A 57671-nucleotide genomic window follows, 5' to 3' on the forward strand; every position below is an offset into this window, starting at 1 on the left:
ACGTGACGACGTTCAGCGGCGACTGCGGGTACGCCGTGATCGCCGAGAGGGACGGTTTCCGCGACCGGACCTCGCTGTCGCGCCTCCCCATGCCGCTGCCCGGACATCTCGCCCCCTGGTCGTACGCGCCACCCCGCCCGGTCGGCGCCCTCGCGCACGAGGAACGGGCGTTCGACCAGGTGATGGCGCGCATCGAGGGGATGATCGCGGCCGGCGAGGGGCAGCGCGCGACCGAGACCATCCGCGAGGCCAGGGCGATTCCCGGCTTCGAACGCCACCCACGGCTGCGCCGGGCCGCCCGGGCTGCGGGCCGGGACCTGGAGCGCACCGGCCTGCACGGCATCTGGTTGGAGCAGGAGCTGTCCGATGTGATGCTCACCCGCGGTGCCTTCGACGTCAGCGACTCCGGGCGGCTGTTCGCCTTCCCCTCGAACGTCGACGAGGTCGAGATCTTCGACCTGGAGACGCTGGAGAAGGTCGGCTCGGTGAGCGAGCGCCGCAACCCGGCCCGCAGCCTGCGTTTCGCCCGGGCCGGGTGGGATCTGATCATCTGCTACGCGGACGGGTCGGTGGCGTGCCACGACACGGCGACGTTCGAGCCGCGCTTCAAGGTCGCCGGCGCACAGCCCCGCGACGAGGGCAGGACCACGCTCGACATCTCCGGCGACCTGGTCACGGTCGGCTTCGGATACGGGCTGGCGACGGTGTGGTCACTCGACGCCGCGGCCCGGGTCGCGACGATCCGCACCGGGCACGGGCTCATCGCGGGTGTCACGGCCGACGAGAAGTCCCGTTCGATCGCCGTGCACCTGCGGGACGGCGACGCGATCACCGTGGAGGTCCGGTCGATCGACACCGGGAAGCCGCTGCGAACGTTCGCGCAGGTCGACCCGCACGCGGAGATCCGCTTCGCCTCCGGCGTGCTGTTGGTGGCCGGCATGGGCCGCCTCACCGCGTGGCGGCCGGGTCGTAGGCGTCCGCTCTACCGTCTCGACGGGGTCAAACACAGCTCGTCGGCGGACCTGGCCTTCGCCGACTCGCGCCGCCTTGCCGCGATCGCCGGAATGACAGGCTTCGTGGTGTGGCACGCCGAAACCGGCGATCTGGTGTACGACGGGCGGGCCGGCGCGGAGCACCCCCTGCTCGGGGTCGAGGAGGTGGCGGTGTCGCCCGACGGGCGGTTCGCCGTGACGGGAGCCGGTGGCGACGAGACCGTCGACGTCTGGGACCTCCGTGCCGGGCGCCGGATCCGGTCGCTGCGCGGCCACCCCGTCCGGGTGAACGCGATCCGCGCCGACGCCTCTTTCCGCACCATCGTCACCGGGGACCACCAGGGCACCGTCCGGGTCTGGGGCCTCGACTGGGATCACGGGAGCGCTCGATGACGTCCACGCACGACCTGCGGGCGAAGTTCCTCGCCAACCGGGAGCAGGTACGGTCCTGGCTCGATGCATGGGAGATCCCCGAGATCGCGTGGACCGACGAGTTCGACGAGATCCCCGCGCCCTGGGCGGTGATCGAGCGGGACCGGAAGAGGTGGCTCAAGGACCACGCGCCCCACCTGGACGTCTACCACTGGATGTTCGTCGGACGGCCGCTGACCCCCGGCGTCCGCACGGTGCGGGCGCTGTGGCACTTCGGGTCGGGACACCGGTTCGAGAAACTCGACGTGACGATCACCAGCGTCTGCGACCCCGGATACCTGGCCGAGAAGCTGACCCTGGCCGTTCACCGCGCCGCCTTGAAGGGTTGGCAGGAGGAGGACGCGCAGCCGGTCTACCAGTGGCTCGTCGAGGGCGTGAACACCAGGCCGCTCGACAACGCCGTGCGGGGAAACAAGCGACTGGGCTTCGTCCTGCTGCACTTCACCCGCTTCCCGACCTCTGACGGCGACGTGGTCGTGTCAGTGACCGCCGTCGAGACGGACCGCGCGATGGACGGCTCGCTACTCGACGCCAACGGGGTCTCCATTCCTCCCGCACCGTGACCCTGGCGGCAGGTCAGCCGGGAAGCCTCCGTCGCCCGAGCGGTGGTCGGTAAGACGTCATGGGTGTCGAACGAGGCCGGAGACACCCTCAGCGTTCCACTGAGTCCGTCAACTAACTCGCGAAGATCATTCTTTGGGGGAAGTCACCGCCGGTGCGCCAGGAGCTGACGATCTTGGCGGTGATGGCGCTGGCGGCGGCATTGAAATCGCCGTCCTCGACGCGGGCGTCGAGGGTCTGCGGATCGATGACGAGGAGGCGATCGAACCTGTCCTCGAATCCGAACTCGTAACGCACCTCGTCCGCCGGAGCATCCACCCGACGTGCGACCACCATCATGCCCACGGCGCTGGCATCCGATCCTCAGATGATGATGAGGTGGTCGTTGGGAATGTTAGGGGCGTAGCAGATCAAGGAGCGGCACCTTCATGTCGAGGGAGTCTGACGATATTGCTCCCAGAGGGAGCGGTGGTCGACATCCGGCGATGTGCCTGGTGGAAACTCATGGTAGCCCGAACGAGGGCTCCAGACTGCGATGAGCAGATCCAGGCCTTGTAGGAGAACCGCCGGCCATCGGCCCAATGTGGTCACGTCCCTGAACATGCGACGTGACTCGTCGAGTTGTACGTTGCGATCCCGGCGGCTGTACCCCAGATCCCATACGAGGTTGTATCCGTCGATGACCGACTCTTCCTCAGGATCGTCCAAGGGGTAGGTATATGAGTTGCCGTAGATTTCGCCTCCGATGATGCCGGGACGCCCGTCTGAAGCCGGCCTGCTGAGATACACCTTGCCTGCCTCATCTCGGCTCGCCTCAAGGCCCATTAGCGAGGCAAGTTCCGCGGCAAGCCCCGCCGGGTCCAAGTCGGTTCGGATGAAGATGTGCTCGAAGGTCGACATGCGCTGCCTGACTCCTAAGGAAGGTCGAGAATTCGGTCATCTCCGAGGATGACGCGCACTGCCGCCGGCATCTGCTGGCCATGAACCCGAGCCTGCCCGACAGCACGGCTGTAACCCCTGCGTGCGTCCTCCTCCGACAAACCGACGTTGCGTCCGTCCAGCACGGCGACCCCATCTGCTCCCGTCTGCTCACCGGCCTCAAGAATATTGCGGCGGACGCTGGTACTACCGGTACCTACCAGTGTCTTGAATTCGGTCACCACGCCGGGGTCACTCGGCCCGAAGCGAACCATGCCATCGGGATTCTTGAGCTTGTGCGCGTCGTCGACGCGTTCCCTGGGATGCACCATGGCGCCGTCATCGGCGAGCCGGTCGGCGATTGCCCGCTCCTTGGGCTCGAACAAGCCGCGTGGGTCTTCCACCCCCGGGCGGAACTCGTCCCCGAGCGGACCGGGCTGTTTTCCGGGATCGAAGTCGGCGGGTCTCGGCGCGGAGCCGCTGTCACGCGGCCCGGTCGACCCACCGTTCGGCGTCTCCGCCGAGCGACGCAGCCGGCTCAGCGCCTGCTTCAGCCTCTCGATCAGGTCGCCGAGCCGTCGCACCTCCGGCATCAGCCGCCGCAGGCTCGCCAGCAACCCTCGCAACAACCGCGCGATCCGCGCGCCCCACGACGCCACGGTGGTGGTGACCTGTTCCACGACCAGCGGGGTCGCGAGCCCGGCGCTGGCGAGGAGCTCCGCCGCGTACACGATCAGGCGGGAGACGCACGCGGCGACGGCGTCGCGGACCAGCAGCCGGACGGCGGCGACCAGGCCGGCGGCGCCCTCGGTGATCGCGGCCATGGCCTCGGCGCCCTGCGCGAGCCCGGTGACGGCCTGCTGCTGCTCGCTGGCCCAGCGCCGGTAGCCGGTGCCGGCGGCGCCGGTCCAGCCGGCGGCCTCGGTGCGTACCGCGTGGGCCAGGTCGGCGGCGTCCTCGCGCAGCGAGACGGCGACGTTGCGCCAGGTCTGTGCGTGGGCGGTGATCTCGGCGGGGTCGCCGGCGAGCCAGTCCAGGGCCTCGCTGAGTGGTTTGACGTGCTCGATCAGCCAGGCGATGCCGTATTGCAGCAGCGCGCTGGCCGGGTCGGAGACGAGGGCGAGCGCGTCGAGGCCGGCGCTGACCACGCCGAGGCTGCCGTCGATCCAACTGCCGGCGCGGACGCCCTGGGTGATGAGTTCGATGTCCTCGCAGATCCAGATGCCCGCCCAGGCGCTGGGCCCGGTGTCCGCCGCGCCGGCGACGAGCGGGTTGGTGGTCATCGTCGGTTGCGCACCTGGTCGAGCAGGTGTGCCGCCTGTGCGTCGGAGGAACGGTAGCGGTCGGCGCTGCCGCGCACCTTGCCGGCGGTGTCGCGCACCGAGGCGGCTGCGGCGCCGACGCCGTCGACCAGGGTGCGCTGGAGGCCGCCCAGCAGGGCCGGCATGACCGCGCAGAGCTGCCCGTAGGCGTCAGCGCCGAGCCGGACGTGCTCCCCGGCCCGGTGGGCGGTGTCGATGCTGTCGGCGCAGCGGTCGAGGTGGGCGGCGTGGGCGGTCAGGTCGTCCGGGTCGACCCGGAGGATCTCACCGGCGCTCATCCGGCGGGCCCTGGTCGGGGTCGAGCCGCCGGCGGTGGGAGTCGACGATCGCCCACCCGGCGGGGTCGTCCGCGCCGAGGGTCTCGGCGGTCGCCTCGGTGAGCCGGCGCAGCAGGTCGGCGCGCGCGGCATGGGTGGCGGCCACGACCTGTCGGGCGGTGTGGGCGGCGGAGTGCTGCCGGGTGCGTTCGTCGAGCCGCAGGTCGGCCAGCAGCCCGGACGGGTCGACGGTCACCTCGACCAGGCCGTCGTCACTGCGGGCGGCGCCGGTCAGCGTCCGCGCGCGGGCGGACAGGGCCTGCGCCCGTGCGGCACGGTCGGCCAGGCCCGACTCCCACTCGTCGAGTCGGTGCCCCGCCGCGTCCAGCGCGGCCTCGTCCGCCCACATGGCCACCCTCCCCTGAGGACATCGGTGACGGTGACGATACCAACCGGTCGCGCTCCGTGGTGTCCGTCAGGCGGCGTCCGACGCCAGCCGGGCGATGGCCGCCACCGACCGGTCGACGTCCGCCTCCGTGGTGGTGGCGTTGGACACCGAGATCCGCATCAGTCGCCGGCCCTGCCACGTCGTACCGCCCACCCAGCACGTCCCGTCGGCCTGCACCGCGGCCACCGTCCGGTCGGTCCGCGCGTCGTCGCCGAAGCCGACAAGCACCTGGTTGAGGACCACCTCGTTGACCACCTCGAACCCGGCCGCGGTCAGCCCGGCGGCGAACCGGCGGGCCAGCGCGCAGCACCGCTCGACGAGCGCGGCGACGCCGTCGCGGCCCAGCTCCCGCAGGCCGGCCCAGGCCGCGAAGCCACGGGCGCGGCGCGAGGACTCCGCGGTCAGGTCCGCGCCCGCCGGCACGCCACCGGAGCCCACGAGGTACGCAGCCGCGTACGACATGGCCGCCGCGTGCACGTCGGGCCGGGCGCAGAACGCGAACGCGGTGTCGTACGGCAGGTTGAGCCACTTGTGGCCGTCGCAGGCCCACGAGTCGGCGGCCTCGATGCCGTCCACCAGGTGCCGGGTGGTCGGGCTGGCGGCGGCCCACAGCCCGAACGCGCCGTCCACGTGCACCCAGCCGCCGTGCCGGTGGACCAGGTCGCACGCGGCGCGCAGCTCGTCGCAGGCGCCGGTGTTCACGTTGCCGGCCTGGAGGCAGACGATCGTCGGGCCGGGGCCGGCGTCCCGCAGCGCCGCCGCCAGCGCGGCCGGGTCGACCGCGCCCTGCGGGCCGGCGGGCACCTCCCGCAGCGCGTCGGTGCCGAGCCCGAGCAGGCGCAACGACCGGTCGACGGTGGCGTGCCGTTCCGCGCCGGCCAGCACCCGCACCGGCGGCGCGCCGGCCAGCCCGCGCCGTTCCACGTCCCAGCCGGCGTCGGCGAGCACCTGGTGCCGGGCCGCGGCGAGGCCGGCGGTGTTGGCGGCCTGGCCGCCGGTGACGAAGCCGACCGACGCCGACGCCGGGATGCCCAGCAGCTCCTTGAGCCAGGTGCCGGCGGCCGTCTCGGCGGCCACGGCGGCCGGCGAGGTGACGGCGTTGAACGCGATCTGGTCCCAGCCGGCGGCGAGCATGTCGGCGGCGGTGGCGGCCGGGGACGCGCCGCCGACCACGAACCCGAAGTAGCGCGGTCCGGCGGTGGCGACAAGTCCCGGTCCGGCGGCGGCGACCAACTCCGCGAGCACCTGCTCGGGGGGCGCGGGGGCGGCCGGCAGCCCGGCGGCGAACGCCCGGTGCAGCGCGGCCTGGTCGACCGGCACCCCGACCGGCCGTTCCGGCAGCGACCGCCGGTAGTCGGCCGCGTGGTCGGCGGCCCGCCGGAACAGGTCCCTCAGCTCGTCCATCGCCGCACCCTAGCCCCGCTCGCCGGTTTTGCCGTCCCGAGGGCGGCGGCGACCGTCGGTCAGTCGGAACCGAGGGCGGCGTCGAACCGGTCGAGGTGCGTCGCGACCGGGCCGGCGGTGAGCATGCCGCTGCCGGCGCCGGCCAGCTCGTGCGCCGCCGGAGCGAGCGCCGCCCGGGCCCGTCGGATCGCGTCCCGGTCGCCGAGCGCCACCGCCGCATGGCCGGTGAGCGTCCACAACGCCTCCAGCAGCAGGTCGCGCGGCGGTGCGGGGGTGCGGCGCAGCGCGGCGGCGGCGTCGGCACGGCGGTCCGCGGCGAGCAGCACGAGCGGGCGGGCCCACGGCGCGTACGGCCCCCAGTCGGTGCCGTCGGGAAAGTCGGCCGGGAGGTCGTGCCACACCCGCAGGCACAGCAGCGCCAGCGGGAGCAGGCCCCGTTCCACCCCGGGCATGCCGCAGCCGGCCAGTCGGGTCGCCGCCGACCGGTAGGCGGCCTCCGCCTCCGGGAGGGGCGCGCCGGTAGCCGCCGTGCGCATGGCCCGGTACCAGGTGGTGAAGACACCGGTGAGCGGGGACTCGTGGCGCGCGGCCAGCCGGTCGGCGGCGTCGGCGTGGGTGTCGGCCGTGGCGAAGTCGGCGAGCGCGCCGCGCGCCTGCACCCGGATCAGGTGCCCGAGGATCCCGACCGGGGCGAGGCCGTGCCGGTCGGCCAGCGTGACCAGTTCCGCGCCGACCGCGTCCCGTTCGGCGGCCAGCCCGGCCCGGTGGAACGTCTGCATGAACACGCCGTTGAGCGCCTGGGCCAGCAGCGCCGGGTCGGCCAGCCGTCGGGCGATCGCCTCGGCCTGCCGGGCCGCCTCCGGGCCGCGCGTCGACGGCAGGCCGCGTGACTCGACCGCGACGGTGGCGAGCAGCCGGGCCCGGGTCGCCTCCGGCGCGTCCGGACCCAGGCCGGCCAGCGCCCGTTCGGCCGCGGCGACCACCCGGGCCGCCTGCTCCGGGTCGTCCGCGCGGGTCCAGATCGCCGGCACGTCGTACCCGCCGATCACCCGCGCGGTGAGGTCCGGGTCGCCGAGCTGCTCGGCCGCGTCGATGGCCGCGACCCGCTGGTCCCGGGCCGCCTCCAGGCCGCCCGGCCCGGTCACCGCGAGACTGCGCAGCAGGCCGACGGTGGATTCCAGCCGGGCCCGCGCGCCGGGCACCACGCTGCGCTCGTACGCCGCCGCCGCGTCCGCCCACACCCGGGCCGGGCCGGTCGGCTCCGCGTCGGCCTGGCGTCGCAGGTCGGCCTCCAGCCCACGCAGCCGCGGGCCGGGGTCCAGGCCGAGCTGGTCGCGCAGCAGCTCGCGGGCCCGGCGCAGCACGGCGAGCGCGTCGGCCTGCCGCCCGGCCCGGTAGAGCGCCAGCGCCAGCAGCCGCCAGCCGTCCTCCCGCCACGGATGGTCCGCGACGTGGGCGTCCAGATCGGGTACGACGTCGGCGGCCAACCCGAGCGCCAGCAGCGCCTCGGCCCGCCGCTCCACCGCGGTCAGCCGCATTTGGTCGAGCCGGTGCCGGTCGGCGCGCGCCCACGGCTGGTCGAAGTCGGCGTACGCGGGCCCGCGCCACCAGCCCAGCGCCGTGTCGAGCCGGTCGAGCGCCGACCGGGGGAGTTCGTCGGCGGCGGCGGTGACCGCGTCGGCGAACCGCCAGGCGTCGACGGTGTCCGGGGCGGCGCGCAGCGCGTACCCCGGTCCGTCGGTGACCAGCAGCCGCGCCGGCTCGCGTGGCGGGCGGTGCGGTTCCAGCCGGCGGCGCAGGGCCGCGACGAACGTGCGGACCGCACCGACCGCGCCCGGCGGCGGGTCGTCCCACAGGTCCTCGACGAGGTGGCCGACGGGCACCACCCGGCCCCGGGCCACGATCAGCCGGGCCAGCACCGCGCGGTGCCGGGGGCCCTTCAGGTCGACCGGCGCGCCGGTGCCGTCCCAGGCCGTGACCGGCCCGAGCACACCGAAGCTGACACGCACCGACCCCTCCTCGACCGGAGCCACCGTACCGCGCTCATCGGTTGCTCACCCGGCGCCACCACGCTTGGCCGGTACGACGGAGCAGAGAGGCACCGAGATGACCACAGGCATCACCGGATTCGACCACAAGCGTGTCACCGTCGCCGACGGCGTGGCGCTGAACGTGGCGGTGGGCGGCGCGGGCCGTCCGATCGTGCTGCTGCACGGCTTTCCGCAGACCCACCTGATGTGGCGGCACGTCGCCGCCGACCTGGCCGCCGACCACACGGTGATCTGCCCGGACCTGCGGGGGTACGGCGCCAGCGACAAGCCGCCCGCGCACACCGACCAGACGTACGCGAAGCGGACCATGGCCGCCGACGTGGTGGCCCTGGCCCGGGCGCTCGGGCACGAGCGGTTCGCCCTGGCGGGGCACGACCGGGGCGCCCTGGTGGCGGTCCGCGCCGGCCTCGACCACCCGGACGCGGTCACCCACCTGGCGTCGCTGGACGTGCTGCCCACCCTCGACATGTGGGACGTGCTGCACGGCGTGTCCGCGTCGGTGGCGTTCCACCTCTACCTGATGGCGCAGCCGCCCGGCCTGCCGGAGCAGATGATCTCGGCCAGCGCGGACGCCTTCTTCGGCCACTTCCTGGACGCCTGGATCAGGAACCCGGAGGCCATTCCGGCGCAGGTGCGCGCCGAGTACCTGCGGGCGTCCCGGGAGGCGGTCGACTCGATCGTCGCCGACTACCGCGCGTCGGCCGGGATCGACGTCGAGCACGACCGGGCGGACCGGGACGCGGGCCGGCGGCTGACCATGCCGGTCACGGTGGTCCAGCAGGACTGGGGCGCGGCGCTCGGCTACGACGCGGCGGCCGTGTGGCGGGCCTGGGCGCCGGACCTGGACCACCGCACCACCACGGCCGGGCACTTCATGGCCGAGGAGGCGCCGGCCGAGATCAGCAAGGCGCTGCGGGAGCTGCTCACGCGGTAGCGCCACCGGCGGGGGCGGCGGGACCGCCCCCGCCGGTGAGGACGACCAGCTCGCGGGTGGCCCGGGTCATCGCCACGTAGCGGTCCACCGCGCCGGAGATCCCGTCGCCGAACGCCGCCGGGTCGACCAGCACGACCAGGTCGAACTCCAGGCCCTTGGCCAGCTCCGGGGCCAGCGACCGGACCCGGTCCGACGCCGGGAACTCCGGGGCGCCGAGCACGCAGGCGACCCCCTCGTCGTGGGCGGCGAGCCACGCCGCCACCACCGCGTGCAGGTCCGCGCGGTCACCGTGCCGCACCGGCACGTCGCCGGTACGGATGGACGTCGGCACGTTGGCGTCCGGCAGCACCGCCCGGATCACCGGCTCGGCCTCCGCCATCACCTGCGCCGGGGTGCGGTAGTTGACGGTGAGCGAGGCCACCTCGATCCGGTCGACACCGACCCGCTCCAGCCGCTCCCGCCACGACTCGGTGAACCCGTGCCGGGCCTGGGCCCGGTCGCCGACCACGGTGAAGCTGCGCGACGGGCAGCGCGCCAGCAGCATCTGCCACTCGGCGTCGGTCAGCTCCTGCGCCTCGTCCACCACCACGTGCGCGAACGGCCCGGCCAGCAGGTCCGGGTCGGCGACGGCCAGCACGCTGTCGTCGACCAGGCTGGCCCGCATGTCCGCCCCGACCAGCATGGTCATCAGCCCCTCGCCGTCGTCGTAGGCGTGCGACGCGATAAGCGCGTCCACCACCGTGTCCATCCGCTCCCGCTGCGCGTGAAGGGCCGCGTCGTTGCGGCGCCGCCGCCGGGACGCCTCCGGGTCACCGACCCGCCGCCGCGCCGCGTCCAGCAGCGGCAGGTCGGCCACCGTCCAGGCCCGGGCGTCGGCCCGTCGCAGCGTACGGATCTCGTCCACGCTCAGGTCGGGGGCGCACCGGCGCAGGTAGGCCGGCACCGACCACAGGTCCGCGACGACGTCGGCCGGGTCGAGCAGCGGCCACGCCCGGCCGAACGCGGTGGCCAGCTCGCGGTTGCCGGCCAGCGACCGGCGGACCGCGTGCTCCGGCGCGTCGCCGTCGTACCGCTCCAGCAGGATCGTGAGCAGTTCCTCCCACACGTCGTCGCGCGCCTCGTTGTGCGGTGCGCCGGGTTCGGCCGCCGCGAACGCCTCCGCCCAGTCGCCGGCGGTCAACCGCAGGTCGGCGTCCTCGACGACGACCGTCAACGGCGTCGCGGGCGGCTCCTCGTAGAACCGCACCGCCTCCTCGACCGCGTCGACCAGCCGCGCGGACGACTTCAGCCGGGCCACCTCCGGGTCCGTCTCGGCGCCCGCCGCCGCGCCCTCGGGCACCATGTCCCGGAGCGTGCAGATCTGCACGTCCTCCTCGCCGAGGCTGGGCAGCACGTCGGAGACGTAGCTCAGGTACGGCTGGTGCGGCCCGACGACCAGCACCCCGCCGCGCCGTTCGCCCAGGCGCGGGTCGGCGTGCAGCAGGTACGCGGTGCGGTGCAGCGCGACGACGGTCTTGCCGGTGCCCGGCCCGCCGTCGACGACGAGCGCGCCCCGGGAACCGGCCCGGATGATGGCGTCCTGATCGGCCTGGATGGTGCCGAGCACGTCGCGCATCCGCGCCGACCGGGTGTCGCCCAGGCTGGCGATGAACGCGGACTGGTCGTCGAGGGCGGCGTGCCCGGTGAGCCCGTCGGCGGTGAACACCTCGTCCCAGTAGTCGGTGATCCGGCCCAGGGTCCAGCGGTAGCGGCGGCGGCTGGCCAGCCCCATCGGGTTGGCGTGGGTGGCGCCGAAGAACGGTTCGGCGGCGGGGGAGCGCCAGTCCAGCAGCAGCCGCCCGCCCGCGCCGTCGGTGAGGCCCAGCCGTCCCACGTACACCGGGTCGGCGCCGTCCGCGCCGACCATCCGGCCCAGGCACAGGTCCACGCCGTACCGGCGCAGGGTACGCAGGCGCACGGTCAGCCGGCGGATCTCCTGGTCCCGGTCGACGGCCTGCCGGCCCTTGCCGCCGGCGGCCCGGCGTGCGGTGTCGAGCCGGTCGGACAGGTCCGCGACCGACCGGCGCAGGCTCTCCGCGATGGTCGCGAAATGCCGCTCGTCGTCGGCGACCAGGGCCGGATCGGCCTTCGCCGAGAGTCGGTCGGGAAGATCGAAGACGCTTGTGGTGGGCGGGTTCACGGGCGTTGGGCTCCGATCTGCGGGCATGCCAGGGCCTCCGCTCTTCGCGGCTTTTCTCAGGTGCGGGGAATGGGCTTCGGCCGGCAATTCTGCGTCACCATCGGGGGCTTGCCGCAAGACCGGGGGTGCGCTATATGTTGGTAGTGGCGGGAGGTCCCGCCCTTTTTTGTGCGCCCGTCCCGTCGGCCGCGTGCGGATTCCGGGATCGGTAGGATGACGGCACCATGTCGACCGACCGCAGACGCAAGGCCGACCCCGCCCGCAGCCTGGCCCTTCTCTGGCGCACGCGGGAGCCGACCAGCCGCGGCGCCGGGCCCGGCCTCAGCGTCGACCGGATCGTGCGGACGGCCGTCGAGATCGCCGACGCCGAGGGCATCGACGCGCTCACCATGCGCCGGGTCAGCGACGCGCTCGGCGTCGGCACCATGTCCGTCTACACCTACGTGCCGGGCAAGGCCGAACTGCTCGACGTCATGGTCGACGCCGTCCTCGGCGACCTGCCCCGCCCGACCGACGTGCCGGGCGGCTGGCGTGGCCGGCTGGAACGCATCGCCCGGGACAACCTGGCGCTCTACCGCGCCCACCCGTGGTTGCTGCGCGCCGAGACCACCCGGCCGGTCCTCGGCCCCAACGTGCTCGCCAAATACGACCACGAGCTGCGTGCGGTCGCCGACATCGGGCTCGACGACGTGGAGATGGACGCCGTGCTCACCCTCGTGCTCGGGCACGCCAAGAGCGCGGCCCGGGCCGCCGCCGACGTGGTCGAGTTGGAGCGCGAGACCGGGATGACCGACGACCAGTGGTGGCAGACCCACGCGCCCTGGTTGGAGAAGTTCATGACCGCCGGCACGTTCCCGCTCGCCGCCCGGGTCGGCACCGCCGCCGGCATGGCGCACGGTGCGGCGTACGGGCCGGACCACGCGTTCGAGTTCGGTCTCCAACGGGTGCTCGACGGCATCTCGGTGGTGGTCGCCGAACGGTCGACGGCCGGCTGACCGGCCACTATCCGTCGTCCGGGCGACGCGCGGCGGCGGCGTAGCGCCGGGCCAGGTGGGCGAAGGCGGCCCGCAGCTCCGGCGGGCCGACCACCTCGATGTCGGCGTCGTAACGGCCGAGCACGGCGGCCAGGCCCGGCCAGGACCAGGCGCCCAGCACCAGCCGGCAACGGTCCGGGCCGAGTTCCTCGACCAGGCCGTCGCGGGTCCAGGTGGAAACCGTCCGGGCGGGCAGGTCGAGGATCACCTCGCCCCGGCACGGCCAGTCGCCGCCGCCGCCACGGAACCGCCCGGCGACGAACGCGGCCACGTCCCCGCCGGGCAGCTCACGCGGGGTGAACCGGGGGCCCGTGGGGGTACGCGGACGGAGCCGGTCGACGCGGAACGTGCGCCAGTCGTCGCGGTCCAGGTCCCAGGCCACCAGATACCAGCGCCCGCCCCAGGTGACCAGATGGTGCGGCTGCACCCGGCGGGGGAGCGGCGCGCCGTCGGTCGGGTCGGCGGTCGGCGCGGGCGGGTAGTCGAAGCGCAGCACCTCCCGGGCGTGCACGGCGGCGCTGAGCGTCATCAGCAGGGCCGGCTCGACCCGGGGCTTCGCCGGGGCGCCGGCCCGGTCCACGGCGACGACCCGCAGGGCGTCGACGCGGTGGCGCAGCCGCGCCGGCATCACCTGCCGGACCGTGGTCAGCGCCCGCGCGGCGGCCTCCTCGATGCCGGTGACCGTGGTCGCGGCGGTCTGCAACGCCACGGTGAGCGCGACGGCCTGCTCGTCGTCGAAGAGCAACGGCGGCAGGGCCGAGCCGGCGCCCAGCCGGTAGCCGCCGTCCGGCCCCTTGGCGGCGGAGATCGGATAGCCCAACTCGCGCAGCCGGTCGACGTCCCGGCGCACGGTGCGTGGGCTGACCCCGAGTCGTTGGGCCAGCACCGCGCCCGGCCAGTCGCGGCGGGCCTGGAGCAGGGACAGCAGGGAGAGCAGCCGGGCGGAGGTCGTCGACATGGTCCGCATTCTGCCGGCAGTAGCGGACACAACCTGTCCGCTATGGCTGCGACGGTGTGACCCGTACCCGATCAGGACCGGAAGGAACCGATGACCATGACCGTCCCGACCACGAACCCCACCGCGCTCGACGCCGAACGGGCCGACCTGCTCCGCGCGCTCGCCGCCGCCCGCGCCGCGCTCACCGCCACCGTGCGCGGCCTGACCGACGCGCAGGCCGGCGAACGCCCCACCGTCAGCGCGCTCTGCCTGGGCGGCGTGCTCAAGCACGTCGCGTCCGGCGAGGAGGACTGGCTGCGGTTCGTCACCGAGGGGCCGGCCGTGATGACCTTCACCCTGCCCGACGGCGTGACCTGGGCGGACTTCATGGCCGGGACGGCCCGCGAGCTGCCGCGGTGGGCGATCGACCGGGAGCGGACGTTCCAGATGCTGCCCGAGGACACGCTGCCGGCCATCCTCGACCGGTACGCCCGGGTGGCCGCCCGCACCGAGGAGATCGTCGCCGCCGTCGACGACCTGTCCGCGACGCACCCGGTGCCCGACGTGCCCTGGCAGGAGCCCGGCACCGTGCTGAGCGTGCGCGAGGTGCTGACGCACGTCATCGCCGAAACCCGCCAGCACACCGGGCACGCGGAGATCCTGCGCGAGACGCTCGACCAGCAGCACGCCGGCTGAACCCGCCGGGGCCGGTCAGGCGGCGGCCGGCCCCACCGCCCGGCCCATCCGGGTCACCGCCTCGGTCAGCACGGCGGGCGAGGTGGCGAAGTTGAGGCGCACGAAGCCGGCGCCGCCGCTGCCGAAGACGTGCCCGGAGCTGAGCGCCACCCGGGCCTCGTCGAGGAACATCCGCGCCGGGCCGGCCAGGTCGGTGACCACGCCCGGCCCGTCGCCGGAAGCCTCGGTCGGCACGCCGAGCCGGGTGCAGTCCAGCCAGGCGAGATAGGTGCCGTCGGGCGGGTGCCAGGAGACCTCGGGCAGATGCTCGGCGAGCAACGTCCCGAGCAACGCACGGTTGGCGTCGAGCCCGTCGAGGAGCTGGTCCAGCCAGGGCCTGCCGGCGCGGAACGCGGCGGTGTGCGCGAGCACGCCGAGGTGGCTGGGGCCGTGGCTGACCTCCTCCGGCATCCGGGCCAGGTCGGCGGCAGCCGCCGGGCCGGCGACCGCCACCGCCGCCTTGAGACCGGCGAGGTTCCACGCCTTCGACGCCGACAGCAGGGCGAACGCGCCCTCCGCGCCGGCGACCGTTAGGTACGGGGTGAACCGCGCACCGGCCAACGCCAGCGGTGCGTGGATCTCGTCGGAGACGACCCGTACGCCGTGCCGGGCGGCCAGCTCGGCGACGGCGGCCAACTCGTCGGGGCGGTGTACCACCCCGGTCGGGTTGTGCGGGTTGCAGAGCAGGAACGCGGCCGGGCGGCCACCCCCGCGCGCCCGGCGGAACGCCTCCTCCAACGCGGCGTGGTCGATCCGTCCGTCCGGCCCGAGCCGGGCCTCGACCACCCGCCGGTCCGCGTGCGTCACGAACCCGTAGAACGGCGGGTAGACCGGGGAGCAGACCACCACCGCGTCGCCCGGGTCGGTGACCAGACGCAGCACCTCGACCACGCCCGTCATCACGTCGGCCACCAGCGCGCTGCGCCCGACCGGGAAGTCGGCCCAGCCCCAGCGTTGCGCGGCGAACCCGGCGAGCGCCTCCGCGTACGCCGTCCCGTACGCGTAGCCGGTGTCGCCCAGGTCGATCGCGCGGCGCAGCGCGTCGGCCACCGGCGGGGCCAGCGGCACGTCCTGCTCCGCCACCCACAGCGGCAGCACGTCCGGCGGGTGCAGCCGCCACTTGACGCTGGCCCGCCGCCGGAGCTGATCGAGCGTGAGCCGGGTGAGCGGATTGCCGTCATCGTCGGTGCGCTCGCTCATGCCGTGCTGGTTGGGCATGCGCTCGTGGCCCTCGCTTCGCTCGGTGCGCTCGCTCATGCCGCCCACCCTAGGCCTGCCTACCATGGCCCGATGACCCGCCTGACGTACCCGCTGCGCACCCCGCGGCTGCTGCTGCGTCCGGTCACCGCGGACGACATCGACGACGTGCACGCCTGGCAGCGCCGCCCCGACGTGGTCCGCTGGATGCGCGGCGCGCAGCCGCGTACCCGGGAACAGTCGCGGGCGTCTGTGGCCGCGATGGCCGGCGAGGACGCGCTGCGCGTGGAGGGCGACTGCCTGACACTGGCCGCGGTCGCCGGGGCCCGGGTGGTCGGTGCGGTGGAGCTGGTCTGGCGCAGCGCGGCCGACCGCACCGCCGAACTCGGGTACGTGTTCCACCCCGACCACGGCGGCCGTGGGCTCGCCACGGAGGCGGCCTCGGGGCTGCTGGACTGGGGTTTCGGTGAGTTCGGGCTGCACCGGGTAGTGGCCCGGTGTCACGCCGGCAACGAGCCGTCCGCCCGCCTGGCCACCCGGCTCGGCATGCGGCGGGAGGCCTGGCACGTGCGCAGCTACCGGTTTCGGGGCGAGTGGGCCGACCAACTCGTCTTCGCCGTCCTGGCCGACGAGTGGCGGGCTCGGCCGGAGGGATGATCCACTCCACTTCGGCGAAGTGGTGCCATCCGCGCGCTCGGATACCGCCACGTCGCCGAGATGGTGTCGATCAACGCCTCGATCGACGCCTCGATCGATTCGCCGGGCCGTCAGCCGGCGACGACCGGGTCGCCGACCCGGATCTCGCCGGTGGTCACCGGCACCAGCCGGATGCCGAACCAGGTCTTCCCGTCCCGCCGCCGGTGCCGGGCCAGCGTGCGGATCGGCTCTTTGCCCCGCGTCAGCGTCACCGGGTCGATCAGGGTGAGCTCGCAGCGGTCGCAGCGCTCGGCGACCCGGAGGTCGACCGCGCCGATGCGCAGCCGGGTCCAGCCGTCCTCGGCGAACGGCTCGGCCGGCCCGTCCAGCACCACGGTGGGGCGGAACCGCGCCATCGGCAGCGGGCCCGGCGCGGACTCGCCCCGCTCCCGCGCGCCCTCGGCGATCCAGTCCCGCAGCCGGCGCAGCGACGGCACGGTGGCGACCAGCAGCGGGCCGGCGTCGGCGAGGTTCAGCGGGTCGCCGGGCCGTCCGCCGTGGTCGGTCGCCACCGAGCGGCGGCGCGGGTCGTCCAGCCAGCCCAGCCGCACCGGCTCGCCGAGGCGGGCGGAGAGCCAGGCGTGGGCCTCGTCGCCGGCCAGCCGGACCGTGTCCAGCCGGGACACGGCGGTGGCCGCGGGCGGCCCGTCCACCGGCTCGGCGACGGTCACCGACGCGCCGTCCCGGTCGGTCAGCGTGATCGACCCGCCGCCGGGCACGGCGGTCAGGCCGAGCATCCCGGGCGCGGTGCGGGCGGTCAGCGCGCCGCCGTCGGGCCGCAGGAGCACCCACCGGCGGTCGTGGCGCAGCCCCCACGGCTCGACGACCGCCCGGTCGACGTCGACGCCGCCGAGGGACTTGACCGGATACAGGTGCACCGACGCGAGTCGCATGCCGCGACCCTAGCCGATCTTGGGGGTGGCCCGGTCGATGATCGCGGCGAGGTCGAGGCCACCCGGCAGCGTGCCGTACGCCTGGCCGTGGTCGCCGTCCAGCCGGGACGCGCAGAAGGCGTCCGCGACGGCCGGGTGGCCGTGGCGCACCAGCAGCGCGCCCTGGAGCACCAGCGCCAGCCGCTCGACCACCCGGCGGGCCCGCGACTCCAGGTCGCTCCGGTCGGACAACTCGTCGCGCACCCGGCGGACCGCGGCGTCCAGGCGCGCGTCCGCGCCGGCCACCGACGCCACCTCCGTCTCGTACGCGGCCAGCACCTGCGGCTCGCGGGTGAGCGCGCGCAGCACGTCAAGCGCGGCGACGTTGCCGGAGCCCTCCCAGATCGAGTTCAGCGGCGACTCGCGGAACAGCCGCGGCATGCCGGACTCCTCGACGTAGCCGTTGCCGCCCAGGCACTCCAGCGCCTCGGCGGCGTGCCCCGGCCACCGCTTGCACACCCAGTACTTGCCGACCGCGAGCGCCAGGCGCTTGAACGCGGTCTCGCCGGCGTCGCCGCGGGCCGACCGGTCCGTCGCGCCGGCCAGCCGCATCATCAGCACGGTGGCGGCTTCCGACTCCACCGCCAGATCGGCCAGGACGTTGCGCATCAGCGGCTGGTCGGCCAGATAGCGGCCGAACGCCCGCCGGTGCGTGGCGTGGTGCACGGCCGTGGTGACGCCCTGGCGCATCCCGGCCGCCGCGCCGATCACGCAGTCCAGCCGGGTCAGGTTGACCATGTCGATGATGGTGCGCACGCCCCGACCCTCGTCGCCGACCCGCCACGCCACCGCGTGCTCGTACTCGATCTCGGCGGAGGCGTTGGAGCGGTTGCCGAGCTTGTCCTTCAGCCGCATCAGCCGCATCGGGTTGCGGCTGCCGTCGGGCAGCACGCGGGGGACCAGGAAACAGGTCAGCCCGTCCGGCGCCTGGGCGAGGGTGAGGAACAGGTCGCACATCGGCGCCGACGTGAACCACTTGTGCCCGACCAGCCGGTAGCTGCCGTCCGGCTGAGGTCGGGCGGTGGTGGTGTTGGCGCGTACGTCCGAGCCGCCCTGTTTCTCGGTCATCGACATGCCGGCGAGCAGGCCGCGCTTGCCCAGCGGCGGGCGGAGCCCGAAGTCGTACTCGGTGGTGGTGAGCAGCGGCTCGTAGCGCGCCGCCAGCTCGGGGCTGTGCCGCAGCGCCGGGATCGCCGCGTACGTCATCGAGATCGGGCAGCCGTGCCCGGCGTCGGACCGCCACACGTAGAAGCCGGCGGCCCGGGCCACGTGCGCGCCCGGCCGGTCGTCGGCCCACGGCGCCGCGTGCAGGCCGTGGCCGACCGCGGTGCGCATCAGCTCGTGCCAGGCCGGATGGAACTCCACCTCGTCGACGCGGTGGCCGTACCGGTCGTGGGTGCGCAGCACCGGCGGGTGCTCGTTGGCCAGCCGGCCGTGTTCGGCGGCCGGCTCGCCGCCGGCCAGCCGGCCGAGGTCGCGCAGCCCGGCGGCGGCCCAGTCGGCGCCCTCCCGGGCCAGCCCGTCGAGCAGCGCCGGGTCGTCGGCGGTGTCGTACCCGACGAGCGGTGGGACCTGGTTGACGACCTCGTGTGTGGTCACGGTGACACTCCCGGCGCACGGTGGCGGAAGGTGGATTGAACCATCGTTCAAACCCGGCCGGCAACCGCATATGGACCAGTCGGTTTGGCTCGATTCGTTTGACATCATCCCGCCCGGCGAGAAGACTCGCCGAAACTTTCTTTTGTTCGGAGAGCGGCAGGGGGGCCAATGTCCAGGAAGAAGATCGGCGTGATCGGCGCCGTGCTCACCCTCACGGTCGGCGTCCTGTCCGGATGCACCGGCGGTGAGAGCGTCGACGTCGGCGACGACGGGGGGAACGCCGGCGGCGCCGGAGGTGTCCTCAACGCCGCGATCGGCGGCGAACCGGACCAGCTCGACCCGCACAAGACCTCGGCCTACTACAGCTTCCAGGTCCTGGAGAACGTCTACGACACCCTGGTCGAGCCGGACGCCGACCTGAAGATGGTGCCCGCGCTGGCCACCAAGTGGACCACCAGCGAGGACCAGTTGACCTGGACGTTCACCCTCCGCGACGGCGTCACGTTCTCCGACGGCTCGCCGCTGACCTCGGAGGACGTCGTCTACTCCTATGAGCGGATCATCAAGGAGAAGCTCAACAACGCCTACAAGTTCGACACCGTCAAGTCGGTGACCGGGCCCGACCCGGCGACCGTCGTGGTGACGCTGAAGGCGCCCACGCCGAACCTGCTGGCCAACCTCGGCGGGTTCAAGGGCGTGGCGATCGTCGAGAAGGAGAACGTCGAGTCCGGCAAGGCGAAGACCGCCCCGGTCGGCAGTGGCCCGTTCAAGGTGGCGAGCTACACCTCCGGCGACAGCATCAAGCTGGTCCGCAACGACGCCTACTGGGGTGACAAGCCGAAGCTGGACGGGGTCACCTTCACCTTCGTCAAGGACCCCACGGTGGCGTTGCAGAACCTGCGCAGCGGTCAGGTCCAGTGGACCGACAACCTGCCGCCGCAGCAGGTGAAGTCGTTGCAGGACGGGGACGACCCGGTGGTCGAGTCGGCGCCCTCCACCGACTACTGGTACGTGGCGCTCAACGAGGCCCGCAAGCCGTTCGACAACCCCGAGGTCCGGCGCGCGATCGGCTACGCCCTGGACCGCGAGGCGATCACCAAGGCGGCCAAGTTCGGCCTCGCCACGGTCAACCAGACCGCGATCCCGAAGAACAGCGCGTTCTTCTACGACTACGCGCCCTACTCGCACGACCCGGGCAAGGCCAAGCAGATGCTCGGCCAGGCCGGCGTCACCAACCTCACCATGGACCTGATGGTCACGAGCGAGTACCCGGAGACGGTCACCGCCGCCCAGGTCATCGCCGCGCAGCTCAAGGACGTCGGGATCACCGTGAAGATCCGGACGCTGGACTTCGCCCAGTGGCTCGACGAGCAGGCCAAGGGCAACTTCGACGGGTTCATGCTGGGCTGGCTGGGCAACGTCGACCCGGACGAGTTCTACTACGCCCAGCACCACACCGGCGGCGCGTTCAACTTCCACAAGTACAGCAACCCGGCCGTGGACAAACTGCTGGACCAGGCCCGCACCGAGACCGACCAGGACGCCCGCAAGCAGGCGTACGACCAGGCGGCGAAGCAGATCGTCGACGACGCCAGCTACCTCTACCTCTACAACCCGGACGTGGTGCAGGCGTGGTCGAAGAAGGTCTCCGGCTACGACGTCCGCAGCGACCGGGCGATCCGGTTCCGCACGGTCGCCCTCGGCAAGTGAGATGACCCGTTTCGTCCTGCGGCGGCTCCTGCAGTCCGCGGTCGTGCTGCTCGGGGTGACCCTGGTGGTCTTCCTGCTGCTGCAACTGGTGCCGGGCGACCCCGTCCGGGTGGCGCTCGGCACCCGCTTCGACCCGCAGACGTACGAGGCGCTGCGCTCCCGCGCCGGCCTGGACCAGCCGCTTCCGGTCCAGTACGTCAGCTATCTCGGCCACGCGCTCACCGGTGACCTCGGGGTCAGCTTCCGCACCGGCCAGCCGGTCAGCCGGATCGTGCTGGGACGGCTGCCGGCGACGTTGTCGCTCGCCGTCACCGCGGTGGTGTTCGCTCTGCTCGTCGCGTTCCCGTTGGGCATCGTGGCGGCGGTGCGCAGCGGCTCGGTGGTCGACCACGCGGCCCGCGTGTTCAGCCAGTTCGGCGTCTCGGTGCCCGACTTCTGGATGGGCATCATGGGGATCATCCTCTTCGCCGGCGTGCTGGGGTGGCTGCCGCCGTCGGGTTACGTCGCGTTCACCGAGGATCCGGGCCGGTGGGCCTCGCACGTGGCCCTGCCGGCGGTGACCGTCGGCCTGGTCACCGCGTCGATCCTGACCCGGTTCATCCGCTCGTCGGTGCTGGAGGTGCTCTCCGCCGACTACGTGCGCACCGCCGAGGCGAAGGGGCTGCGCAACCGGGTGGTGATCCTGCGGCACGTGCTGCGCAACGCGCTGATCCCGGTCGTCACCGTGGTCGCGGTGCAACTGGCGAGCCTGCTCGGCGGCGTGATCGTGATCGAGGTGCTGTTCGCCTGGCCCGGCATCGGCCGGCTCACCTTCGACGCGGTGCAGGCCCGCGACTACCCGGTCCTCCAGGGGGCCGTGCTGCTCGTCGCCGCGCTGTTCCTGCTGGTCAACCTGTTGGTGGACATCCTCTACGCCCGCCTCGACCCGAGGATCACGGTCAAGTGAGCGGCGCATCGGAGAGCACCGGACGCCGGGTCCTGGACGCGCTGCGCCGCGACCCGCTCGCCGTCGGCGGCACGATCGTCCTGCTGCTGCTGGTCGTGGTGGGCGTCGCCGGCCCCTGGCTGGCCCCGGCCGGCGTCAACGACGTCGACGTGGACCAGATGCTGCGACCACCGAGCGGGTCGCACCTGTTCGGCACCGACGAGTTGGGCCGGGACGTGCTGAGCCGGGTGCTGGTCGCGGCCCGCGTCTCGCTCGAGGTCGGCGTGGTGAGCGTCGGCATCGCCCTGGTGGCCGGCGTGACGCTGGGGCTGTTCGCCGGCTACTACCGGGGCTGGCTGGACAGCGTGCTGATGCGCTGCATGGACGTGCTGTTCGCGTTCCCGGTGCTGCTGCTCGCGGTGGCCATCGTGGCGGTGCTCGGCCCCGGCCTGCTCACCGCCATGGTCGCCATCGGCGTGGTCTACACGCCCATCTTCGCCCGGATCACCCGGGCCGGCGTCCTGTCCGTACGCGAGCAGGTCTTCGTCCGGGCGGCCGTCTCCATCGGCGCGTCGGACCTGCGCATCATGCGCCGGCACGTGCTGCCGAACATCGCCGCGCCGCTGATCGTGCAGACGTCGCTGTCGCTGGCGTTCGCGATCCTCTCCGAGGCGGCGCTGTCCTTCCTCGGCCTCGGCATCCAACCACCGGCCCCGGCCTGGGGGCGGATGCTCTTCGACGGGCGCGGGTTCGTCACCGACGCCTGGTGGTTGGGCGTGTTCCCGGGCGCGGCGATCTTCCTGACCGTGCTCGCGTTCAACCTGGTCGGCGACGCGCTGCGGGACGTGCTCGACCCGCGCCAGCTCACCGTCAGCGAGGCCCGGAGGAGCACCACCGCATGAGCGAGCGCACCGAGCGAAGCGAGGGCCACGAGCGCATGCCCAGCCAGCACCGCATGAGCGAGCGCACCGAGCGAAGCGAGGGCCACGAGCGCATGCCCAGCCAGCACCGCATGAGCGAGCGCACCGAGCGAAGCGAGGGCCACGAGCGCATGCCCAGCCAGCACAGCAGCGACGAGGCCGTGTTCTCGGTCGAGGACCTCACCGTCACCGTCGGCACCCGGCGCGGGCCGGCCCGCGCGGTGGCCGGGGTGTCCTGGCAGGTCCGCGCCGGGGAGACGTTCGCGCTCGTCGGCGAGTCCGGCAGCGGCAAGAGCATGACGCTGCTCGCGGCCACCGGCCTCGCGCCGCGCGCCGCGACGGTCACCGGCCGGGTGCGGCTGCTCGACACCGAGTTGAGCGCGCTGCCCGACGACCGCCGGCGCAAGCTGCGCGGCCGGCACGTCGGGTTCGTGTTCCAGGACCCGATGACGTCGCTCAACCCGGTGCTGCCGGTGGGCCGGCAGGTCACCGAGGCGGCCGAGGAGCACCTGGGGCTGACCCGACGTGCCGCCCGGGCCCGGGCGGTGGAGCTGCTCGACCTGGTGGGCATCCCGTCCGCCGCGCAGCGGGTGGACGCCTTCCCGCACCAGTTCTCCGGCGGCATGCGCCAGCGCGTCGTCATCGCCATGGCGCTTGCCTGCGAGCCGGACCTGCTGATCGCCGACGAGCCGACCACCGCGCTCGACGTGACCACCCAGGCGCAGATCGTCGAGCTGGTCGCCGACCTGCAACGGCGGCTCGGCACCGCGGTCGTCTGGGTCACCCACGACCTGGGCGTGGTCGCCGGCATCGCGGACACCGTCGCGGTGATGTACGGCGGGCGGATCGTCGAGCAGGGCCCGGTCGACGACGTGTTCGACGCGCCGGGCCACCCGTACACCCGGGCCCTGCTCGCGGCCCGGCCGGACCCGGACCGGCGGGGTGAGGATCTGGTGGCCATCCCGGGCGCCCCGCCGAGCCCGCTCGACCTGCCACCCGGTTGCGCGTTCTGGCCGCGCTGCCCGGTGCGCGCGGACCCCCGGTGCGAGCACGAGCTGCCCCCGCTGACGCCGGTCGGGGCCGGGCACACCGTCCGCACCTTCTACCCGGGAGAGACGCCATGACAGCCGCGGACGTGGTGGCCGAGCTGGACGACCTGGCGGTGCACTTCCCGACCCCGGCGGGCCTGGTCCGCGCCGTGGACGGCGTCACCCTGGCGGTACGCCGGGGCGAGACGCTCGGCCTGGTAGGCGAGTCGGGCAGCGGCAAGTCGACGGCCGGCCTGGCGCTGCTGCGACTTGTCGACCCGACCGCCGGGCGGGTCCGGGTGGCCGGCACGGACGTGACCCGCCTGTCCCGGCGACGCCTGCGCGGCATGCGCCGGCACGTGGCCATGGTCTTCCAGGACCCGCAGGCGTCGCTGGATCCGCGTCGCACGGTCGGGGACAGCATCGCCGAGCCGCTGACCGTGCACCGGCTGGCGTCGTCCGCCGCCGCCCGCCGGGACCGGGTGGCCGAGCTGCTGGACCTGGTCGGCCTGCGCGCCGACACCGCCGGCCGGCATCCGCACGAGCTGTCCGGTGGCCAGCGCCAACGGGTCGGGGTGGCCCGCGCGCTGGCCGGCGAGCCGGACCTGATCGTCCTGGACGAGCCGATCGCCTCGCTCGACCTGAGCGTGCAGGCGCAGATCATGAACCTGCTCCGGCACCTGCAACGCGACCTCGGGCTGACCTACCTGTTCATCGCGCACGACCTGTCCGCGGTGGAGCACATGAGCGACCGGATCGCGGTGATGTACCTCGGTCGCATCGTCGAGACCGGCCCGCCGGAGCGCATCTACCGGCAGCCGGCCCACCCGTACACGGCCGCGTTGCTGTCGGCGGTGCCGGTGGCGGATCCGCGGGTCGAGCGGGAACGCCGCCGCATCGTGCTCTCCGGCGACATCCCCAGTCCGGTGGACCCGCCCAGCGGCTGCCGCTTCCGGACCCGCTGCCCGCAGGTCCGCCCGGAGTGCGCCGAGACCGACCCGGCGCTGGCCGAGGTCGCCGCCGACCACCACGCGGCCTGCCTGTTCCCGCTCGACGGCGAGCGGCACCCGGCCGACGGGCCGGCGGCGCGCGCCACCGGCGAGGCCCGCGACGCGGGCGAGCCCGCCGCCGGCACGGCGTAGGCTCACCGGGCCGCCGTCGCACGCAGGAGCCGCCGATGACGTTCACCACCCGGCCGACGCTGCGCGGCACGTTCGGCATGGTCTCCTCGACGCACTGGCTGGCCAGCCAGTCGGCGATGGGCGTGCTGGAGCGGGGCGGGAACGCCTTCGACGCCGCGGTCGCCGCCGGGTTCGTGCTGCACGTGGTCGAGCCGCACCTCAACGGTCCCGCCGGTGAGGTGCCGGCGGTGCTGGCCACGGCCGGCGATCCCACGCCGAGGGTGCTCTGCGGCCAGGGCCCGGCGCCGGCCGGCGCCACCGTCGCGCACTTCCGGTCGCTCGGTCTGGACCTGGTGCCCGGCTCCGGCCCGCTGGCCGCGGTGGTGCCCGGCGCGGTGGACGCCTGGCTGCTGTTGCTGCGCGACCACGGCACCCGTTCCCTCGACGAGGTGCTGGCGCCGGCGATCGGCTACGCCGCCGCCGGCCACCCGCTCGTCGGCGCCGCCGGGCAGACCATCGACCGGGTCCGGGCGCTGTTCACCGAGCACTGGCCGACCTCCGCGCAGCTCTGGCTGCGCCACGGCCGCCCACCCGCGCCGGGGGAGATGGTCACCAACCCGGCGTACGCGCGGACGCTGCGCCGGCTCGTCGACGCCGGTCGGGCGGCCGGGGCGGACCGGACCGCGCAGATCGAGGCGGCCCGGCGCGCCTGGCGGGAGGGTTTCGTCGCCGAGGCGGTCGACCGGTTCAGCCGTCTTCCGTTCCGCGACTCCAGCGGCCGGGCGCACGCCGGGCTGGTCACCGGCGACGACCTGGCCGGCTGGTCGGCCACCTGGGAGGAGCCGGTCACGCTCGACTGGCGCGGGCACACGGTGGCGAAGACCGGCTTCTGGGGCCAGGGGCCGGTGCTGTTGCAGACGCTTGCGACGCTCGACGCGCTCGACGACCCCGCGGCGCTCGATCCGTCCACCGTGGACGGGATGCACGCCCAGGCCGAGGCGCTCAAGCTCGCCTTCGCCGACCGGGAGGCGTGGTACGGCGACACCGACGTGCCGGGCGGGGCGCTGCTGTCGCCGGCGTACGCGCGGGAGCGGGCCGCGCTTGTCGGTGACCGGGCCTCGACCGCGTTACGCCCGGGCCGCCCGGCGGTCGCGTCGCCGCGACTGCCGGCACACCTGCACGCCGACGCCGCCCGGCGGGCCGGCCCGCCGGACCCGACCACGGGCGAGCCCACGGTCCGGGCGGACGGGGTGACCCGCGGCGACACCTGCCACGTCGACGTGGTCGACCGGTGGGGCAACATCATCTCGGCCACGCCGAGCGGCGGGTGGTTGCAGAGTTCGCCGGTCATCCCGGAGCTGGGCTTCCCCCTGGGCAGCCGGTTGCAGATGTGCTGGCTGGAGGAGGGGCTCGCCTCGACGTTGCGGCCGGGCCGGCGTCCGCGTACGACGTTGAGCCCGACGCTCGTGCTGCGCGACGGCGAGCCGGTGCTGGCCTGCGGCACGCCCGGCGGTGACCAGCAGGACCAGTGGCAGTTGTTGTTCCTGCTGCGCCACCTGGCCGGCGGGTTGGAGTTGCAGGAGGCGATCGACGCCCCGGCGTGGCACACCACGAGCCTGCCGGCGTCGTTCTACCCCCGCGAGATCGAGCCGGGCGTGCTGGTGGTGGAGGACCGGATCGACCCGGACGTGCTGGCCGCGCTGGGCGCGCGGGGGCACACCGTCCGCCGTTCCGGCCCGTGGAGCCTGGGCCGCCTGTGCGCGGTCACCCGCGACCCACGCACCGGCGTCCTGTCCGCCGCCGCCAACCCCCGCGGCGCCCAGGGCTACGCCGCGGGCCGCTGACCCCCGCCCCGGCCGCCCCGCCCCGCCCCCCGCCCCGTCGATCTTGGACTTGTGGTGCCATGGTTTGCGTTTTGCGCCCCTTTTGTGAGGTGCCACAAGTCCAAGATCTGTGAAATCGGGGGGATTCGCCATCTGACCATCGGACCCCGCGTGCGGCGTTCAGCCGTCGATTCGGGTGATGTTGCGGATCTTGTTGGCGGCGTCGAGCGCCGCCACCTTGTACGCCTCGGCGAGCGTCGGATAGTTGAACACCGCGTCGAGCAGGTAGTCGACGGTGCCGCCGCAGCCCATCACGGCCTGCCCGATGTGGACGATCTCGGTGGCGCCGGTGCCGAACACGTGCACCCCGAGCAGCCGCCCGTCGTCCGGGGAGACGAGCAGTTTGAGCATGCCGTACGAGTCGCCGACGATCTGCCCCCGGGCGAGTTCCCGGTAGCGGGCGACGCCCACCTCGAACGGGGTGGACGCCTCGGTCAGCTCGTCCTCGGTCTTCCCGACGAAGCTGATCTCCGGGATGGTGTAGATGCCGATCGGTTGCAGCTCCGACATGGTGCGGGCCGGTTCGCCGCAGGCGTGCTGCGCGGCCAGCCGGCCCTGTTCCATCGAGGTGGACGCGAGCGCCGGGAACCCGATGACGTCGCCGACGGCGTAGATGGTGTCGACCGCGGTGCGGTAGTTGGCGTCGACCTCGATCCGGCCGCGGTGGTCGGCGGTGAGCCCGGCCGCCTCCAGCGCGAGGTCGTCGGTCTGCCCCTGCCGGCCGGCGGAGTACATCACCGTGTCGGCGACGATCTTCTTTCCGCTGCGCAGCACGCAGAGCGCGGCGGTGCGGTGCTTCTCCACCGCGGCCACCTCCTCGCCGAAGCGGAAGGTCACCGACAGGTCCCGCAGGTGGTACTTGAGGGACTCGACGATCTCGTCGTCGCAGAAGTCGAGCATCCCGTCGCGGCGCTCGACCACGGTCACCTTCGTGCCGAGCGCGGCGAACATCGAGGCGTACTCCATCCCGATCACGCCGGCGCCGACCACCACCATGCTGCGCGGCACGGCCTGGAGGTTGATCACGCCGTCGGAGTCCACGATGGTCCGGTCGTCGAAGTCGACGCTGTCCGGGCGGGCGGGCCGGGTGCCGGCGGCGATGACCGCCTTGTCGAAGCTGATCCGGGTCTCCCGGCCGGAGCCGGCGTCGACCCAGACCGCGTGCGGGTCGGCGAACCGCCCGGTGCCGGTGATCATCGCGATCCGGTTGCGGGCCAGTTGGTTGCGGATGACGTCGGTCTGCCGGGTGATCACGTGTTGGGTGCGGGCGGCCAGGTCGGCGACCGTGATGTCCTCCTTGACCCGGTAGCTGCTGCCGTAGAGGTCACGCTGGCTCAGCCCGGTCAGGTAGAGGACGGCCTCGCGCAGCGTCTTGGACGGCACGGTGCCGGTGTTGATGCACACCCCGCCGAGCATGTCGCGCCGGTCGACGATGGCCACCCGTCGGCCCAGCTTGGCCGCGGCGATGGCCGCCTTCTGTCCACTCGGTCCTGATCCCAGCACCAGCAGGTCGTAGTCGTACACGAGAGCAAGCCTCGCAGGATGCGCGGCGCGGCGCCAGGGGTGGGGCCCCGCGCGCCGCGCGGAGCCCCACGGTCTCAGCGGCCCTGGAGCGCGCGGACGTTGTCGCCGAACGTCCAGCCCTTCGACCCGTCCCAGTTGATCGACCAGGTCATCAGCCCCTTGAGGCCGGGGACGGAGCGGTACGCCTGGCCCACCGACGACGGGCTCAGGTATCCGCCGCCCGCGCCGGACTGCGCCGGCAGACCGGGGACCTGTTTGTCGTAGGGGACGCGGATCGTGGTGCCCTGGACGGTGAGCCCGTTGTGCAGGCACTGCGTCTGCACCGTGAAGCCCTGCACGGTGCCCGCCGGGTACGAGTCGCCGGCGCAGCCGTACATCGAGCCGTTGTAGTACTGCATGTTCAGCCACCAGAGCCGGCCGTTGTCGGCGTACTTCTTGACGATCGGCAGGTACGCGCCCCAGATCGAGCCGTAGGTGACGCTGCCGCCGGTGACGTACGCGGTCTCCGGGGCCATGGTGAGCCCGAAGCCGGCCGGCATCTGGGCCAGCACCCCGTCGATGATCCGGATCAGGTTGGCCTGCGACGGCGAGAGCTGGTTGATGTTCCCGCTGCCGGTGAGCCCGGTCTCGATGTCGATGTCGATGCCGTCGAAGTTGTGCCGCTTGAGGATCGGCACGACGGTGGCGACGAACCGGTCGGCGACCGTGGCGGAGCTGAGGTCGATGCCGGCGGCGGCCCCGCCGATGGACAGCAGCACGGTCAGCCCGGCGGCCTTGGCCTGGCACACCTGAGCCGGGGTGGGCACCCGGACGCCGGCGTCCATGCCGTCCTCCCAGAGCACGGTGCCGTCGGCGCGGATGACCGGGAACGCGGCGGTGACCACGTTGTAGCCGTGCCCGGTGATCCGGGCGTCGGTGATCGGGATCCAGCCGAGCCCGGGGTGCACGCCGTTGGCCGCGCCGTCCCAGTTCTCCCAGTAGCCCTGGAGCACCTTCCCGGTCGGCCGGGACTTCGGCGCGCAGGTGCCGCCGCCGGTGGCGGTCGGGGTCGGCGTGGGCGTCCGGGTCGGGGTGGGGGACGCGGTGGGGGTGGGTGACGGCGGCCGGGTGGTGGGGCTGGGTGACGGGGTGCCGCCGCCGGTGCAGGCGCCGAGGTCGGTCCAGAGCGCCGGTACGGCGGCCGGGTTCCATCCCGCGCCGGGCGGCGGGGTGTGCGTCACCAACGCCTGGTAGAGCCGGCCGGCGTAGCTGGCCCGGCTGCCGGCGGTCCAGGTGACGCCCTCGGCCCAGGCCGGCGCGTCGCAGGCCACGAGCGCGCCGCGCGCGGTCGCCCCGCCGCTGGCGGCCGGCAGGGCGACGGTGGCGGCGAGCAGCGCGCCGCCACCGAGCACGGCGGTGATCAGACGTCCGAGTCGCATGGCATACCTCCTCGTCGATGCGCCGCAGGCTATCAGTTAACTTTGTTAAATGTAAATGCGCAGTAGTCTGTCACCACTTGGTTCACGACGTGAATGCAGGTCGCCGGCGGGCGACCGGGGAAGGACGGCGGCGGACGTGGACGCCAGACGCACCACGGTGCGCGACATGCGCCGGGCCAACCGGTCGGTTCTGCTCACCCGGATCTGGCTGGACGGCCCGCTCAGCCGGCACGAACTGGGGCAGTCGACCGCGCTGAGCCTGGCCAGCGTGAGCAACCTGGTCGGCGAGATGATCGCCGAAGGGCTGGTCGAGGAGGCCGGCTCGGTCGAGTCCGACGGCGGGCGCCCCCGGGTGCTGCTGCGCGTCGCCCCCGGCTACGGCTACCTGGTCGGCGCCGACGTGGGCGAGACCCGGGTGCAGGTCGAGCTGTTCGACCTGAGCATGACCGCGCTGGCCAAGGCGGAGTACCCGATCGCCGCTGCCGAGCCCGACCCCGCGCGGGTCGCCGACCACCTGCGGCACGGCCTCGCCGCGGTGACCGAGCAGTCCGGCGTCGACCCGGCCGCGGTGCTCGGCTTCGGCGTGGCCGTCGCCGGCACGGTCGAGCGCACCGCCGACGCCGTGGTGCACGCCCAGACCCTCGGCTGGGACGGCGTCCCGCTCGGCGCGATGCTGCGCGCCGGCACCGACGTCCCGGTGCACGTCGACAACGGCGCCAAGACGCTCGGCCAGGCCGAGATGTGGTTCGGCGCCGGTCGGGGCGTCCGGCACGCGGTGGTCGCCCTGGTCGGCTCCGGCGTGGGCGCCTCCGTGGTCGCCGACGGCGTCGGCTACCGCGGCGCGCACAGCAGCGCCGGCGAGTGGGGCCACACCACCATCGTGTACGGCGGGCGGCGCTGCCGCTGCGGCAACCTCGGCTGCCTGGAGGCGTACGTCGGGGCGGAGGGGGTGCTCGACCGGTTCCGGCAGGCCAACCGGGGTCGACCGGCGGCCGGCGGGGACGAGGAGACCGCGTTCGGCGAGCTGCTGCGCGCCACCGGCCGCACCGCCGCGAAGGTGATCGACGAGACGGTCGGCTACCTGGGCGCCGGCGTCGCGAACCTGGTGAACCTGTTCAACCCGGAGCGGGTGGTGCTCGGCGGCTGGGCCGGGCTGGCGCTCGGCGAGCGGCACCTGCCGGCGATCCGCGAGGCCACCGCGCGGCACGCGCTGCGCCAGCCGTACGCGCAGACCTCGATCGAGCTGTGCCGGCTCGGACCGGACGCGGTCGCGATGGGCGCGGCCACCCTGCCGATGACCCGCCTGCTGCGCGACGGCGGCGTGCCCCGCGAACCGGCGGTCCGCCCCGCGCCCGCGCGGCGGCCGAACCGCCGCTGAGCGGTCGGGCCGGCGCGGCGGCCGGCCCGACCCTTCGGCTCAGGACGGCAGCGTCCACTTCTGGTTGGCGCCGCCGGTACAGCTCCAGATCTGCGTCTTCGTCCCGTCGGCGGAGGTGTTGCCGGTGACGTCGAGGCACTTGTCGGCCTGCGGGTTGACCAGGTCCCGGCCGGCGGTCCAGGTCCACTGCTGGGCGGCGGTGCCGTTGCAGGTCCACAACTGCACCTTCGTGCCGTCGGCGGTGCCCCCGCCGGCCACGTCCAGGCACTTGCCGAGCGCGCGCAGCGTGCCGTCGGCGGCCCGGGTCCAGCGCTGGTTGGTCCCGCCGGTGCAGCTCCAGATCTGCGCCGGCGTGCCGTCGGCGCTGGCGTTGTCGGTGACGTCCAGGCACTTGCCGCCGATGCCGATGACCGGGCCGGTCGGCGTCGGGCCGCCGCCGGACGGGGTGCCGGACCAGGTGAACGTGGCGGTGGTGCGGGCCGGCAGCGTGTAGGTGAAGGACTGTCCGCCCCACACCACCTTCACCGACTGCGCCGAGGTGCCGCCGTTGTGCGCGAGCAGCGCCTTGGAGCCGTCCGGGTTGCGGTAGGCGACGTTCGGCACGGTGCCGTTGGCGGTGGAGTCGATCCGGGTCGCGCCGGGCCGGACGAACTTGGTCAGGTGCCCGGTGGTGTAGTACTCGACGGTGTAGTCGACCTGGCCGGCCCGGGCGCCGCCCTCCTGCACGGTGATCAGGCCGGTGCAGGTGCCGCACCCGCCGTTGTGCGGGCCCATGTTCTGGTTGACCGCGAGGCTCCACTTCACCACGCTGCGGCTCCAGTTCCGGGCGTAGGTGACGATGTCGGCCATGTCCTCGTTGTGTTGGTTGGTGATCCAGGTGCCGCCGGAGTGCTCGGTGCTGAACTGCGGCACCTCCGGATACTGGCCGCGGACCTGACTGCCGACGGCCGGGTCGCCGAAGTAGCCGTGCCAGGCGATGCCGCCGAAGAGCGGGTCGTTGCGGACGCCGGAGTCGCCGAGCAACCCGGCGCCCATGGTGGCGTAGTCGCCGTAGTTCCAGTCGTGCACGAGCACCTTGGTGGTGATGCCGGCGGCCCGGAACGCCGGGTAGACGAAGTTCTTGGTCAGCTCGGCCAGGCCGGAGGAGTTCCAGCTCATCCCCGGGTAGTCCATCGCGGTGGGGTTGCCGGACTGGCAGCAGTTCGGCTCGTTCTGCACCGACAGGTAGTCGACCTTCACGCCGCGCGCCGCGTACGCCTGGATGGTCTTGACGAAGTACTGCGCGTAGGTGGCGTAGTACTCCCACTTCAGCCAGCCCATCTGGTCCATCCGGCCGTTGTCCTTCATCCAGCCGGGCGCGCTCCACGGCACCACCATCACCCGCAGCGCCGGGTTGAGCTGGCGGGCCTGCGCGGTGAGCAGCTCGACGTTCGTGTCGTAGCCGTTCGCCCCGAAGTCGTTGAGGTCGCAGCAGGTGTCGTCGAGGGAGACGTTGCCGGGGCGGGACAGGTCGGACGCGCCGATCGGGTTGCGCACGAACGACAGGCCGATGCCGTCGGTCGGGCTGAACAGCTTACGCATCACCGCGTCCCGGGTGGTGGCGCTGACCGCGCCGCCGCGCAGCAGGTGGGCGGTGGTGTCGGTGATGGACGCGCCGGCGCCCTCGAACGGCTGGTAGCGGGTGTTCTCGTCGACGGTGATGGTGTGGGTGGCGCCGGCGCTGGTGGGGGCGAAGCTCACCGGGCTCTGCTGTTGCAGCCCCCGGGTGACGGTCCGGCCGCCGGCGTCGGAGGTGGTGGTGAGCCAGATGTTGACGGTCTCGCCGGCGGCGTGGGCCGCGGTGGTGGGAACGAGGGCGCCGGCGGTGAGGCAGAGCGTCAGGGCGACGCGGCCGGCGAGGCGGGGAACGGTGGTGGGGGACACGGATGCTCCTTCCGGTGAATCGACATCCGCGAATGAGACAACCGTTCTTCCCTGCTTGTGTCAAGAAATGAAAAAAGTGGTCGTGCCGGATCGGAGGCGTGCCGGGGCGGCCACCCGGGAAGCTCCCGCGCAGCCGCCCCGGACGGTCGGGTCAGCGCTGCCCGCGCACCCGCCGGACCGTGTCGCGATACCACAGCGCGCTGCGCTTCGGGGTGCGGCGCTGCGAGTCGTAGTCGACCCGGATGATGCCGAACCGCTTGTCGTAGCCGTACGCCCACTCGAAGTTGTCGAGCAGCGACCAGGCGAAGTAGCCGCGCACGTCCGCGCCGGCCTGCCGGGCCCGGGCCACCGCCCGCAGGTGCTCGGTCAGGTAGGCCACCCGGTCGTCGTCGGCCACGAACCCGTCGGCGTCCGGCCGGTCGTCGAACGCCGCGCCGTTCTCGGTGATCACCATGGGCACGCCCGGGTAGTCGCGGTGCAGCCGCACCAGCAGGTCGGTGAAGGAATCCGGCACGATCTCCCAGTCCATCGCGGTGCGTGGCAGGTCCCGGCGGACCACCCGGCGCACCGGCCTGCCGTCGTCGTCGCGCTCGCGGCCCTGCTCGTCCACCCCGGAGTGCACCTGCCCGAAGTAGTAGTTCACCCCGAGCACGTCGATCGGGGTGGCGATCACCGCCAGGTCACCGTCCTCGACGGGAATCCGGACCCCCTCGGCGGCCAGGTCCGCCACCACGTCCTGCGGGTACGCGCCGCGCAGCACCGGGTCCAGGTAGAGGCGGTTGCCCAGCCCGTCCGCCGCCCGGGCCGCGTCCCGGTCCGCCGCGCTGTCGGTGGCCGGGTCGGCGGTGGACAGGTTGACGGTCAGGCCCAGCTCGATCGGCCCCGACGCCGCCGCGCGCAGCCGCTGGGTGGCCAGGCCGTGCCCGAGCAGCAGGTGGTGCGCCGCCGCGATGCCGTCGCCCAGGTCCCGCCGGCCCGGGGCGTGGTTGCCGTAGGCGTACCCGAGCATCGCCGAGCACCACGGCTCGTTGAGCGTGGTCCAGGTGCGTACCCGGTCGCCGAGCGCGGCGAAGACCAGCTCCGCGTAGTCGGCGAAGCGGTGGGCGGTGTCCCGGTTCGGCCAGCCGCCCGCGTCCTCCAGCTCCTGCGGCAGGTCCCAGTGATAGAGCGTCACCCACGGGTCGACGCCCCGCCCGAGCAGCTCGTCCACCAGCCGGTCGTAGAAGCCCAGCCCGGCCGCGTTGGCCGGGCCGCGCCCGCCCGGCTGCACCCGCGGCCACGCCACCGAGAAGCGGTAGGTGTCCAGCCCCAGGTCGGCGATGAGCGCCACGTCCTGCGGCATTCGGTGGTAGTGGTCGCAGGCCACGTCGCCGTGGTCGCCGTTGGCCACCGCCCCCGGAACCCGGCAGAAGGTGTCCCAGATGGACGCGGTGCGGCCGTCCTCGGCCACCGCGCCCTCGATCTGGTACGACGACGTCGCCACCCCCCACCGGAAGGTCGGCGGCAGCGTGTCGATCGGGTCGGCCTGATCCACACTCGGGCGGTTGAGGTCGGTGTCCATGGTTCTCCTCGCGGTAGCGGTGGGCTCGGGCGGGTCAGCGGGGCAGGGGTGCGACGGCCGGGTGCAGCCAGCACGCGACGGCCCGCGTCGGATCGCCGACGCCGGGCGGCCCCAGCACCGGCACCCGCTCGTCGCATCCGTCGAACGCCTTCGGGCAGCGCGGGTGGAACGCGCAGCCGGTCGGCATGGCACGCAGGTCCGGCGGGGAACCGGGGATGCCGGTCAGCTCGCGGCGCGGCCCGTGCAGCGCCGGGAACGAGTGCAGCAACCCGTCGGTGTACGGGTGCAGCGGCTCGGCGTACAGCCGGGCGGCGGGCGCCTCCTCGACGATCCGACCGCCGTACATGATGGCGATCCGGTCGGAGAACTCCACCAGCAGCGACAGGTCGTGGGTGATGAACAGCACCGCGAAGCCGAGCCGTTCGCGCAGCTCGGCGAGCTGGCTGAGGATCTGCCGTTGCATCACCACGTCCAGTGCGGTGGTCGGCTCGTCCATGATGACCAGTTGCGGCTCCAGCGCCAGCGCCATGGCGATCATGACCCGTTGCCGCATGCCGCCGGAGAGCTGGTGCGGATAGCTGTCCAGCCGGTCGGCGGCGATGCCGACCAGCCGCAGCAGATCCCTGGCGCGGGCCATCCGGCCGGACGCGGTGCTCCCCGGCTCGTGCGCCTTGATCACGTCGAGGAGCTGGGTGGAGACCTTGTGCACCGGGTTGAGCGAGTTCATCGCGCCCTGGAACACGATCGACGTCTCCGCCCAGCGGAACTCGCGCAGCCGGGCCGGGCTGAGCGTCAGCACGTCCACCGGCGGGCCGTCGGCCGGGTGGTAGATCACCTGGCCGCCGCGGACCACGCCCGGCGGGGGCAGCAGCCGGGTCAGCCCGTACGCCAGGGTGGACTTGCCGCTGCCGCTCTCCCCGGCCAGGCCGAGCACCTCGCCCCGGTGCAGCGTCAGGTCGACGTCGCGGACCGCGTGCACCGCGTCCGCGCCGACGCCGTAGTCGACGCACAGCCCACGGATCTCCAGCACCTGGTCGCTCATCGAGCCCTCCTTTCGTTCGCGACTGCGGGGCTCCGCTGCGCTGCGCTCCTCGCGCTCACGGCTCAACGTCCTTCCGGGTGTCCCGCATCTCGACGGGGGCCGCCGCCGGGGCCAGCACCGGGGTGAAGCCCACCCGCATCCGCACGGTGCGGCCGTCGGCGGTGCGGATCCGGGTCCGGCCGCCGGTGCGCAGCCGGGGGCTGACGAACTCGTCGATGCCGAAGTTGATCAGCGCGAGCGCGGTGCCGAGCAGCGCGATGGCCAACCCGGCGGGCACGAACCACCACCAGGCGCCCTGCGCGAGCGCCTGCTGGCCCTGCGCCCAGAACAGGATGGTGCCCCAGTTCCACGACGACACCGAGGAGATGCCGATGAACGCCAGGGTGATCTCCGACATCACCGCGAAGATCACCGTGCCGACGAAGCCGGAGGCGATGATCGCGGTCAGGTTGGGCAGGATCTCGAAGCCGATGATCCGCCACGTCCGCTCGCCGGTGGCGCGCGCCGCCTCGACGTAGTCGCGGCGGCGCAACGACAGCGTCTGCGCCCGCAGCACCCGGGCGCCCCAGGCCCACGAGGTGAGCCCGATGATCAGCGCGACCAGCAGCTCGCCGGCCTGGTCGACGAGGGACGCCACGATGATGATCAGCGGCAGGGCGGGGATCACCAGGAACACGTTCGACAGCGCCGACAGGCTCTCGTCGGCCGCGCCGCCCAGATAGCCGGCGGTCACCCCGATGAGGATGGACAGGACGGTGGCCAGCACGCCGGCGATCAGCCCCACCACCATCACGCTGCGCGCGCCGACCAGGATCTGGCTGAAGATGTCCTGGCCGAGGTGGGTGGTGCCGAACCAGTGCCGGGCCGAGGGCGCCTGGAGCACGTCGGCGCTCCGCGCGTCCGGGTCGTACGGCGCGATCCACGGCCCGATGACCGCCAGCAGCGCGTACACCCCGAGGATGGCCAGCCCGGTGGCGGCCTTGCCGTTGGCGACGAAGCGGAACCGGCGTCGCCGCGCCCGGGCCGACGGCTGCGCCACCGCGCCCTGGCCGGGGACGACCTGCTCGATGCTCGAAGGGGAGAGTGTCATCGGCTCAGCTCTTTCGGGTCCGCGGGTCGAGAAGCAGGTACGCCACGTCGGCGAGCAGGTTCGCCACCAGGACCGAGATCGTGATGATCAGGAAGATGCCCTGCATGAGCGGGTAGTCCTTGTAGCCGACGGCCTGGAAGAGCTGGAACCCCAGGCCCGGATAGGAGAAGACGATCTCCACGAGCAGCGTGCCGCCGACGATGAGGCCCAGCGACAGCGCGAAGCCGGAGACGTTCGGCAGCAGGGCGTTGCGGGCGGCGTAGCTCAGTGCCACCCGCCGTTCGGAGAGCCCCTTGGCGTGCGCGACGGTGATGTAGTCCTCGCTGGCGACGGTGACCATCATGTTGCGCATGCTGAGGATCCAGCCGCTCATCGAGGAGACCAGGATGGTCGCCGCCGGCAGCAGGCTGTGCTGGATCGCGCTCGGGATGAAGTAGGCGTCGAACGCCGGCACCAGTCCCGGCTCGTAGCCGCCGGAGGAGGGGAAGAAGCTGCCCGGCCCGGCGAACAGCGCGATCGCGACCAGGCCCAGCCAGAAGTAGGGGATCGAGGAGAGGAACGTGGTGGCCGGCAGCAGCCCGTCGATCCACGAGCCGCGCCGCCAGCCCGCGCCCACGCCGAGCGCGGTGCCGAGCAGGAAGCTGACGACCGTGGTGACACCGACCAGGCCGACCGTCCACGGCAGGCTGCTCCCGATCACCTCGGACACCGGCGCCGGGAAGAACGTGAACGACATCCCCAGGTCGCCGTGCAGGAGCTGGCCCCAGTAGGCGACGTACTGCTGCCACAGGTTGCGGTCGGAGTCCAGCCCGAACAGCACCCGCAGCGAGGCGATCGAGTCGGCGCTGATCCGGCCCTGGTTGCGGGAGATCAGCGACTGCACCGGGTCGCCCGGCACGATCCGTGGGATGAAGAAGTTGAGGGTGATCGCCGCCCAGGCGGTGAACAGGTAGAAGGCCATCCGTTGCAGCAGGAACCTCATCGGGCCGCCTCCCGTCCGGTGGCGTCGGCGCTCCCGGCCGTGGCGGTGGCGTCGGCCTTCCCGGCCGGGTCGAACAGCCAGCAGGCCGCCCAGTGCCCGGGCCGGTCGTCGATCGGGATCGGCGGCGGCAGCTCGGTGCCGCACCGGGGCATCGCGTGCGGGCACCGCGGGTGGAAGCGGCAGCCGTCGGGCGGGCGGATCAGGCTCGGCGGCTCGCCGTGACCGCGCTCGCCCGCCGCGTCGCCGTCGGTCACCGTGCCGGTGATCCGCTCCGGGTCCGGCGCCGAGCCGATCAACAACCGGGTGTACGGGTGGGCCGGCCGCTGGGTGACCGTCTCGCTGTCGCCGCCCTCGACCATCCGGCCGGCGTACATCACGATCGTCTCGTCGGCGAAGTAGCGGGCCGAGGCGATGTCGTGGGTGATGTAGAGGATGGCCAGGTTGAGCCGGTCCTTCAGGTCCTGGAGCAGGTTGAGCACGCCGAGGCGGATCGAGACGTCGAGCATGGAGACCGGCTCGTCGGCGAGCAGCACCTCGGGGTCGGCGCCGAGCGCGCGGGCGATCGCGACGCGCTGGCGCTGGCCGCCGGAGAGTTCGTGCGGGAACGCGTCGAGGTAGCGCTCCGGCGGGGTGAGGCTGACCCGGGTGAGCAGGTCGGCAAGCGCCTTCTCCAGCTCGTCCGGCCCGGACCCGGCGTTACCGTGGATGCGCAGCGACCGGGTGAGGTGGTAACGCACGGTGTGCACCGGGTTCAGCGAGGCGAACGGGTCCTGGAGGATCAACTGCACCTGGCGCACGTACGCCCGGAACCGGCGCCCACCGCGTACCCGGGTCGGGACGCCGTGCAGCCGGATGTCGCCGGCGGTGCGCGGATAGAGCTGGGCCAGCAGCCGGGCCACCGTGGACTTGCCGGAGCCGGACTCCCCGACCAGCGCGGTCACCCGGCCGCGGCGCAGCGCGATCGAGACGTCGTCGACGGCGTGCACCGCCACCGGGGTCCGGGAGAGGAGGTCGCGCAGCCGCCGGCGGACGGGGAAGTGCTTGGTCAGGCCGACGGCCTCCAGCACCACCTCGTCGGCCGGCGCCGGGGCGCTCTCGGTCGTCGTCATGCCGAATTCCTGTCTGGGGTTGCCGGGGTGAGGGGCGGGGGTCGCCTCCCCGGCCGGCGCGGGCCGGCCGGGGAGGCGACGCCGGGTCAGCCGGCGGTCGGCTTGAGGTGCAGCACCACGTCCAGCGCGTTGGGCTGGGTGGGCTGCAGCGCGCCGTACGGGTTCGAGTCGTCCGGCCAGCCGGTCCAGTTCTTCGCGCTGTACGCGCCGCCGATGTTGTCCGCGCCGACCGGGATCATCGGCGTCTGCTCGACGAAGATCTTCTGCAACGTGGCGAGCGCCGTGGTGCGGGTGGCGTCGTCGGTCGCGTTGGCGTACGAGACGAGCGCGTCGGTCGCCGTCTTGTTGTCGAAGCGGCCGAAGTTGCCGGCGGGGGAGGCGGTGCCGATCGGCTTGAGCACCCGACCGTCCATGATCGTCCGGTAGATGTCGTACGGCGTCGCGCCGCTCTCGGTCCACCGGAAGGTGCCCTCGAAGTTGCCCTGCTCCACGTTGCGGAACCAGGCGTCCTGGTTGGCCTTGTCGATGGTCGCCGCGATGCCGATCTTCGACAGGTTGTCCTTCACGATCTCCAGGCTGGTCTGGTAGTCCGACCAGCCGGCCGGGTCGGTCAGCTTGATCGTGACCGGCTTGCCGGTCTTGTCCTTGAGCGTGGTGCCGTCGAGCTTGTAGCCGGCGCCGGTGAGCAGCGTCTTGGCCCCCTCGACGTCGACCTTGTGCTCCTGCCCCTGGTACTCCGGCGCGATGAACGAGTCACCGGCCGGGCTGGGCAGGCCGGTGACGCTCTTGACCTCGGGGTGGAAATACCCGGCCTCCGCCGTGGTGAAGATGTCCGCCCGGTCGACGACCATGTTCATCGCCTTGCGCAGCGTCGGGTCGTCGAACGGCTTCTTCGTGGTGTTGAGGTAGAGGCCGTGGATGCCCAGCACCGGCGGCGCCCACACCTTGTGGTTCTTCTCGTCCTTGGCCACGAACACGGTCTGGTAGTTGGGGATGAAGACGAAGCTCCACTCCGACTCGCCGTTGGCCAGCGCCGTGGTCTGCGCGCTGTTGTCGGTGTACGAGGTGAAGCGCAGCTCCTTCACCTTCGGCGCGTCCTGCCAGTAGCCGCTGTCGCGCACGGTGAGCGTGGTGGTGGCCGGCGTGAACGACTTCAGCGTGTAGGGGCCGCTGCCGACCGGCTGCTTCACCGGGTCGGTGGTCGGGTCGGCGATCTTCTCCCAGAGGTGCTTCGGCACGATCGGCACCCGCCACAGCACCTTCTGCTGGTTGACGAACTGCGGGCTGGACATGGTGATCGTGACGTCGTTGCCGCTCGCGGTCGCGCCGGTGTACGGCACCCCCTGGTCGTTGAGCGCCGGAAACTTCTGGACCAGGTTGTAGGTGAACGCGACGTCCTCGGCGGTGACCTTCTGCCCGTCGGACCAGGTGGCGTCGTCCCGGACGGTCACCGTGACCGACTTGTAGTCCGCCGACCACTCGGCCTTGGTGGCCAGCCACGGCTTGAACGGCTCGGCCGGCTTGACCGGGTTCCACATCATCAGCGGCTCGTAGATCTGCCAGCGGTAGCCGAGCGACGCGGCGGCCGAGGTGGTGAGGAACGGGTTGTTGTTCTCGGCCTGCGGACCGTTGGGCATGCCGACGTTCAGCACGGTCGCGGCCTGGCCGCTCTTCTTGTCCGCGTTGGGGCTGTCGCCGCAGGCGGCGACCGTGGTGGTGACCATCGCGCCGGCCAGCGCGACGGCGAGGAGTTGCCTTCTTCTCATGGCGGTCTCCCTCGGTGGTCCCGCATGTTCTCGGGGCGGGATGTGATGGATGAAGGGTGTGCGGTGGTGCCACCGGCGGGCGGGTGCCCGCCGGCGTGGTCGCCGGGTTCGGCGGAATCGGGGTCAGGTGACGCCGGTGGAGGCGCGGGCGGCGAAGCGGGTCGGGATGACGGTCGGGGTGTCGGGCAGCGGCGTTCCGGTGAGGTGGGCGATGAGGAGCCGGGCGGCGGCGGCGCCCATCTCCCGCAGGGGCTGGTGCACCGAGCTGAGCGGCGGGTGGGTGTGCCCGGCCAGCGGCAGGTCGTCGAAGCCGACCACCGCCACGTCCTCCGGGACGCGCCGGCCGGCGTCGCGCAGCGCCTGGAGCGCGCCGGCGGCGGACAGGTCGTTGTGCGCGAAGACGGCGTCGAACGGCGCGCCGTCGGCGAGTAGCCGCCGCACCGCCGCGCGTCCGCACTCGAAGGTGAAGTCGCCCTCCACCACCCGGACCGCCTCGACGGGTACGCCGGCGTCGGCGTAGGCGTGGGCGAAGCCGGCCAGCCGTTCCCGGGTGCAGCCGAAGCGGCGCAGGCCGGTGATGACGAGCGGCCGGCGGCGTCCGAGTGTCAGCAGGTGCACGGCGGCGGCCCGGGCGCCGGCTTCGTTCGTGGTGCGCACCGAGGGGAAGCCGGGCTGGTGGCCGCGGTCGTCGATGAGGATGACCGGCAGGCCGCGCCGGTGCAGGCCGCTGATGTAGTCGAGCGTGCCCTCCGGCTCGACCACGAGCAGGCCGTCGAAGGACTTGGCCGAGACCTGGGAGGCGAACCGCCGCATCGACTCGTCGCCGTGGGTGCAGGTGAACAGCAGCATGCCGTAGCCGGCGGCCTCGACCGCGTCCACCGCGCCCTGGAGCACCTCGCCCATCCAGGGCCAGGTCAGCGCCGGCACCAGCATGCCCACCACCCGGGTACGCCCGCGGGCCAGCCCGACCGCGCGGGCGCTGGGCACGTAGCCGAGGTCGCTGATGACGGCGCGGACCCGGTCGGCGGTGCGGATGTGCACCTCGCCCTTGCCGTTGAGCACCCGCGACACGGTCGTTTTGCTCACCCCGGCGCGGGTGGCGACGTCGGCGATGGTGATCGGCACGTGACGCTCCCGGGTCGCGGGGATGATGGCGATGTTTCGGAACCGGTTGCGGTAGCGGTTCCGTGGCAGTCAACCGAAGTGGCGCCGGTCACGTCAATAACGGGCAGGTAACAAAACACGGCTAAGTTCGACTCCTGAAAAAAGCGGCCGGGCAGCGGATGTGCCGATCACGGCGATGAGCAGGGTCGATGCGGCGTCGAGCGTTCCGTCCGAAGTGGACCGAAATCAGATCCGCGCGTACACGTCGCCGGAGTTGGCCTCGTGCGGCAGCGCGCGCAGGTACGCCGCCACCTCGGCGGCCGACCGCCAACCCGGCGGGGCGAACGTCATCTCGTCGCCGAGCGCCACGGCGAACCCGGTGAAACCGAGCGCGGTGAGCCGGTCCAGGCAGCGTTCGGCCAGGTCCCGGGCGATGGTGGTGAACTCGAACGACAACGCCGGCACCGGGCGGCTCAACCCGGCCAGCACGGCGTCCTCGAAGCCCTCCACGTCGACCTTCACGAACGCCGGGACGCCGTGGGCGGCGACGAGCGCGTCAAGCGTGGTGCCGGCCACCTCGATCTCGCCGTCCCACGTCTCGCCCTCCCAGCCGGCGGCCCGACCGGCGGCGCGGACGAAACTCGGGGAGGCGGTGGAGACGGTCGGGTTGGCGGAGTTCACGTGCAGCCGCACCGGCCCGGCGGCCCGCCCGCAGGCCGCCTCCACCACCGTCACCGCGCCGTCGCCGGCGTGCAGGGCGCGGAGCACCCGGGCGCAGAGCGGCTGCGGCTCCACGGCGACCACCCGGGCGCCGAGGCGACGGAAGCTGTCCAGCCGGTCGCCGACGTGCGCGCCCACGTCGAAGACCAGGTCGCCGGCGCCGACCAGGGGCGCGTAGAACCCGTCGAGCGCGGCCTCCCGGGCCGGGTCGCCGTGGTAGAACTCCAGCGACCGGCGCAGGCCCGACATCGCCGGATCGGCCTTGAGCGCCGCGATCACCTCGTTGCGATCTCCCACGCCACCGACCGTAGCCCGCCCTTGATCGTCCGGTGCGGGTCGAGGCATTTCCCGCTCGTTCCCGCGCCCACCACCCCATCCTCCTAGGACGCCCGAGGGGTGGTGGGCGCGGTCTCCGGTCGGATCCGTCGTGGTTCAAAAGGTAGGAAGATTCTCCCAATATGCGAGAACAGCGCACTTGATCGACTCCATCTCGGCGAGGTGGCGGTATCCAGGACTGGCGATACCGCCACCTCGCCGAAGTGGAGTCGATCAACGGCAAGTGGGTCTGTTTTCCGGGCAGATCTCTCGGCGTCCCGGGTGATGGGCTCAGGGGGTTTCGACGACCTCCTGGCCGAGCGGCCAGAGCGCCGCCGGGACCAGCTTGAAGTTGGCCACCCCGAACGGGATGCCGATGATCGTCACGCACAGCGCCACCCCGGCGAGGATGTGCGACAGGGCCAGCCACCAGCCGGCCAGCAGCACCCAGAGCACGTTCGCCAGGCCGGAGGGCACGCCGGCGCCCGGCTTGGGCACGATCGTGCGCCCGAACGGCCACAGCGCGTACGAGGCGAGGCGCAGCGAGGCGACGCCGAACGGGATGGTCACGACCAGGACGAAGCAGATCAGGGCGGCCACGCCGTAACCGAGGGCGAGGACGAGGCCGCCACCGAAGACGAGCCACAGCAGGTTCAGCAGGAAGCGGATCACCACTCCATGGTGCCCGCCGCCCGCAACCACCTGGCCGAGCCGGTTGTGGTCCACGCGGGGCGGTCTCGCCGCCCGGCGCCGTCGGCGCGGTGGATCTACGGGTCGGCGGGCGTCGTGCCCGACGCCCGCGAGGTCGGCGATGTCGAGATTCCCCGCTGCTCTCCGGTGGACGTCTGTCACCCCGCGCCGACTGCGACCCGGCCCGGCGTGGTTACCAGGTCCGCCACGGCGTGGGCGGTGGCCGGATGCGCGGTGAGCAGCGTCGCGGCGGCACCCGCCAGCGCGGCCCCGCCGACGCCGCCAGCCAGCGCGGCCTCGCCGGCGCTGCCGGACACCGGGGCCCCGCCGGTGGGGGAGCGCCACGGTGCGTCGCAGCCGAGTAGCGCGGCGATCGCGTCGACCGCGTCCGGGTGGGCGGCCAACAGGTCGTGCGCCGGCCCCGCCTGGACCGTCGGTGCCGGCGCGGCGGGCGCGGCGGGCGCGGCGGGGTCGGCGGCCCACGGCGGGGTCCAGCCGTCGAGCGCGGGCAGCGTGGCGGGGAAGGTGCGTTCCGCCTCGCGGACCAGCAGCGGCACCAACTCGGGACCGTGCTCGCGGAGCGTGGTGATCAGGGTGGGCAGCCAGGGCAGCAGCACCGGGTCGGGCAGCCCGGCGAAGGCGGCGGACATGGTCTCGACCACGAACGGCGCGAGCCCGGGCACCGGGTCGAGGGCGTGCACGAAGCCGGACAGGTACTGCGGGAACGCCGGCACCACGAGCGGATTGGCCAGCAACTCGGCGCAGCGCTCGCGCAGGCGCGCCAGGGGAAGCAGGCCGAGCTGGTGGCGGGCGGCCCAGAGCAGCGCCAGCTTGGCCGGCGCCTCCGGGTGGGCCTGGGCGACGGCCAGTTCGAGCTGGGACCGGTCGCAGCCCAGCGACAACGCGAGGCTCTCCATGCTGAACAGGAAGCCGAGCATCGCGCCGACCTGCCGTACGCCGGTGGCCTCGTCGACGAACGCGGTGGGCAGCAGGGTGCAGTAGTGGGCGTAGCCGGTGGTGACGAACGCCCGGCACCAGGCGGGCAGCGCCGGCGCGGTGGTGCGGTGGTGGGCGAGCAGCCGCCGGATGCGGCGCAGCACCTCCGGCGCGTCGTCGACGGTGCGTTCGGCGGCGAGCAGCTCCACCGCCCGCGTGCCGAGTTCGTCGACCAGGCGGGGGCTGCCGAGCAGGCGGATGGCGTCCTCGACGGCGGCGAGCGCGCGAGCGGCGGTGGCGTCCGGGCCGCGGACGGCCCGGCGGAGTCGTTGCTCCAGCACCTGCTCGACGGTGACGCCCTCGTAGCCCAGCTCGATGAGGGCGCGCTGGTTGCGGCCGAGGGCGAGGTCCCAGCTCTCCTGGGTGGAGCGGTGGCCGAGGCGGTGCTCACCCATGATCGGGCGGGCCGCGTCGGCGGGCAGCAGGTGCCGCAGCATCCAGAGCAGGTCGGAGCAGGGCGCCAGCGCCGGGTCCGCACGCAGGTCGAGCAGTGCCCGTTGCACGGTGCGGCGTTGCAGGTCGAGGCCGAGCGGCTGGAGCCGGTCGAGGACGTCGCGGGCCAGCGGCGGCAGGGAGTCGTATCCGACCTGGCCGATCCGGTCGCCGCCGAGCAGGATCTCGCAGAGCCGGCGGACGTCGCGCCGGCCGGGCACCACGTCCTTCTCGATGCAGGTGACCGCGGCGTCGGCGAAGTCGTACGGCGTGGGTCGGGCCCGGTTGCGCAGGTTGGCCAGCAGGATCGAGGTCTCGAACACGGCGATCGCGTCGGCGGTGCTGGCCAGGTAGCCGTTGCGGCGGGCGAGCCGGACGATGTCGACGCACCAGCCGCGCAGCTCCGCCTCGTCGAGGTCGTCGAGCGCGGGTGGCGCGGCGAGGAAGCCGGTGAGGCGGTCGGCGGCGGCCCCGGGCGCGGCGGGCGCGGTGCCCGCGCGGGTACGCCGGCCCTTCTTCGGCGTGGACTGCCCGGTCAGCCGGTAGGGGGTGAGCCTGCTGCGGCCGAGCGCGGTGGTCCAGTTGGCGGCGGCGATGGAGACGGTGCCGGGGGCGAGCCCGAACTGCGCCTCGATGGCCGAGTGGCTGGACGGGATGAGGCCGTAGCGCCAGCGGGTGCCGGTGCGGGGGCTGATCGGGAAGTCCGGCGCGGTGGAGTCGAGACCGAACTGCTCGACGTGGCTGACGGCGTGGTAGGCGCCGCACACGTAGAGGCAGTCGGTCGGGTCGGCGCCGGTGGCGGCGAGGTGTTCGCGCATCCGGGTCCACATGTGGCGTTCGCGGTCCTCGTCGCGGTCGTCGTGGGCGGCCCGGGTCGGGCGCAGCCGCCGGAACAGGCTGCCGATGAGCACCATGACCTGCCGGTAGGTGTCGTAGTCGGCGTCGGCGAGGGGGCGTTCGACGTACTGCTCCCACCATTCCGACCAGTGCCGGACCTTGCCGTGGTGCAGCAGGTGTGCCTCCAGCTCGGCGAATCGGGGGCGCAGGTCGCCGATCTCCACGCCGACCGCGTCGCCGTGCAGCGCGGCGTCCTCGTCGGATGTCGGAGTCGCGCCGGGGGCGTCGGGGCCGTCCGCGCGGGGGGTCCACTGGTAGACGTGGTCGGTGGAGCGGTCCACGAGCACCAGCTCCACCCCGGGGGTGTCCAGGGCGTACGCGATGGCCTGGTATTCCGCGGAGGCTTCGGTGATCGGGGCGATGACGCTCAGCGGGCTCCACTCGACGGGGAAGCCGTCGAGTTCGGTGGCGAACGCCTGGACGGCCACCGGCAGGCGGCAGTTGCGCAGCTCGTTGAGGAGGGGCCGCAGGTCCTCGCAGAGTTCGAGGTAGATGACCCGGGGTGGGCGGGCGCGCAGCCGGCGGGCCATGGCCAGCGCGGACGCGGGGGAGTGGTGGCAGACCGGGAAGATCTCCAGCCGTTCGCGCAGGGCCCGGTCGACGTCGTCGACCATCCCGGCGAGGATGTCGGCGAGCGCGTCGGGGGAGTCGGCGAACGCGGCGGCGGCGTCGGTGAGCTGGTCGCGCAGCGCGCCGAACAGGCCGGTCGGGGCGGGCGCGGTCACGACAGGGACGCGATCGCCTGGCGACCGCCGTCGAGGAAGCCGTCCCAGTCGCCGCCGTCGGCCTTGGCGCGGGGTTCGACGACGCCGTGCAGGTATTTGTTGAGGATGGCGAGGTCTTCCGGGCTGCGGCGGGCCAGCGAGCCGACGAGGGACCCGGCGAGGGTCTGGGCGCGCAGGGTGCGGTCGCCGAAGAACTGGCTGTGCAGGACGGCGTCCTCCAGCACGCCGATCTGCTCGGCGGTGGACAGCGCCGACTCGAGCTTCTCGTCGTCGCTTGTCGCGGCGGAGGCGGCGGCGCGCAGGTCGGCGAAGCTCTGCAGCAGGATGTCGAGCAGGGTCGGGGGGACCTCCAGCTCGATGCGGTGCCGGCGCAGCAGTTCCTCGGTGCGGAAGCGGACGATCTCCGCCTCGCTGCGCTTGTTGGTGACGACCGGGATGCGGACGAAGTTGAACCGGCGCTTGAGCGCGGAGGAGAGGTCGTTGACGCCCCGGTCGCGGCTGTTGGCGGTGGCGATGATCGAGAAGCCGGGTTGGGCGAAGACGATGTTGTCGTGGTCCAGCTCGGGGATGGAGACGTATTTCTCGGACAGGATCGAGATGAGCGCGTCCTGCACGTCGCTGGTGGAGCGGGTCAGCTCCTCGAAGCGGCCGATGACGCCCTGCTCCATCGCGTTCATGATCGGCGAGGGGATCATCGACTCGCGGGACTGGCCGCGGGCGATGACCATGGAGACGTTCCAGGAGTATTTGATGTGGTCCTCGGTGGTGCCGGCGGTGCCCTGCACGACCAGGGTGGAGTTGCCGCAGATCGCGGCGGAGAGCAGCTCGGCGAGCCAGCTCTTGCCGGTGCCGGGGTCACCGATGAGCAGCAGGCCCCGGTCGGAGGCGAGCGTGACGATGCTGCGTTCGACGAAGCTGCGGTCGCCGAACCACTTCTGCGGGATCTCCCGGTCGAGGCCGTCGGCGCGTTCGGAGCCGAGGATGAACAGCCGGACCATGCGCGGGCTGAGGCGCCAGGAGAACGGCTTCGGCCCGGTGTCGACCGATTCGAGCCAGGCCAGCTCGTCGGCGTACTTGACCTCGGCGGGGGCGCGGAGCATGTCGGACATCAGGGGTGCTCTCCTAGGTGAGGAAGTTCTTCAGCTCGGTGACGAGCTTGCGGATGTGGCCGGAGATGACGGGCGTGCCGAGGTCGGTGAAGCGTTGCCGGAACCAGGGGTTGACGCTCTGGTGGCCGGAGCTGTTGACGGAGCCGACGGGGATGAACTTCACCCCGGAGCGGTGCACCGCCTCGATGCCGTCGAACAGCGGTTGGGAGCGGTCGAACTCGTAGAAGTCGGAGATCCAGACCAGCACGGTGTTGCGTGGCTCGACGATCTTGGGACGGGCCAGGGCCATGGCGACCGGGCCGTCGTTGCCGCCGCCGAGGTTGGTGCGCAGCAGCACCTCGAACGGGTCGTGCACCCACGGGGTGAGGTCCAACGCCCGGGTGTCGTAGGCGATCAGGTGCACGTCGACCTTGGGCAGGCCGGCGAAGATGGACGCGAGGATGGTGCAGTTGACCATGGAGTCGACCATCGAGCCGGACTGGTCGACGACCACGATGAGCCGGGCCGGGGTGGTGCGGCGGGCGGTCTGCCGGTAATAGAGCCGGTCGACGTAGAGGCGTTCGTCCTCCGGGCTCCAGTTGGTCAGGTTCTGCCAGATGGTGCGGTCCAGGTCGAGGTTGCGGAAGACCCGCTTGGGCGGCACCGACCGGTCGACGGCGCCGACGGTGGCCTGTGCCACCTGGGTGCGCAGCACCTCGGCGACCTGGTCGACGTATCGGCGGATCAGCGACTTGGCGTTCGCCAGCGCCACCCCGGACAGGTTCGCCTTGTCGCGGAGGAGCTGCTCGATCAGGGACATGCTCGGGGTCAGCCGGGCGGCCAGCACCGGGTCGGCGAGGACCTCCCGCAGGCGCATCCGGCGGACCAGGTCGCCCTCCAGGCCGGCGAGCGTGGCGCCCAGGCCGGTGCCGTCGCGGCGCAGCTCGCCCGGCGCGACGCCGCACGCCTGCTCGAACCAGCCGGCGTCGGCCTGCCAGCGGGCGAGCTGCCCGGCGCTCACCTCGCCGGCGCCGGTGGCGAACACGTTGAGCAGCAGCTTGGCGGCGAGGGCGGCCCGGCGTACCTCGGTCTCGCCCGGCTGGAACGGCCCGGTGTCGCCCGGGGTGTCGCCGGCGGTGAGCAGGCCGCGCAGCTCGTCGGCGAGTGCCGGGAAGCGCTGGACGACGGTGTCCACCGAGACGGCCGGGTCGAGCAGCGCGGGCGGCAGGCCGAGGTCGTCGACCACGGCGACGCTCGCCGACTCCAGCGTGGGCTGCTCGTCGGGGTGGAACAGGCGGGCGAGCAGCCGCCAGTAGAGCACCTGGCGGCGGTTGGCGTGGTCGGCGGTCATCGGCGCAGCAACCTTCCGGCGCGTTCGCGCAGCACGGCCACGGCGTCGCCGGCCCTGGCCTCGGCCTTGGCGACCTTGGCGTCGGTGACGCCGCACGCCCAGTCGCCGTTGTGCGCCTCGACGGTCTGTTTCCTGACGGCGGCCCGGACCGCGAGGGGTTGCAGCAGCCAGCGGCCGTCGTCCCAGCGCAGCAGGCCGACGCAGGCGGTGGCGGCGGCGAGCAGCGCCGGGGTGAGCGGCCCGGCCGCGGGCAGCCGGTCGGTCGCCAGCGGGATCGTCCGGCCGCCGAGGTCGACGAGCAGGGCGCCGTCGCCGTCGCGGGTGACCCGGCCCTCGGCCAGGACCGGCTCGGCGATCGCGGCGGGGTGGCGTTGCAGCGGCGGGGTCGCGGCGGCGGTGGCGTCGGCGAGCAGCACCCGGGCCGTGGCGAACGGGTCGGCCGGGTCGCCGAGCGCGGCGCGTTCGTCGACCCAGCGCAGGTCGCCGCCGTGCGCGGGCATGTCGGTGACGGTCACGCTCCGTCGTTCGGCCAGGGCCTTGAGCAGCACCGGGTACGCCTCCAGCAGCCGCCAGCCGGCCGGGCCGACGATGGTGGCGACCTTCGCCGCGGCCACGGTGACCCGGACCAGCCGGACGGTGCCGCCGCCGGCCGGTTCGAGCAGCGCGTGCAACTGGGCCTGGAAGGCGGTGTCGTGTTCGTGCACGTCGACGCCGAGTGGCAGCAGGCGGCCGGAGACCGGCTCCGGCGGCGCGGTCTCGTCGGCGGCGCCGGCGGTGAGCAGCACGGCCCGGGCCCACAGGTCGGCCCAGCGGCGGGCGGGCACCCGCGCCGGGTCGGCCGCGACGCCGGTGCGCAGCTCGGCGGCGAGACCGTCGAGCAGCACCGCGAGGCGGCGCAGCGCCGGCACGCCGAGCGCGGCCTCCACCGGCGCGGCGACGCCGGAGAGCAGCTCGTGGTCGGCGCCCCGCCAACCGGCGAGTGCCAGCTCGTGCAGCCAGGCGCGAGCCCCGGCCCGGCCGGGGGAGTCGTCCGGCGCGGTGCCCGAGGGGGAGCCGGACGGCGTGGCGTCGAACGGGGAGCCGGTGGCGGACCCGGGTGGCGTGGTGGCCCACGGGGAGCGGGACCGGTGCAGCGCCTCGTCGAGCCGGTGCAGCAGCGCGTCGTGCGCGGCGCCGAGCAGCGCGGCGCGGGCGCCGGCGAGGACGGCCAGGTGCGCGTCGGTGAGCGCGCCGGTGGTCGCGGCGCGGACCGCCTCGGCGGCGCGTTCGGCCAGCGGGGTGCCGCCGACCGCGGCGGCCAGCGCGGCCCACGCGGCGGCGTCCGGCTCGCCGGGGCGGGCGAGGCCGCGGGTGAGCGTGTCGTCGACGCCGTCGACCACGGCGAGGGTTTCGGCCAGCCCGGGGGGCAGGCCGTCGTCGAGCTGGGTGAGGTGCGCGGCGAGCATCAGCGCACCCCCGCCGTGGCCGGGAACCAGTGCAGCTCGGGCACGGCCGCGCCGCTCGGTGGGACCTCCAGGTAGGCCAGGTGGCGCAGGAACCGGCTGAACACCACCGCCGCCGGGCCGGGTTCGTGCCGCGCGTCGGTGCGGGCCAGCAGCTCGGCGCCGCCGGAGACGCCGTCGCCGACGTCGACGCGCAGGTATCCGGCGACCTGCTCGACGCCGTACTGGAGCACGGCCTCGTCGGCGAGCGCATGCAGGTGCTTGCAGAGCATGCTGCCGCGCAGGCCGCCGCAGGGCCGGTTGTTGTTGGTGCTGCAGTTGACCGCGTGGCTGCCGGCGGTCACCGAGGAGACGTAGACCCGCTCCACGTCGGATCCGCTCGACACCACCCCGTGGAGCCGCCCGTCGGCCAGCTCCACGAAGGGCACCTTGGCGAGCTTGCGGGCCCGCGCGGGCGGCGCCACCCGCACCACGCTCCGTCGTCGCCACGAGGCGTCCGAGGGCTCCGTCATTGTCCCGACCTCCCCGCCGGCGGCCGGCGCCGGGCACGCCGGACCGCCGTCGCCGGCCCGTGATCCGTGCCGCTGTGACGACAAGGATCATGGACCACGGGTACGACAGGAGCGCGCCCGCGCCACGTCGGCCAAACGACCGTTAAGCTTCAGGGGTCCACACCACGGACGCCGCAACGGCTCACTTACCCCACGGAGCTCAACCCGCCATGGACGTCGACCGGATCCTGCCCACCGACGAGGCCCACGACCTGCTGGACCTCGCCACCGAGCTCGCCGACCGGGAGTTGGCCGGACGGGCCGCCGACTTCGAGCAGCGCGGCGAGTTCCCCCGCGACGTGCTGCGTACCCTGGGCCGGGCCGGCCTGCTCGGGCTGCCGTACGCCGAGGAGCACGGCGGCGCCGCCCAGCCGTACGAGGTCTACCTCCAGGTGTTGGAGATCCTCGCCAGCCGCTGGCTGGCCGTGGCCGAGGCGGTGAGCGTGCACACGCTGTCCTGCCACCCGCTGGCCACGTTCGGCACCGACGAGCAGCGCAAGCGGCTGCCCGACCTGATCGGCGGGGAGTTGCTCGGGGCATACTGCCTCTCCGAGCCGCAGGGCGGGTCGGACGCGGCGTCGCTCACCACCCGGGCGGTCCGCGACGGCGACGACTACGTGGTGACCGGCACCAAGGCGTGGATCACCCACGCCCGGGTCGCCGACTTCTACGACATCTTCTGCCGCACCGGCGGGCCCGGCGCGAAGGGCATCTCCTGCCTGCTGGCCGACCGGGACACGCCCGGCATCCACCCGCAGGCCGCCGAGCGCACCATGGGCCTGCACGCCTCGCCGGTGGCCCAGATCGCCTTCGACGACGCCCGGGTGCCGGCCGAGCGGCTGATCGGCGGCGAGGGCGCCGGTTTCGCCATCGCGATGTCCGCGCTGGACTCCGGGCGTCTCGGCATCGCCGCCTGCGCGGTGGGGCTGGCGCAGGCGGCGCTCGACTACGCGGTCGGCTACGCCCGGGAGCGCCGGCAGTTCGGTCGCGCGATCATCGACTTCCAGGGGCTGGGGTTCAACCTCGCCGACCACGCCACGGGCATCTCCGCCGCCCGCGCGCTCATGCTCGCCGCCGCGCGGCTGCGTGACGCCGGCCGGCCGTACTCGATCGAGGCGGCGAAGGCGAAGCTGTTCGCCACCGACCTGGCCATGCGGGTGACCACCGACGCGGTGCAGGTGCTCGGCGGCGCCGGCTACGTCGCCGACCATCCGGTCGAGCGGTACATGCGCGAGGCGAAGGTGCTCCAGATCGTCGAGGGCACCAACCAGATCCAGCGCCTGGTGATCTCCCGTGCCCTGGCCACGGGTTAACCTGTCGCGGTGACCTTCCCCCGGATCACCGTCGACCCCGACGTCATGGGTGGCGCGCCGTGCGTGCGGCAGTCGCGCGTCCCGGTGGCCACGCTGCTGGCCATGATGGCCGAGGGCATGTCCGTCACGGACATCCTCACCGACCTGCCGTTCCTCGACGAGGAGGACATGGCGGAGGTGTTGAACTACGCCGCGGACGCGGTCCGCGACCGCACGGCGCGCTGAGCGTCACCGCGGCGGGGCGGGGACGGCGTGGGAGCGCTGTCTCGGGTAGGTTTCAGCGCGTGGAGGAGATCGACCGCGCGATCGTGGCGGCGTTGACCGGGGACGGCCGCCTGTCGTATACGGACCTGGCCGAGCGGGTGGGCCTGTCCGTGTCCGCCGTGCACCAGCGGGTCCGCCGGCTGGAGCAGCGCGGCGTGCTCAAGGGGTACGCCGCGCGGGTGTCGTTCGAGGCGCTCGACCTGCCGTTGACGGCGTTCGTGGCGATCCGGCCGTTCGACCCGTCGCAGCCCGACGACGCGCCGGAACGGCTGGCGCACCTGCCCGAGATCGACTCCTGTTACTCGGTCGCGGGGGAGGATTTCTATCTCCTGCTCGTGCGCGTGGCCGGCCCGGCCGACCTGGAACGGCTGTTGCAGGAGATCCGCACCTCCGCGAACGTCACCACCCGCACCACTGTGGTGCTCTCCACCCCCTATGAGCACCGGCCGCCGCGGATCAGTGCCGAGCTGCCTGGTCGGGCCCGCTCCCGGTCGGCGTCGGAGCCGGCAGGTTCCACCGCCGGATGACCCGCCGGCCGTGTTCGTGACCGAGCACGCTGAGCGTGGCGGTGTCCAGCCGCAGCAGCCCACCGGCCGCCGGTGGCAGCCCGATCCAGCGTGCCCCGAGCACCCGCAGGCTGTGCCCGTGCCCGACGAGCGCGACGCTGCCGCGTTCCAGCACCGGGGCGACCCGGGCGAGGACCCGGTCGAGGCGGGCGCCGACCTGGTCCGGTGACTCGCCGCCGGGGCCGCCGTCGGTCCAGATCGTCCAGCCCGGTCGTTCCTCGGTGATGGCGGCGGTGGTGCGGCCCTCGTACTCGCCGTAGTTCCACTCGGCCAGGTCGGGGTCGGTGGCGTCGACGGTGAGGCCGGCCAGGAGCGCGGTGCGGGTGGCGCGCTGCCGGGGGCTGGACAGCACCCGCACGAAGCGCCGGCCGGCGAGCAGGGGGGCGAGGGCGCGGGCCTGTCGTTCGCCGTCGGGGGTCAGCTCCAGGTCGGTGTACGAGGTGTGCCGGTGACTGGCGCTCCAGGTGGTCTCACCGTGCCGGACCAGCAGGATCTCATTCACCGCCCCAGTCAAGCACGCGCCGGGCGGGGCCGCTGGGCGCCAACCTTCAACCTATTATCCTAGGATGCTCTAGAAGGTGTGCGCACGCCCACCGCGTTTGTCTGCGCCCACATCGGGGACGCGACAAGAGCAACGGGCAGCCCAGACGAGGAGGGCGACATGAGCTTCACCGACAAGGCGAAGAACAAGGCCCAGGAGATGACCGGCATGGCGAAGGAGCGCATCGGCGACGCCACCGACAACGAGCGGTTGCGGGCCGAGGGTGCCAGCGAGCAGAGCACGGCGCGCGCCAAGCAGGCCGGGGAGAACGTCAAGCAGGCCGGTCACGACGTCAAGGACGCGTTCGAGAAGTGACCGTGCGATCGGTGGGCCACCGGATCAGCGGTGGCCCACCGACGTGTTCCCGGGTGCGGACGGCGTCGCCCCCGCGGCCGGTCCGGCGGCGGGGGCGACGGGTGGTGTGGTGGTCAGTCGTCGCGGTGGGTGTGCCACCAGGACTGGCCGGCCTCGGGGAGGGTGTCGATCGGGTCGTAGTAGGCGTAGCGCTTGTTGAGCGCTTCGAGGTCGGCGGACTCGATCGAGGTGCGGTAGTTCTTGGTCCAGTAGGAGATGCCGCGCTCGCGGTCGTAGTCGGTGAGCATGTGCACCCAGCGCTTGCCGACGAACGGGACGTCGCAGACGATGCGCGGGGTGGCGTAGCCGGGCAGGTAGCCCATGATGTCGTGCTGGAGCTGCTGGGCGTGCCAGACCGGGACCCGCCAGTGCTCGGCGTTGGGGATCATGTCGCACATGTAGAAGTAGTACGGCAGGATGCCCGCCTCGCCCTGGAGCGCGAAGCAGAGGTCGAGCAGGTCGGCGTTTGTGGCGTTGACGCCGCGCATCAGCACGCCCTGGTTGCGGACGTCGCGCACGCCGACGTCGAGGGCGGTCTGGGTGGCCTTGGCGACCAGCGGGGTCAGCGACTGGGCGTGGTTGACGTGGGTGTGGATGGCGAGGTTGACGCCGCGGCGGGCGGCGGTGCGGGCGACCCGTTCGAGGCCCTCGACGACGTCGGGCTGGAGCCAGTGCTGGGGCAGGCCCATGAGGGCCTTGGTGGCGAGCCGGATGTCGCGGATGGTTTCGATCTCGAGCAGGCGCATGAGGTAGGACTCGAGGTTGCGCCAGGGCACGTTGGCGACGTCGCCGCCGGAGACGACCACGTCGCGGACGCCGGGGTGGGCCTTGAGGTAGGTGATGTGGGCGTCGTACCTGTCGACCGGTTTGAGGGTGAGCTTGAGCTTGTCGACGGCGGGGGTGGAGTTGCCGACGAGGTCCATGCGGGTGCAGTGGCCGCAGTACTGGGGGCAGGTGGAGAGCAGTTCGGCGAGGACCTTGGTGGGGTAGCGGTGGGTGAGTCCCTCGGCGACCCACATGTCGTGTTCGTGGAGGCTGTCGCGGCTGGCGTAGGGGTGCGAGGGCCAGTCGGTGCGCCGGTCGGAGGCGACCGGGATCATGTAGCGGCGGATCGGGTCGGCGAGGAGCGCCTCGGTGGTCATGGGCGCGAACGGCACCATGGTGTTGATCATTTGTGGTGGCACCAGCATGGACATGGTGGCCAGGGCCTTCTGGTCGGCTTCGAGGTCGGCGTAGAAGCTCTCGTCGACGAGGTCACCGAGCACGGTGCGCAGTTGCTTGATGTTCTTGACGCAGTTGACCCGCTGCCACTGGGCGTTCTCCCACTGTTCGCGGGTGACGTGGCGCCAGCCGGGGAAGCGGGTCCAGTCGGGTTCGACCAGGGGGGTGCGCCGGTATTCGTAGGGCTGTCCGGCGGTGGGGACGGCGACCGGCGTGGAGCGGGGCGTCGGGATGGTCTCCACCGGTTGGGTCTGTGTCACGGCCCCTCCTCGTCAGTGGTGCGGTTTGATCAACCTTGCGAAGGCTACTGGAAAATCTGCGGTCTAGAAATTAGTCTGCCGTAAGTTTTCCCGCGACGCGAACCCTGGCCGGGGTTTCGGGCGGCTGGACAGAGGGGGGTCGGCGTGACGTCACCGGTGGGTCTGCACCGAGTCGTGGAACCTGCGGGGGTGCTGCCGCAGGCGGCCTGGCGCCTGGACGCCGACCCGCGGATCGCAGCGAACGAGGTGCGGATCCGGGTGCAGCGGCTGAACCTGGACGCGGCGAGTTTCCGGCAGTTGGCGGAGAAGCACGGCGGGGACGGGGAGAAGGTCCGCGCCGAGGTGCTGGAGATCATCTCGACCCGGGGGAAGATGCAGAACCCGGTGACCGGTTCGGGCGGCATGCTGATCGGCGTCGTGGAGGAGGCGGGTCGCCGCTCCCCGCTGGGCCTGCGGCCGGGGGACCGGGTGGCGACGCTCGTGTCGTTGACGTTGACGCCGTTGACGATCCTCGACGGGCTGGCCCGGTGGGACGGGCACAGCGAGCAGGTGCCGTGCGACGGCTACGCGATCCTGTTCGCGCGGTCGATCGCCGCGGTGTTGCCGGCCGACCTGCATCCGGAGTTGTCCCTGGCGGTGCTGGACGTGTGCGGGGCGCCGGCGTTGACGGCGCGGGTGGTGGCCGAGCAGGTGGCCCGGCGGGACCGGGAGGGTGATCCGCGTCCGGTCGCGGTGGCGGTGATCGGTGGGGCCGGCAAGAGCGGGTCGCTGTCGCTCGCGGCGGCGCGGCGGGCCGGCGCGGGTCGTACGGTCGGGGTGGTGCCGGTGGCGGCGGAGCGGGAGGCGTTGGAGCGGGCCGGGTTGGCCGACGCGGTGGCCCTGGCCGACGCGCGGGATCCGGTGGGGTTGTCGACGGCGGTGACCACGGCGCTGGGTGTGCCGGCGGACGTGACGGTGGTGTGCGTGGACGTGCCGGGGTGTGAGCACGGCGCGGTGCTGGCCACGGCGGACGGCGGCACTGTGGTCTTCTTCTCGATGGCGACGAGTTTCGCGGCGGCGGCGTTGGGCGCGGAGGGCCTGGCGGCGGACGTGACGATGCTGGTGGGTAACGGGTTCGTGCCGGGGCACGCGGAGTTGGCGTTGGAACTGTTGCGCTCCGAGCCGGGGGTGCGTGGTCTGTTCGAGGCGCGGCTGGCGGCAGACTGAGGCCATGACGAACCCCTCGACGCTGTACCGCGGTGGAGTGCTGCACTGTCCGGCCGAGCCGAGCGCGACGGCGCTGCTGGTGCGGGACGGGCGGATCGCCTGGTTGGGTGCGGACGGGGACGCGCCGCCGGCCGACCGGGTGGTGGAGTTGGCCGGGGCGTTGGTGACGCCGGCGTTCGTGGACGCGCACGTGCACGCCACGGACACGGGGCTGGCGTTGTCGGGGCTGGATCTGTCGGCGGTGCGGTCGGCCGGTGAGTTGTTGGCGGCGGTGTCGGCGTTCGCGGGCGGGTTGCCGGCCGACGCGGTGGTGCTGGGGCACGGGTGGGACGAGTCGTCGTGGGCGGAGCCGGTGGTGCCGGACGCGGCGGCGGTGGACCGGGCGGCGGGGGGCCGCAGGGTGTATCTGTCGCAGGCGTCGATCCATTCGGCGTTGGTGTCGTCGGCGTTGCTGGGCGCGTGTCCGGAGGCGGCGGGGGCGGCCGGCTTCGACTCGTCGGGGTGGTTGCGGCGGGACGCGCACCATGTGGTGCGGGCGGCGGCGTTCGGGTCGGTGACGCGGGCGCAGCGGGTGGCGGCGCAGCGTCGGGCTCTGGCGCATGCGGCGTCGTTGGGGATCGCGGCGGTGCACGAGTGCGGTGGTCCGGACATTTCCGACGAGGAGGACTTCACCGGGCTGTTGGCGGTGTCGGGGGACGGCGTGCCGGAGGTGTACGGGTACTGGGGTGAGCTGCTGGGTGCGGCGCGGGCCCGGGACCTGGGTGCGGTGGGCGCCGGTGGGGACCTGTTCGCGGACGGGGCGTTGGGGTCGCGGACGGCGCACGTGTCGGCGGCGTACCTGGACGGGGAGCCGGGGGCGTGTGGGCACGGGTACGTGTCGGCGGAGCAGGTGCGTGATCATTTGCTCGATTGTGCGGCGCACGGGATGCAGGGCGGTTTCCACGCGATCGGGGACGCGGCGATCGGCACGGTGCTGGCGGGGTTCGCGCAGGCGGCGGCGACGCTGGGGACGGAGCGGTTGCGGGCGGCGCGGCACCGGGTGGAGCACGCGGAGATCATGAGCAAGCGGTTGATCGCCGGGTTCGTGGAGTACGGGATCGTGGCGTCGATGCAGCCGGCGTTCGACCGCCTGTGGGGTGGTTCGGGGCGGATGTACGAGTCGCGGTTGGGCCTGTCCCGGTCGTTGGAGTCGAATCCGATGGGTGCGATGCACGGGGTGGGGGTGGCGTTGGCGTTCGGGTCGGATTCGCCGGTGACGCCGCTGGATCCGTGGGGGTCGGTGCGGGCGGCGGCGGCGCATCACAACCCGTCGCAGCGGATGAGTGTGCGGGCGGCGTTCGCGGCGCACACGCGTGGCGGGTGGCGGGCGGTGCATCTGGACAACGAGGGTGTGCTGGCGTTGGGGGCGCCGGCGACGTTCGCGGTGTGGGACGCCCCGGCCGGGGTGGAGCGGGGTCTGCCGGTGGTGTTGGCGGAGGACCCGGAGTTGCGGGGGCCGTCGGATCCGACTCCGTTGCCGGTGTGCCGGGCCACGGTGTTGCGCGGTGACGTGATCTATCAGGAAGGCAGTTCGTGAGCAAGCTGGGGTTGGATCCGGCGCTTGTGGGGCGGGCGCGGGAGTTGGCGC

Annotated in this window: 51 protein-coding genes (2 of these 51 only partly in view); 20 read left to right on the plus strand and 31 right to left on the minus strand. The window is 73.3% G+C overall.

The window, feature by feature from the left end:
- Positions 1-1385 carry the end of a serine/threonine-protein kinase gene (locus O7619_RS18250; protein ID WP_282282176.1) on the plus strand. It extends 2062 nt beyond the left edge of the window, so 1385 of the gene's 3447 nt are visible here — the last part of the coding sequence; the start codon falls outside the window, past its left edge; it ends in the stop codon at positions 1383-1385.
- Complete coding sequence (locus O7619_RS18255; protein WP_282282178.1) at positions 1382-1987, plus strand: hypothetical protein; 606 nt, start codon at positions 1382-1384, stop codon at positions 1985-1987. The genes O7619_RS18250 and O7619_RS18255 overlap by 4 nt, the downstream gene beginning before the upstream one ends.
- A 112-nt stretch (positions 1988-2099) precedes the next feature.
- Here O7619_RS18255 and O7619_RS18260 read toward each other — a convergent pair whose 3' ends face one another.
- The 7 genes from O7619_RS18260 to O7619_RS18290 form a co-directional block, all read right to left on the minus strand.
- Positions 2100-2324, minus strand: a complete 225-nt coding sequence (locus O7619_RS18260; protein WP_282288868.1) for a hypothetical protein — start codon at positions 2322-2324, stop codon at positions 2100-2102.
- Positions 2325-2411: 87 nt separating this feature from the next.
- On the minus strand, positions 2412-2885 hold the full coding sequence (locus O7619_RS18265; RefSeq protein WP_282282180.1) for a hypothetical protein: 474 nt from the start codon (positions 2883-2885) through the stop codon (positions 2412-2414).
- A gap of 14 nt (positions 2886-2899) precedes the next feature.
- Positions 2900-4186 (minus strand): WXG100 family type VII secretion target, encoded by a 1287-nt coding sequence (locus O7619_RS18270; RefSeq protein ID WP_282282182.1) that lies wholly within the window; start codon positions 4184-4186, stop codon positions 2900-2902.
- Positions 4183-4503, minus strand: a complete 321-nt coding sequence (locus O7619_RS18275) for a type VII secretion target (protein ID WP_282282184.1) — start codon at positions 4501-4503, stop codon at positions 4183-4185. The genes O7619_RS18270 and O7619_RS18275 overlap by 4 nt, the downstream gene beginning before the upstream one ends.
- A complete protein-coding gene (locus O7619_RS18280) occupies positions 4490-4891 on the minus strand; it encodes a YbaB/EbfC family nucleoid-associated protein (protein WP_282282186.1) in 402 nt (133 codons plus the stop codon). Before O7619_RS18280 ends, O7619_RS18275 begins: the two co-directional genes overlap by 14 nt.
- A 66-nt stretch (positions 4892-4957) precedes the next feature.
- On the minus strand, positions 4958-6334 hold the full coding sequence (locus O7619_RS18285) for a pyridoxal-dependent decarboxylase (RefSeq protein ID WP_282282188.1): 1377 nt from the start codon (positions 6332-6334) through the stop codon (positions 4958-4960).
- 59 nt (positions 6335-6393) lie between these two features.
- Positions 6394-8343 carry a BTAD domain-containing putative transcriptional regulator gene (locus tag O7619_RS18290; protein WP_282282190.1) on the minus strand — a complete coding sequence of 650 codons (1950 nt, stop codon included), beginning with the start codon at positions 8341-8343 and terminating at the stop codon, positions 6394-6396.
- A gap of 97 nt (positions 8344-8440) precedes the next feature.
- Between O7619_RS18290 and O7619_RS18295 the strand changes: the two genes are divergently transcribed.
- Entirely contained in the window at positions 8441-9319 is an 879-nt protein-coding gene (locus O7619_RS18295; RefSeq protein ID WP_282282192.1) for an alpha/beta hydrolase, read from the plus strand.
- On the opposite strand, the gene helR is transcribed toward O7619_RS18295, so the two are convergent.
- On the minus strand, positions 9309-11498 hold the full coding sequence (helR, locus tag O7619_RS18300) for an RNA polymerase recycling motor ATPase HelR (RefSeq protein WP_282282194.1): 2190 nt from the start codon (positions 11496-11498) through the stop codon (positions 9309-9311). The two genes, O7619_RS18295 and helR, sit on opposite strands and share 11 nt — an antisense overlap.
- Positions 11499-11722: 224 nt before the next feature.
- On the opposite strand from helR, the gene O7619_RS18305 reads away from it, so the two are divergent.
- A complete protein-coding gene (locus O7619_RS18305) occupies positions 11723-12493 on the plus strand; it encodes a TetR/AcrR family transcriptional regulator (RefSeq protein WP_282282196.1) in 771 nt (256 codons plus the stop codon).
- Between the two features lie 7 nt (positions 12494-12500).
- On the opposite strand, the gene O7619_RS18310 is transcribed toward O7619_RS18305, so the two are convergent.
- On the minus strand, positions 12501-13490 hold the full coding sequence (locus tag O7619_RS18310) for a WYL domain-containing protein (RefSeq protein WP_348774327.1): 990 nt from the start codon (positions 13488-13490) through the stop codon (positions 12501-12503).
- A 90-nt stretch (positions 13491-13580) separates the two neighbouring features.
- Between O7619_RS18310 and O7619_RS18315 the strand changes: the two genes are divergently transcribed.
- The gene (locus O7619_RS18315) at positions 13581-14165 is read left to right on the plus strand and encodes a DinB family protein (RefSeq protein WP_282282200.1); all 585 of its coding nucleotides are present in this window, start codon (positions 13581-13583) and stop codon (positions 14163-14165) included.
- Positions 14166-14180: 15 nt separating this feature from the next.
- Here the strand turns inward: O7619_RS18315 and O7619_RS18320 are convergent, their stop codons facing one another.
- A complete protein-coding gene (locus O7619_RS18320) occupies positions 14181-15422 on the minus strand; it encodes an aminotransferase class I/II-fold pyridoxal phosphate-dependent enzyme (protein WP_282288869.1) in 1242 nt (413 codons plus the stop codon).
- Between the two features lie 72 nt (positions 15423-15494).
- Here O7619_RS18320 and O7619_RS18325 point away from each other — a divergent pair, with 72 nt between their 5' ends.
- Positions 15495-16058, plus strand: a complete 564-nt coding sequence (locus O7619_RS18325) for a GNAT family protein (protein ID WP_282282202.1) — start codon at positions 15495-15497, stop codon at positions 16056-16058.
- A 110-nt stretch (positions 16059-16168) separates the two neighbouring features.
- Here the strand turns inward: O7619_RS18325 and O7619_RS18330 are convergent, their stop codons facing one another.
- Positions 16169-16990 carry an MOSC N-terminal beta barrel domain-containing protein gene (locus O7619_RS18330; RefSeq protein ID WP_282282203.1) on the minus strand — a complete coding sequence of 274 codons (822 nt, stop codon included), beginning with the start codon at positions 16988-16990 and terminating at the stop codon, positions 16169-16171.
- Positions 16991-16999: 9 nt separating this feature from the next.
- Positions 17000-18628: an acyl-CoA dehydrogenase family protein gene (locus tag O7619_RS18335; RefSeq protein ID WP_282282205.1), complete on the minus strand. Its 1629-nt coding sequence runs from the start codon at positions 18626-18628 to the stop codon at positions 17000-17002.
- A gap of 168 nt (positions 18629-18796) precedes the next feature.
- On the opposite strand from O7619_RS18335, the gene O7619_RS18340 reads away from it, so the two are divergent.
- The 6 genes from O7619_RS18340 (at position 18797) to O7619_RS18365 (ending at position 26176) form a co-directional block, all read left to right on the plus strand.
- Entirely contained in the window at positions 18797-20338 is a 1542-nt protein-coding gene (locus tag O7619_RS18340) for an ABC transporter substrate-binding protein (RefSeq protein ID WP_282282207.1), read from the plus strand.
- 1 nt (position 20339) lies between these two features.
- On the plus strand, positions 20340-21284 hold the full coding sequence (locus O7619_RS18345) for an ABC transporter permease (protein ID WP_282282209.1): 945 nt from the start codon (positions 20340-20342) through the stop codon (positions 21282-21284).
- A complete protein-coding gene (locus O7619_RS18350) occupies positions 21281-22165 on the plus strand; it encodes an ABC transporter permease (protein WP_282282211.1) in 885 nt (294 codons plus the stop codon). The genes O7619_RS18345 and O7619_RS18350 overlap by 4 nt, the downstream gene beginning before the upstream one ends.
- 110 nt (positions 22166-22275) lie before the next feature.
- Entirely contained in the window at positions 22276-23307 is a 1032-nt protein-coding gene (locus O7619_RS18355) for an ABC transporter ATP-binding protein (protein ID WP_282288870.1), read from the plus strand.
- Positions 23304-24353, plus strand: a complete 1050-nt coding sequence (locus O7619_RS18360; protein ID WP_282282212.1) for an ABC transporter ATP-binding protein — start codon at positions 23304-23306, stop codon at positions 24351-24353. The genes O7619_RS18355 and O7619_RS18360 overlap by 4 nt, the downstream gene beginning before the upstream one ends.
- Before the next feature lie 35 nt (positions 24354-24388).
- Positions 24389-26176: a gamma-glutamyltransferase family protein gene (locus O7619_RS18365; protein ID WP_282282214.1), complete on the plus strand. Its 1788-nt coding sequence runs from the start codon at positions 24389-24391 to the stop codon at positions 26174-26176.
- 159 nt (positions 26177-26335) lie between these two features.
- On the opposite strand, the gene sthA is transcribed toward O7619_RS18365, so the two are convergent.
- Together sthA and O7619_RS18375 are read right to left on the minus strand one after the other, a co-directional pair.
- Entirely contained in the window at positions 26336-27739 is a 1404-nt protein-coding gene (gene sthA, locus O7619_RS18370) for a Si-specific NAD(P)(+) transhydrogenase (RefSeq protein ID WP_282282216.1), read from the minus strand.
- 74 nt (positions 27740-27813) lie between these two features.
- Complete coding sequence (locus O7619_RS18375) at positions 27814-29157, minus strand: glycosyl hydrolase family 18 protein (protein ID WP_282282218.1); 1344 nt, start codon at positions 29155-29157, stop codon at positions 27814-27816.
- A gap of 136 nt (positions 29158-29293) precedes the next feature.
- Between O7619_RS18375 and O7619_RS18380 the strand changes: the two genes are divergently transcribed.
- The gene (locus tag O7619_RS18380) at positions 29294-30535 is read left to right on the plus strand and encodes an ROK family transcriptional regulator (RefSeq protein ID WP_282282220.1); all 1242 of its coding nucleotides are present in this window, start codon (positions 29294-29296) and stop codon (positions 30533-30535) included.
- Positions 30536-30574: 39 nt separating this feature from the next.
- Here the strand turns inward: O7619_RS18380 and O7619_RS18385 are convergent, their stop codons facing one another.
- The 15 genes from O7619_RS18385 to O7619_RS18455 form a co-directional block, all read right to left on the minus strand.
- Positions 30575-32458: a ricin-type beta-trefoil lectin domain protein gene (locus O7619_RS18385; protein WP_282282222.1), complete on the minus strand. Its 1884-nt coding sequence runs from the start codon at positions 32456-32458 to the stop codon at positions 30575-30577.
- A gap of 151 nt (positions 32459-32609) precedes the next feature.
- Positions 32610-34019: a GH1 family beta-glucosidase gene (locus tag O7619_RS18390; RefSeq protein WP_282282224.1), complete on the minus strand. Its 1410-nt coding sequence runs from the start codon at positions 34017-34019 to the stop codon at positions 32610-32612.
- A gap of 34 nt (positions 34020-34053) precedes the next feature.
- Positions 34054-35061 carry an ABC transporter ATP-binding protein gene (locus O7619_RS18395; protein WP_282282226.1) on the minus strand — a complete coding sequence of 336 codons (1008 nt, stop codon included), beginning with the start codon at positions 35059-35061 and terminating at the stop codon, positions 34054-34056.
- Between the two features lie 55 nt (positions 35062-35116).
- Positions 35117-36151 (minus strand): ABC transporter permease, encoded by a 1035-nt coding sequence (locus O7619_RS18400; protein ID WP_282282227.1) that lies wholly within the window; start codon positions 36149-36151, stop codon positions 35117-35119.
- Positions 36152-36155: 4 nt separating this feature from the next.
- Positions 36156-37133: an ABC transporter permease gene (locus O7619_RS18405; protein WP_282282228.1), complete on the minus strand. Its 978-nt coding sequence runs from the start codon at positions 37131-37133 to the stop codon at positions 36156-36158.
- On the minus strand, positions 37130-38242 hold the full coding sequence (locus tag O7619_RS18410; RefSeq protein WP_282282229.1) for an ABC transporter ATP-binding protein: 1113 nt from the start codon (positions 38240-38242) through the stop codon (positions 37130-37132). The genes O7619_RS18405 and O7619_RS18410 overlap by 4 nt, the downstream gene beginning before the upstream one ends.
- 86 nt (positions 38243-38328) lie before the next feature.
- A complete protein-coding gene (locus tag O7619_RS18415; RefSeq protein WP_282282230.1) occupies positions 38329-40008 on the minus strand; it encodes an ABC transporter substrate-binding protein in 1680 nt (559 codons plus the stop codon).
- Between the two features lie 123 nt (positions 40009-40131).
- On the minus strand, positions 40132-41133 hold the full coding sequence (locus tag O7619_RS18420; protein WP_282282231.1) for a LacI family DNA-binding transcriptional regulator: 1002 nt from the start codon (positions 41131-41133) through the stop codon (positions 40132-40134).
- 225 nt (positions 41134-41358) lie between these two features.
- Complete coding sequence (locus tag O7619_RS18425; protein ID WP_282288871.1) at positions 41359-42081, minus strand: FkbM family methyltransferase; 723 nt, start codon at positions 42079-42081, stop codon at positions 41359-41361.
- Positions 42082-42438: 357 nt separating this feature from the next.
- Positions 42439-42819, minus strand: a complete 381-nt coding sequence (locus O7619_RS18430) for a YccF domain-containing protein (protein WP_281590298.1) — start codon at positions 42817-42819, stop codon at positions 42439-42441.
- Positions 42820-42995: 176 nt separating this feature from the next.
- Entirely contained in the window at positions 42996-45887 is a 2892-nt protein-coding gene (locus O7619_RS18435; protein ID WP_282282232.1) for a DUF5682 family protein, read from the minus strand.
- Positions 45884-46996, minus strand: a complete 1113-nt coding sequence (locus O7619_RS18440; protein WP_282282233.1) for an AAA family ATPase — start codon at positions 46994-46996, stop codon at positions 45884-45886. Before O7619_RS18440 ends, O7619_RS18435 begins: the two co-directional genes overlap by 4 nt.
- 13 nt (positions 46997-47009) lie before the next feature.
- Entirely contained in the window at positions 47010-48326 is a 1317-nt protein-coding gene (locus O7619_RS18445) for a VWA domain-containing protein (RefSeq protein ID WP_282282234.1), read from the minus strand.
- The gene (locus O7619_RS18450) at positions 48323-49771 is read right to left on the minus strand and encodes a hypothetical protein (RefSeq protein WP_282282235.1); all 1449 of its coding nucleotides are present in this window, start codon (positions 49769-49771) and stop codon (positions 48323-48325) included. The genes O7619_RS18445 and O7619_RS18450 overlap by 4 nt, the downstream gene beginning before the upstream one ends.
- Positions 49771-50241 (minus strand): hypothetical protein, encoded by a 471-nt coding sequence (locus O7619_RS18455; protein WP_282288872.1) that lies wholly within the window; start codon positions 50239-50241, stop codon positions 49771-49773. Before O7619_RS18455 ends, O7619_RS18450 begins: the two co-directional genes overlap by 1 nt.
- A 248-nt stretch (positions 50242-50489) precedes the next feature.
- On the opposite strand from O7619_RS18455, the gene O7619_RS18460 reads away from it, so the two are divergent.
- From O7619_RS18460 to O7619_RS18470, 3 genes are read left to right on the plus strand one after another with little or no spacing between them, the layout of a single operon-like run.
- The gene (locus O7619_RS18460) at positions 50490-51632 is read left to right on the plus strand and encodes an acyl-CoA dehydrogenase family protein (RefSeq protein WP_282282236.1); all 1143 of its coding nucleotides are present in this window, start codon (positions 50490-50492) and stop codon (positions 51630-51632) included.
- 9 nt (positions 51633-51641) lie between these two features.
- Entirely contained in the window at positions 51642-51857 is a 216-nt protein-coding gene (locus tag O7619_RS18465) for a DUF433 domain-containing protein (RefSeq protein WP_091574488.1), read from the plus strand.
- Between the two features lie 59 nt (positions 51858-51916).
- Positions 51917-52423, plus strand: a complete 507-nt coding sequence (locus tag O7619_RS18470) for an Lrp/AsnC family transcriptional regulator (RefSeq protein ID WP_282282237.1) — start codon at positions 51917-51919, stop codon at positions 52421-52423.
- Here O7619_RS18470 and O7619_RS18475 read toward each other — a convergent pair.
- Positions 52353-52964: a histidine phosphatase family protein gene (locus tag O7619_RS18475; RefSeq protein WP_282282238.1), complete on the minus strand. Its 612-nt coding sequence runs from the start codon at positions 52962-52964 to the stop codon at positions 52353-52355. The genes O7619_RS18470 and O7619_RS18475 overlap by 71 nt on opposite strands.
- Positions 52965-53123: 159 nt before the next feature.
- On the opposite strand from O7619_RS18475, the gene O7619_RS18480 reads away from it, so the two are divergent.
- Positions 53124-53318 (plus strand): CsbD family protein, encoded by a 195-nt coding sequence (locus O7619_RS18480; protein ID WP_282282239.1) that lies wholly within the window; start codon positions 53124-53126, stop codon positions 53316-53318.
- Between the two features lie 113 nt (positions 53319-53431).
- Here the strand turns inward: O7619_RS18480 and O7619_RS18485 are convergent, their stop codons facing one another.
- A complete protein-coding gene (locus tag O7619_RS18485) occupies positions 53432-54838 on the minus strand; it encodes a lysine 2,3-aminomutase (RefSeq protein ID WP_282282240.1) in 1407 nt (468 codons plus the stop codon).
- Between the two features lie 156 nt (positions 54839-54994).
- Here O7619_RS18485 and O7619_RS18490 point away from each other — a divergent pair, with 156 nt between their 5' ends.
- The 3 genes in view from O7619_RS18490 to O7619_RS18500 are tightly spaced (at most 4 nt apart) and all read left to right on the plus strand, a layout consistent with a single transcriptional unit that may run on beyond the window.
- Complete coding sequence (locus tag O7619_RS18490) at positions 54995-56044, plus strand: zinc-binding alcohol dehydrogenase (protein ID WP_282288873.1); 1050 nt, start codon at positions 54995-54997, stop codon at positions 56042-56044.
- A gap of 4 nt (positions 56045-56048) precedes the next feature.
- Positions 56049-57620, plus strand: a complete 1572-nt coding sequence (locus O7619_RS18495) for an amidohydrolase family protein (RefSeq protein ID WP_282282241.1) — start codon at positions 56049-56051, stop codon at positions 57618-57620.
- Positions 57617-57671: the beginning of a lysine 5,6-aminomutase subunit alpha gene (locus O7619_RS18500; protein WP_282282242.1), read on the plus strand. The gene runs 1502 nt beyond the window's last position; the window shows 55 of its 1557 coding nt (coding positions 1-55); it begins with the start codon at positions 57617-57619; its stop codon lies off the right edge, out of view. Before O7619_RS18495 ends, O7619_RS18500 begins: the two co-directional genes overlap by 4 nt.

This window comes from Micromonospora sp. WMMD998 (assembly GCF_029581235.1).
GTDB lineage: Bacteria > Actinomycetota > Actinomycetes > Mycobacteriales > Micromonosporaceae > Micromonospora.

Bases quoted from the DNA above. Each gene is read 5' to 3' on its own strand.
- O7619_RS18400 (WP_282282227.1), bottom strand. From the start codon at position 36,151: ATGACACTCTCCCCTTCGAGCATCGAGCAGGTCGTCCCCGGCCAGGGC.
- O7619_RS18295 (WP_282282192.1), top strand. From the start codon at position 8,441: ATGACCACAGGCATCACCGGATTCGACCACAAGCGTGTCACCGTCGCC.
- O7619_RS18345 (WP_282282209.1), top strand. From the start codon at position 20,340: ATGACCCGTTTCGTCCTGCGGCGGCTCCTGCAGTCCGCGGTCGTGCTG.
- O7619_RS18390 (WP_282282224.1), bottom strand. From the start codon at position 34,019: ATGGACACCGACCTCAACCGCCCGAGTGTGGATCAGGCCGACCCGATC.
- O7619_RS18330 (WP_282282203.1), bottom strand. From the start codon at position 16,990: ATGCGACTCGCGTCGGTGCACCTGTATCCGGTCAAGTCCCTCGGCGGC.
- O7619_RS18415 (WP_282282230.1), bottom strand. From the start codon at position 40,008: ATGAGAAGAAGGCAACTCCTCGCCGTCGCGCTGGCCGGCGCGATGGTC.
- O7619_RS18425 (WP_282288871.1), bottom strand. From the start codon at position 42,081: ATGTCGGGCCTGCGCCGGTCGCTGGAGTTCTACCACGGCGACCCGGCC.
- O7619_RS18440 (WP_282282233.1), bottom strand. From the start codon at position 46,996: ATGTCCGACATGCTCCGCGCCCCCGCCGAGGTCAAGTACGCCGACGAG.
- O7619_RS18285 (WP_282282188.1), bottom strand. From the start codon at position 6,334: ATGGACGAGCTGAGGGACCTGTTCCGGCGGGCCGCCGACCACGCGGCC.
- O7619_RS18275 (WP_282282184.1), bottom strand. From the start codon at position 4,503: ATGAGCGCCGGTGAGATCCTCCGGGTCGACCCGGACGACCTGACCGCC.
- O7619_RS18320 (WP_282288869.1), bottom strand. From the start codon at position 15,422: ATGCCCAACCAGCACGGCATGAGCGAGCGCACCGACGATGACGGCAAT.
- O7619_RS18410 (WP_282282229.1), bottom strand. From the start codon at position 38,242: ATGACGACGACCGAGAGCGCCCCGGCGCCGGCCGACGAGGTGGTGCTG.
- O7619_RS18375 (WP_282282218.1), bottom strand. From the start codon at position 29,157: ATGCGACTCGGACGTCTGATCACCGCCGTGCTCGGTGGCGGCGCGCTG.
- O7619_RS18315 (WP_282282200.1), top strand. From the start codon at position 13,581: ATGACCATGACCGTCCCGACCACGAACCCCACCGCGCTCGACGCCGAA.
- O7619_RS18445 (WP_282282234.1), bottom strand. From the start codon at position 48,326: ATGACCGCCGACCACGCCAACCGCCGCCAGGTGCTCTACTGGCGGCTG.
- O7619_RS18305 (WP_282282196.1), top strand. From the start codon at position 11,723: ATGTCGACCGACCGCAGACGCAAGGCCGACCCCGCCCGCAGCCTGGCC.
- O7619_RS18280 (WP_282282186.1), bottom strand. From the start codon at position 4,891: ATGTGGGCGGACGAGGCCGCGCTGGACGCGGCGGGGCACCGACTCGAC.
- O7619_RS18270 (WP_282282182.1), bottom strand. From the start codon at position 4,186: ATGACCACCAACCCGCTCGTCGCCGGCGCGGCGGACACCGGGCCCAGC.
- O7619_RS18450 (WP_282282235.1), bottom strand. From the start codon at position 49,771: ATGCTCGCCGCGCACCTCACCCAGCTCGACGACGGCCTGCCCCCCGGG.
- O7619_RS18360 (WP_282282212.1), top strand. From the start codon at position 23,304: ATGACAGCCGCGGACGTGGTGGCCGAGCTGGACGACCTGGCGGTGCAC.
- O7619_RS18460 (WP_282282236.1), top strand. From the start codon at position 50,490: ATGGACGTCGACCGGATCCTGCCCACCGACGAGGCCCACGACCTGCTG.
- O7619_RS18340 (WP_282282207.1), top strand. From the start codon at position 18,797: ATGTCCAGGAAGAAGATCGGCGTGATCGGCGCCGTGCTCACCCTCACG.
- O7619_RS18365 (WP_282282214.1), top strand. From the start codon at position 24,389: ATGACGTTCACCACCCGGCCGACGCTGCGCGGCACGTTCGGCATGGTC.
- O7619_RS18325 (WP_282282202.1), top strand. From the start codon at position 15,495: ATGACCCGCCTGACGTACCCGCTGCGCACCCCGCGGCTGCTGCTGCGT.
- O7619_RS18255 (WP_282282178.1), top strand. From the start codon at position 1,382: ATGACGTCCACGCACGACCTGCGGGCGAAGTTCCTCGCCAACCGGGAG.
- O7619_RS18355 (WP_282288870.1), top strand. From the start codon at position 22,276: ATGAGCGAGCGCACCGAGCGAAGCGAGGGCCACGAGCGCATGCCCAGC.
- O7619_RS18310 (WP_348774327.1), bottom strand. From the start codon at position 13,490: ATGTCGACGACCTCCGCCCGGCTGCTCTCCCTGCTGTCCCTGCTCCAG.
- O7619_RS18265 (WP_282282180.1), bottom strand. From the start codon at position 2,885: ATGTCGACCTTCGAGCACATCTTCATCCGAACCGACTTGGACCCGGCG.
- O7619_RS18405 (WP_282282228.1), bottom strand. From the start codon at position 37,133: ATGAGGTTCCTGCTGCAACGGATGGCCTTCTACCTGTTCACCGCCTGG.
- O7619_RS18495 (WP_282282241.1), top strand. From the start codon at position 56,049: ATGACGAACCCCTCGACGCTGTACCGCGGTGGAGTGCTGCACTGTCCG.
- O7619_RS18260 (WP_282288868.1), bottom strand. From the start codon at position 2,324: ATGATGGTGGTCGCACGTCGGGTGGATGCTCCGGCGGACGAGGTGCGT.
- O7619_RS18480 (WP_282282239.1), top strand. From the start codon at position 53,124: ATGAGCTTCACCGACAAGGCGAAGAACAAGGCCCAGGAGATGACCGGC.
- O7619_RS18395 (WP_282282226.1), bottom strand. From the start codon at position 35,061: ATGAGCGACCAGGTGCTGGAGATCCGTGGGCTGTGCGTCGACTACGGC.